The 54,240-nt window shown below is 66.8% G+C and carries 60 protein-coding genes and 1 pseudogene; 31 read left to right on the forward strand and 30 right to left on the reverse strand.

Annotated features, from left to right (window positions below):
* The 3 genes from A5781_RS26365 to A5781_RS20565 form a co-directional block, all read right to left on the reverse strand.
* Nucleotides 1-363, reverse strand: a 363-nt coding sequence (locus A5781_RS26365; RefSeq protein WP_231990765.1) for a hypothetical protein, incomplete at its 3' end; no start/stop codon positions are given.
* 407 nt (nt 364-770) lie between these two features.
* Nucleotides 771-3,059 (reverse strand): isocitrate lyase ICL2, encoded by a 2,289-nt coding sequence (aceA, locus tag A5781_RS20560; protein ID WP_067210934.1) that lies wholly within the window; start codon nt 3,057-3,059, stop codon nt 771-773.
* Nucleotides 3,060-3,271: 212 nt separating this feature from the next.
* Nucleotides 3,272-3,988, reverse strand: coding sequence for an MBL fold metallo-hydrolase (locus A5781_RS20565; RefSeq protein WP_067210947.1), 717 nt, complete (start codon nt 3,986-3,988; stop codon nt 3,272-3,274).
* 51 nt (nt 3,989-4,039) lie between these two features.
* Here A5781_RS20565 and A5781_RS20570 point away from each other — a divergent pair, with 51 nt between their 5' ends.
* The 3 genes from A5781_RS20570 (at nt 4,040) to A5781_RS20580 (ending at nt 6,194) form a co-directional block, all read left to right on the forward strand.
* Nucleotides 4,040-5,044 carry a zinc-binding dehydrogenase gene (locus tag A5781_RS20570; protein ID WP_067210951.1) on the forward strand — a complete coding sequence of 335 codons (1,005 nt, stop codon included), beginning with the start codon at nt 4,040-4,042 and terminating at the stop codon, nt 5,042-5,044.
* Between the two features lie 35 nt (nt 5,045-5,079).
* Nucleotides 5,080-5,523: an SRPBCC family protein gene (locus A5781_RS20575; RefSeq protein ID WP_067210954.1), complete on the forward strand. Its 444-nt coding sequence runs from the start codon at nt 5,080-5,082 to the stop codon at nt 5,521-5,523.
* 62 nt (nt 5,524-5,585) lie between these two features.
* Nucleotides 5,586-6,194 carry a YbhB/YbcL family Raf kinase inhibitor-like protein gene (locus tag A5781_RS20580; protein WP_067210957.1) on the forward strand — a complete coding sequence of 203 codons (609 nt, stop codon included), beginning with the start codon at nt 5,586-5,588 and terminating at the stop codon, nt 6,192-6,194.
* 10 nt (nt 6,195-6,204) lie between these two features.
* Here A5781_RS20580 and A5781_RS20585 read toward each other — a convergent pair whose 3' ends face one another.
* Nucleotides 6,205-7,767 carry an NAD(P)/FAD-dependent oxidoreductase gene (locus tag A5781_RS20585; RefSeq protein ID WP_067211215.1) on the reverse strand — a complete coding sequence of 521 codons (1,563 nt, stop codon included), beginning with the start codon at nt 7,765-7,767 and terminating at the stop codon, nt 6,205-6,207.
* Between the two features lie 105 nt (nt 7,768-7,872).
* Between A5781_RS20585 and A5781_RS20590 the strand changes: the two genes are divergently transcribed.
* A complete protein-coding gene (locus A5781_RS20590) occupies nt 7,873-8,472 on the forward strand; it encodes a TetR/AcrR family transcriptional regulator (RefSeq protein ID WP_067210961.1) in 600 nt (199 codons plus the stop codon).
* Between the two features lie 30 nt (nt 8,473-8,502).
* On the opposite strand, the gene A5781_RS20595 is transcribed toward A5781_RS20590, so the two are convergent.
* Complete coding sequence (locus A5781_RS20595; RefSeq protein ID WP_067210964.1) at nt 8,503-9,372, reverse strand: LysR family transcriptional regulator; 870 nt, start codon at nt 9,370-9,372, stop codon at nt 8,503-8,505.
* Nucleotides 9,373-9,465: 93 nt separating this feature from the next.
* Between A5781_RS20595 and A5781_RS20600 the strand changes: the two genes are divergently transcribed.
* Together A5781_RS20600 and A5781_RS20605 are read left to right on the forward strand one after the other, a co-directional pair.
* Nucleotides 9,466-9,858 carry a tautomerase family protein gene (locus A5781_RS20600; RefSeq protein ID WP_067210968.1) on the forward strand — a complete coding sequence of 131 codons (393 nt, stop codon included), beginning with the start codon at nt 9,466-9,468 and terminating at the stop codon, nt 9,856-9,858.
* A complete protein-coding gene (locus A5781_RS20605) occupies nt 9,855-10,829 on the forward strand; it encodes a nitronate monooxygenase family protein (RefSeq protein ID WP_067210972.1) in 975 nt (324 codons plus the stop codon). The genes A5781_RS20600 and A5781_RS20605 overlap by 4 nt, the downstream gene beginning before the upstream one ends.
* Here the strand turns inward: A5781_RS20605 and A5781_RS20610 are convergent.
* Genes A5781_RS20610 through A5781_RS20620 form a run of 3 tightly spaced genes read right to left on the reverse strand, consistent with a single transcriptional unit; the run spans nt 10,815 to nt 13,686 of the window.
* Nucleotides 10,815-11,528, reverse strand: a complete 714-nt coding sequence (locus A5781_RS20610) for a hypothetical protein (protein WP_067210976.1) — start codon at nt 11,526-11,528, stop codon at nt 10,815-10,817. The genes A5781_RS20605 and A5781_RS20610 overlap by 15 nt on opposite strands.
* A gap of 15 nt (nt 11,529-11,543) precedes the next feature.
* Nucleotides 11,544-12,986: a class I adenylate-forming enzyme family protein gene (locus A5781_RS20615; protein ID WP_067210979.1), complete on the reverse strand. Its 1,443-nt coding sequence runs from the start codon at nt 12,984-12,986 to the stop codon at nt 11,544-11,546.
* Between the two features lie 10 nt (nt 12,987-12,996).
* Complete coding sequence (locus A5781_RS20620) at nt 12,997-13,686, reverse strand: hypothetical protein (RefSeq protein ID WP_231990768.1); 690 nt, start codon at nt 13,684-13,686, stop codon at nt 12,997-12,999.
* A 129-nt stretch (nt 13,687-13,815) separates the two neighbouring features.
* Here A5781_RS20620 and A5781_RS20625 point away from each other — a divergent pair, with 129 nt between their 5' ends.
* The 6 genes and pseudogenes from A5781_RS20625 to A5781_RS20650 all read left to right on the forward strand — a co-directional run bounded on the left by A5781_RS20625 (nt 13,816) and on the right by A5781_RS20650 (nt 17,903).
* Nucleotides 13,816-14,298: a carboxymuconolactone decarboxylase family protein gene (locus A5781_RS20625; protein WP_067210985.1), complete on the forward strand. Its 483-nt coding sequence runs from the start codon at nt 13,816-13,818 to the stop codon at nt 14,296-14,298.
* An 11-nt stretch (nt 14,299-14,309) separates the two neighbouring features.
* Nucleotides 14,310-14,938 (forward strand): annotated as a pseudogene (locus tag A5781_RS20630) (nitroreductase family protein).
* The gene (locus A5781_RS20635; protein ID WP_067210988.1) at nt 14,938-15,432 is read left to right on the forward strand and encodes an SRPBCC family protein; all 495 of its coding nucleotides are present in this window, start codon (nt 14,938-14,940) and stop codon (nt 15,430-15,432) included. Before A5781_RS20630 ends, A5781_RS20635 begins: the two are co-directional and overlap by 1 nt.
* A gap of 105 nt (nt 15,433-15,537) precedes the next feature.
* Nucleotides 15,538-16,137 (forward strand): hypothetical protein, encoded by a 600-nt coding sequence (locus tag A5781_RS20640; RefSeq protein WP_197504000.1) that lies wholly within the window; start codon nt 15,538-15,540, stop codon nt 16,135-16,137.
* A gap of 15 nt (nt 16,138-16,152) precedes the next feature.
* Nucleotides 16,153-17,124, forward strand: coding sequence for an FAD-dependent oxidoreductase (locus tag A5781_RS20645; protein WP_067210992.1), 972 nt, complete (start codon nt 16,153-16,155; stop codon nt 17,122-17,124).
* A complete protein-coding gene (locus A5781_RS20650; RefSeq protein ID WP_067210996.1) occupies nt 17,121-17,903 on the forward strand; it encodes an enoyl-CoA hydratase/isomerase family protein in 783 nt (260 codons plus the stop codon). Before A5781_RS20645 ends, A5781_RS20650 begins: the two co-directional genes overlap by 4 nt.
* On the opposite strand, the gene A5781_RS20655 is transcribed toward A5781_RS20650, so the two are convergent.
* From A5781_RS20655 to A5781_RS20665, 3 genes are all read right to left on the reverse strand, one after another.
* On the reverse strand, nt 17,900-18,292 hold the full coding sequence (locus A5781_RS20655) for a phage holin family protein (RefSeq protein WP_067211000.1): 393 nt from the start codon (nt 18,290-18,292) through the stop codon (nt 17,900-17,902). The genes A5781_RS20650 and A5781_RS20655 overlap by 4 nt on opposite strands.
* A gap of 66 nt (nt 18,293-18,358) precedes the next feature.
* Complete coding sequence (locus A5781_RS20660) at nt 18,359-18,598, reverse strand: hypothetical protein (RefSeq protein WP_067211003.1); 240 nt, start codon at nt 18,596-18,598, stop codon at nt 18,359-18,361.
* 79 nt (nt 18,599-18,677) lie between these two features.
* Nucleotides 18,678-19,745 (reverse strand): amidohydrolase family protein, encoded by a 1,068-nt coding sequence (locus A5781_RS20665; RefSeq protein WP_067211006.1) that lies wholly within the window; start codon nt 19,743-19,745, stop codon nt 18,678-18,680.
* A 52-nt stretch (nt 19,746-19,797) separates the two neighbouring features.
* On the opposite strand from A5781_RS20665, the gene A5781_RS20670 reads away from it, so the two are divergent.
* Entirely contained in the window at nt 19,798-21,060 is a 1,263-nt protein-coding gene (locus A5781_RS20670) for a sialate:H+ symport family MFS transporter (RefSeq protein ID WP_197504001.1), read from the forward strand.
* A 1-nt stretch (nt 21,061) separates the two neighbouring features.
* Here the strand turns inward: A5781_RS20670 and A5781_RS20675 are convergent, their stop codons facing one another.
* Nucleotides 21,062-22,336, reverse strand: a complete 1,275-nt coding sequence (locus A5781_RS20675) for a competence/damage-inducible protein A (protein WP_067211012.1) — start codon at nt 22,334-22,336, stop codon at nt 21,062-21,064.
* 34 nt (nt 22,337-22,370) lie between these two features.
* Between A5781_RS20675 and A5781_RS20680 the strand changes: the two genes are divergently transcribed.
* Nucleotides 22,371-22,865: a macro domain-containing protein gene (locus tag A5781_RS20680; RefSeq protein WP_082939462.1), complete on the forward strand. Its 495-nt coding sequence runs from the start codon at nt 22,371-22,373 to the stop codon at nt 22,863-22,865.
* Here the strand turns inward: A5781_RS20680 and A5781_RS20685 are convergent.
* Nucleotides 22,862-23,167, reverse strand: a complete 306-nt coding sequence (locus tag A5781_RS20685) for an MTH1187 family thiamine-binding protein (protein ID WP_066954365.1) — start codon at nt 23,165-23,167, stop codon at nt 22,862-22,864. The genes A5781_RS20680 and A5781_RS20685 overlap by 4 nt on opposite strands.
* 51 nt (nt 23,168-23,218) lie before the next feature.
* Between A5781_RS20685 and dtd the strand changes: the two genes are divergently transcribed.
* Nucleotides 23,219-23,650 carry a D-aminoacyl-tRNA deacylase gene (gene dtd / locus A5781_RS20690; RefSeq protein WP_067211019.1) on the forward strand — a complete coding sequence of 144 codons (432 nt, stop codon included), beginning with the start codon at nt 23,219-23,221 and terminating at the stop codon, nt 23,648-23,650.
* A gap of 67 nt (nt 23,651-23,717) precedes the next feature.
* On the forward strand, nt 23,718-24,629 hold the full coding sequence (locus A5781_RS20695) for a class I SAM-dependent methyltransferase (RefSeq protein WP_067211023.1): 912 nt from the start codon (nt 23,718-23,720) through the stop codon (nt 24,627-24,629).
* Nucleotides 24,630-24,634: 5 nt separating this feature from the next.
* Here the strand turns inward: A5781_RS20695 and A5781_RS20700 are convergent, their stop codons facing one another.
* Entirely contained in the window at nt 24,635-25,660 is a 1,026-nt protein-coding gene (locus tag A5781_RS20700) for an alcohol dehydrogenase catalytic domain-containing protein (protein ID WP_067211025.1), read from the reverse strand.
* A 10-nt stretch (nt 25,661-25,670) separates the two neighbouring features.
* Complete coding sequence (locus A5781_RS20705) at nt 25,671-27,602, reverse strand: NAD(P)/FAD-dependent oxidoreductase (RefSeq protein WP_067211028.1); 1,932 nt, start codon at nt 27,600-27,602, stop codon at nt 25,671-25,673.
* Nucleotides 27,603-27,836: 234 nt separating this feature from the next.
* On the opposite strand from A5781_RS20705, the gene A5781_RS20710 reads away from it, so the two are divergent.
* Both A5781_RS20710 and A5781_RS20715 read left to right on the forward strand, forming a co-directional pair.
* Nucleotides 27,837-28,301, forward strand: coding sequence for a hypothetical protein (locus A5781_RS20710; RefSeq protein ID WP_067211032.1), 465 nt, complete (start codon nt 27,837-27,839; stop codon nt 28,299-28,301).
* A gap of 111 nt (nt 28,302-28,412) precedes the next feature.
* Nucleotides 28,413-29,543, forward strand: coding sequence for a nitronate monooxygenase (locus A5781_RS20715; RefSeq protein ID WP_067211036.1), 1,131 nt, complete (start codon nt 28,413-28,415; stop codon nt 29,541-29,543).
* Nucleotides 29,544-29,551: 8 nt separating this feature from the next.
* Here the strand turns inward: A5781_RS20715 and A5781_RS20720 are convergent, their stop codons facing one another.
* The 3 genes from A5781_RS20720 to A5781_RS20730 are packed head-to-tail and all read right to left on the reverse strand — an operon-like array spanning nt 29,552 to nt 30,533.
* Nucleotides 29,552-29,776: a hypothetical protein gene (locus A5781_RS20720; protein ID WP_067211038.1), complete on the reverse strand. Its 225-nt coding sequence runs from the start codon at nt 29,774-29,776 to the stop codon at nt 29,552-29,554.
* A gap of 56 nt (nt 29,777-29,832) precedes the next feature.
* Entirely contained in the window at nt 29,833-30,123 is a 291-nt protein-coding gene (locus A5781_RS20725) for a hypothetical protein (RefSeq protein ID WP_067211042.1), read from the reverse strand.
* An 11-nt stretch (nt 30,124-30,134) separates the two neighbouring features.
* Nucleotides 30,135-30,533 carry a hypothetical protein gene (locus tag A5781_RS20730; RefSeq protein WP_067211045.1) on the reverse strand — a complete coding sequence of 133 codons (399 nt, stop codon included), beginning with the start codon at nt 30,531-30,533 and terminating at the stop codon, nt 30,135-30,137.
* 211 nt (nt 30,534-30,744) lie between these two features.
* On the opposite strand from A5781_RS20730, the gene A5781_RS20735 reads away from it, so the two are divergent.
* From A5781_RS20735 to A5781_RS20745, 3 genes are read left to right on the forward strand one after another with little or no spacing between them, the layout of a single operon-like run.
* Nucleotides 30,745-32,028 (forward strand): cytochrome P450, encoded by a 1,284-nt coding sequence (locus tag A5781_RS20735; RefSeq protein WP_067211049.1) that lies wholly within the window; start codon nt 30,745-30,747, stop codon nt 32,026-32,028.
* 10 nt (nt 32,029-32,038) lie between these two features.
* On the forward strand, nt 32,039-33,052 hold the full coding sequence (locus A5781_RS20740; RefSeq protein WP_067211053.1) for an alcohol dehydrogenase catalytic domain-containing protein: 1,014 nt from the start codon (nt 32,039-32,041) through the stop codon (nt 33,050-33,052).
* A gap of 13 nt (nt 33,053-33,065) precedes the next feature.
* Nucleotides 33,066-33,614: a YceI family protein gene (locus tag A5781_RS20745; RefSeq protein ID WP_067211056.1), complete on the forward strand. Its 549-nt coding sequence runs from the start codon at nt 33,066-33,068 to the stop codon at nt 33,612-33,614.
* Nucleotides 33,615-33,632: 18 nt separating this feature from the next.
* On the opposite strand, the gene A5781_RS20750 is transcribed toward A5781_RS20745, so the two are convergent.
* Nucleotides 33,633-34,739 carry a hypothetical protein gene (locus A5781_RS20750; RefSeq protein ID WP_067211223.1) on the reverse strand — a complete coding sequence of 369 codons (1,107 nt, stop codon included), beginning with the start codon at nt 34,737-34,739 and terminating at the stop codon, nt 33,633-33,635.
* 610 nt (nt 34,740-35,349) lie between these two features.
* Here A5781_RS20750 and ag85B point away from each other — a divergent pair.
* The gene (ag85B, locus tag A5781_RS20755; RefSeq protein ID WP_067211059.1) at nt 35,350-36,342 is read left to right on the forward strand and encodes a diacylglycerol acyltransferase/mycolyltransferase Ag85B; all 993 of its coding nucleotides are present in this window, start codon (nt 35,350-35,352) and stop codon (nt 36,340-36,342) included.
* 87 nt (nt 36,343-36,429) lie between these two features.
* Here ag85B and A5781_RS20760 read toward each other — a convergent pair whose 3' ends face one another.
* On the reverse strand, nt 36,430-37,047 hold the full coding sequence (locus tag A5781_RS20760) for a hypothetical protein (RefSeq protein WP_197503988.1): 618 nt from the start codon (nt 37,045-37,047) through the stop codon (nt 36,430-36,432).
* Between the two features lie 54 nt (nt 37,048-37,101).
* Between A5781_RS20760 and A5781_RS20765 the strand changes: the two genes are divergently transcribed.
* The 9 genes from A5781_RS20765 (at nt 37,102) to A5781_RS20805 (ending at nt 43,840) form a co-directional block, all read left to right on the forward strand.
* Complete coding sequence (locus A5781_RS20765) at nt 37,102-37,683, forward strand: chorismate mutase (RefSeq protein WP_082939461.1); 582 nt, start codon at nt 37,102-37,104, stop codon at nt 37,681-37,683.
* Between the two features lie 93 nt (nt 37,684-37,776).
* Nucleotides 37,777-38,226, forward strand: a complete 450-nt coding sequence (gene rpfC / locus A5781_RS20770) for a resuscitation-promoting factor RpfC (RefSeq protein WP_231990766.1) — start codon at nt 37,777-37,779, stop codon at nt 38,224-38,226.
* Nucleotides 38,227-38,264: 38 nt separating this feature from the next.
* Nucleotides 38,265-38,738 carry an SRPBCC family protein gene (locus A5781_RS20775; protein WP_197504002.1) on the forward strand — a complete coding sequence of 158 codons (474 nt, stop codon included), beginning with the start codon at nt 38,265-38,267 and terminating at the stop codon, nt 38,736-38,738.
* Nucleotides 38,739-38,744: 6 nt separating this feature from the next.
* Nucleotides 38,745-39,578 carry an SDR family oxidoreductase gene (locus tag A5781_RS20780; protein ID WP_067211080.1) on the forward strand — a complete coding sequence of 278 codons (834 nt, stop codon included), beginning with the start codon at nt 38,745-38,747 and terminating at the stop codon, nt 39,576-39,578.
* Nucleotides 39,579-39,591: 13 nt separating this feature from the next.
* Nucleotides 39,592-40,011, forward strand: coding sequence for a lipoprotein LpqH (locus tag A5781_RS20785; RefSeq protein WP_067211084.1), 420 nt, complete (start codon nt 39,592-39,594; stop codon nt 40,009-40,011).
* Between the two features lie 52 nt (nt 40,012-40,063).
* Complete coding sequence (locus A5781_RS20790; RefSeq protein ID WP_067211087.1) at nt 40,064-41,395, forward strand: cytochrome P450; 1,332 nt, start codon at nt 40,064-40,066, stop codon at nt 41,393-41,395.
* 78 nt (nt 41,396-41,473) lie between these two features.
* The gene (locus A5781_RS20795; RefSeq protein ID WP_067211091.1) at nt 41,474-41,917 is read left to right on the forward strand and encodes a limonene-1,2-epoxide hydrolase family protein; all 444 of its coding nucleotides are present in this window, start codon (nt 41,474-41,476) and stop codon (nt 41,915-41,917) included.
* A gap of 708 nt (nt 41,918-42,625) precedes the next feature.
* Nucleotides 42,626-42,817 carry a hypothetical protein gene (locus tag A5781_RS20800; protein ID WP_067211094.1) on the forward strand — a complete coding sequence of 64 codons (192 nt, stop codon included), beginning with the start codon at nt 42,626-42,628 and terminating at the stop codon, nt 42,815-42,817.
* A 33-nt stretch (nt 42,818-42,850) separates the two neighbouring features.
* Entirely contained in the window at nt 42,851-43,840 is a 990-nt protein-coding gene (locus A5781_RS20805; protein ID WP_067211099.1) for a DMT family transporter, read from the forward strand.
* A gap of 170 nt (nt 43,841-44,010) precedes the next feature.
* Here A5781_RS20805 and A5781_RS20810 read toward each other — a convergent pair whose 3' ends face one another.
* From A5781_RS20810 to bfr, 10 genes are all read right to left on the reverse strand, one after another.
* Nucleotides 44,011-44,259, reverse strand: a complete 249-nt coding sequence (locus A5781_RS20810; protein WP_067211233.1) for a DUF3761 domain-containing protein — start codon at nt 44,257-44,259, stop codon at nt 44,011-44,013.
* 105 nt (nt 44,260-44,364) lie between these two features.
* The gene (locus A5781_RS20815) at nt 44,365-44,799 is read right to left on the reverse strand and encodes an SRPBCC family protein (RefSeq protein ID WP_067211103.1); all 435 of its coding nucleotides are present in this window, start codon (nt 44,797-44,799) and stop codon (nt 44,365-44,367) included.
* The gene (locus A5781_RS20820; protein ID WP_067211107.1) at nt 44,799-45,632 is read right to left on the reverse strand and encodes a lysophospholipid acyltransferase family protein; all 834 of its coding nucleotides are present in this window, start codon (nt 45,630-45,632) and stop codon (nt 44,799-44,801) included. Before A5781_RS20820 ends, A5781_RS20815 begins: the two co-directional genes overlap by 1 nt.
* 31 nt (nt 45,633-45,663) lie before the next feature.
* Nucleotides 45,664-46,767, reverse strand: a complete 1,104-nt coding sequence (locus A5781_RS20825; protein WP_067211236.1) for an amidohydrolase family protein — start codon at nt 46,765-46,767, stop codon at nt 45,664-45,666.
* Between the two features lie 11 nt (nt 46,768-46,778).
* A complete protein-coding gene (locus A5781_RS20830; protein ID WP_067211110.1) occupies nt 46,779-48,131 on the reverse strand; it encodes a glutamine synthetase family protein in 1,353 nt (450 codons plus the stop codon).
* A 41-nt stretch (nt 48,132-48,172) separates the two neighbouring features.
* Nucleotides 48,173-49,054, reverse strand: coding sequence for a TIGR03854 family LLM class F420-dependent oxidoreductase (locus A5781_RS20835; RefSeq protein ID WP_067211113.1), 882 nt, complete (start codon nt 49,052-49,054; stop codon nt 48,173-48,175).
* 46 nt (nt 49,055-49,100) lie between these two features.
* Nucleotides 49,101-49,595, reverse strand: a complete 495-nt coding sequence (locus A5781_RS20840) for a carboxymuconolactone decarboxylase family protein (RefSeq protein WP_067211117.1) — start codon at nt 49,593-49,595, stop codon at nt 49,101-49,103.
* Between the two features lie 29 nt (nt 49,596-49,624).
* Entirely contained in the window at nt 49,625-51,691 is a 2,067-nt protein-coding gene (locus A5781_RS20845; RefSeq protein WP_067211120.1) for an MDR family MFS transporter, read from the reverse strand.
* Nucleotides 51,692-51,792: 101 nt separating this feature from the next.
* On the reverse strand, nt 51,793-53,325 hold the full coding sequence (locus tag A5781_RS20850) for an adenylate/guanylate cyclase domain-containing protein (protein ID WP_067211123.1): 1,533 nt from the start codon (nt 53,323-53,325) through the stop codon (nt 51,793-51,795).
* A 138-nt stretch (nt 53,326-53,463) separates the two neighbouring features.
* Nucleotides 53,464-53,943 (reverse strand): bacterioferritin, encoded by a 480-nt coding sequence (gene bfr / locus A5781_RS20855; RefSeq protein WP_066954691.1) that lies wholly within the window; start codon nt 53,941-53,943, stop codon nt 53,464-53,466.
* Between the last annotated feature and the right edge of the window lie 297 nt (nt 53,944-54,240).

Below are 54,240 nucleotides of genomic sequence, written 5' to 3' on the forward strand. Positions count from 1 at the left end.
TTTAATGATACGTTGAGCAAGTAGTTGTACTCTTATGCGATCGCGGGCAGCGTCAGATGTGTATAAGAGACAGCCCGTGGGGCCGCCGGGGACGCCGCCGCCACCGCCGCCCGGGCCACCGCCACCGGTCGGCCCGCCGGGGACGCCGCCGCCACCACCGCCGGGGCCGCCACCGCCTGTGGGGCCGCCCGGAGCGGTGCCGCCGCCGCCAGGTGTGGACGGAGCCACGCTGGACGACGGCGTGGTCGTCGGGGTGGTGCTGCTGCTGCTCGGCCCTTTATTGCCGCCGCCGCACCCGACCGCGAACACGAGCATGGCCGCACCGCCGAAGAGCGCGACCGAAGTCCTGGCTGCAGATCTCATCGAAGTCCCCAATCCCCACTTGCGCCACGGCAACTGGTCCATTTCTCCTTACCCCGGCACGCGCCCGTGCAAACGGGATTCGATGCGGGACTTCTGCCCGGAAACGGCGATGGCCCATCCACCGGGATGGGCCATCGGTACAAGTGGCGGGCGCGGCTGGCGCCAGGCGAAAATCGCAACGGAAGCGAGTGCGTGGGAGCCGATGGCCCATCTCGGGCTAATGGGCCATCGGCGAGCCAAATCGTATCCTCGGACAACTGTTGCTATGCGGGAATTTGCTGCATCAGTAATAAGAAATTTTCTTATTCGTAAATTGGATACCGCATCCGCGTCGTGACACGCCGCCGTGAGCCGCATCAGCAGCCGCAGTCAGACCTGCGCCCACCTGAGCGAACGGCGTCCGCTCCCTAGGCTTCCTTGGTGATCAACTTGCGCAGCGCCACCCGGTCGGGAGTCAGCAGCTCGGCGATGCGCGGCTTGTTCACCTCGGCGACGATGATCTCGCCGACCTCCTGGTAGACCTCGCTGAAGATCCCGTGGGACTTCATCTTCTCGGTCTGATAGAGGTTGTCCTCGGTCGGCGTCACGTAGTAAACCGCGTCGGCCTTGAACCGGTGCACCAGCCAGAGGTGAATCAGCGTCATCAGGCGCTTCTGGCGCAGCTTCTCGGCGAAGGTGTTCTGGTCACGCACCTGCAGGATGCTGCGGCCGTGCCGGTCCTTGATGGGATCGACGACGACATTGGCCAGCTGCTCGTTCCCGTTGCCGTAGATGCCGAGCTCGAGAACGTCCGAACCGGCGCGGCGGGGCCGCAGGGTCACCCGCAGCTTTTCGCCGAGCTGGTAGTTCTCGCTCCACAGCGCCAGCCACTCCTCCAGCAGCTTCTTGGGCACCTCGGTCTGCGCGAGGTGCTGATGCTGGGTCGAGCCCTTGCCCATCGCCTTGGTGGTCGCCGTACGCCCGGACGATGCCTGCAGCGCCGCGTCGCTGCGTGGTCCGCCGACCAGGGTCTGCGGGGTCCGGTAAGGCGACTCGACCAGGCGCATCTTGCGCTGCAGCCGAGCCAGCGCCAGCATGCCGTCCTGCTGCAGCGACGTGGCGAACTCCTCGGCGGCGACACCGTCGATCTGGTGGCCGCCGTAGGTGATGAAGTTGAAGACGAAGCCCATCTTGCCGAGCTCCTCGGGGAAGCGCTTCATCTCCTCGTCGGTCATCCCGGTGGTGTCCCAGTTGAAGGACGGCGAGAGGTTGTAGGCCAGCATCTGCTCCGGGAATTCGGCGTGGATGGCGTCGGCGAACTGACGGGCGTCGGCGAGATCGGCGGTCTTCGTCTCCATCCAGAGGATGTCGGCGAACGGCGCGGCCGCGAGCGACTTGGCGATGGCGTACGGAATGCCGCCGCGGATCTGGTAGTAGCCCTCCGGCGTCTTCGACAACTCCGGCTCCCATGGCGGATCGACGCCCAGTTCCTTCGCCTTCTCCCGCGCGGCGTAAAGCGATGCGCGCGCGGCGAACTCGCGCCACTCGTCGGGGGTCATGCTCGGCGACTCGTCTTCGGTCTCGCCGAACGAGAGCACCTCCGCGACGGCCTCGCTGTAGGTCATCAGCCCGGCGTCGTCCTCCCACGCCGCCACGAATCGCGACTCGACCTGGTCGAAGAGGTCATCGATCGAGCCGTGTCCGTCCTCCCGCAGGGCGTTCACGGCCTCGGAGATCAAGCCCTGGATGCCCTGGCGCTCGAGCCAGGCGCTGGCGGCGGCGTACTCGGAGTCGGCGAGGGCGTAGAGCAGGTGGCCGTTGAGCTCCTTGACCCCGAGCTCGTAGAAGCGCCGGACCAGCGCCAGGAAACATGCCTTGTACGAAGGGATGTTGAGGTTGGTCGCGCCGAGCAGGAACGGCTGGTCGCGCTCGTCGGCGCGGCTGTCGATGAGGTTGGCCGCCTCGGCGTCGGTGCGGGCGACGATGATGCCGGGCACCTTCATGACGTCGAGTTGGAACCGGGCCGCGTTGAGCCGCTTGATCTGTTCGTCCGACGGCACCAGCACCTTGCCGCCCTGGTGGCCGCATTTCTTGGTGCCCGGGCGCTGGTCTTCGATGTGGTAACCGGCCACGCCGACCTCGGCGAAGCGGCGGATCAGGTTGCGCACGTGCGGGTCACCGCCGTGGCCGGTGTCCGCGTCGGCGATGATGAACGGCCGGTAGTCGTACGCGGGTGTGGTGGCGCGCTGTCGTTCGGTCATGTTCAGGCGCTGGTACTGCTGGTTGCGGTCGGCGGTGAGCAGGGCGCGCACCAGCACCGCCGCGTCGTCGGGCACCTGGCTGAGGGGATAGCTGGCGAGGTCGGGACCGGGGTCCTCGGTGGTGGAGCCCTTGGCCGAGGTCGCCCAGCCGCCGAGGTAGATGCCCTCGATGCCCATCCGCTTCATGGCCACCGCCTGGCCGGGCGAGTAGGGGCCGAATGTCGTAATGCTCTTCTTCGCGGCGAACAGCTCGCGCAGCCGGTCGTAGAAGGCGGCGGCCGCGTTCCGTGCCACCGGGTAGTCGGTCGGGATGGTGCCGCGCTGCTCGACCACCTGGCGGGCCGTGTAGAGGCGCGTGATGCCGGCGAAGCGTTGGTCGTCCATGTACCGCTGCGTGGCGGCGATGTCGTCTTCGAACGATGTCCGGACTTCGGTGTCCGAGTCAATGATGGCCATGGCCTTACGCTCCTCTTCGGCACGATTCCCCTGGACGGAGTCTATCCCCGGAGATGACCTTTCAATCAGGGGCCGAAAGACCCATGCCAAAACTGTTGCCGGACGCCTGTATCCGCAACCCGGCGACGGCGCGGCACGGCCGCGGGCCACCAGGCGGGCGGTCGCGGTGTGCACCGCTTGCGGCGCAACACTTTTCGCGCGCAAGACCCGGCTCAGCCGGGACCGCCGGGCGCGCGCCGGGCCAACCACTCCCGCTGGCGACGGACGAACCCCGCGTCGACGACCCTTCCGTGGCCCGGCACGTAGACCGCGTCCGCCCCGCCGACCGCGAGCAGCCGCTCGAGGGTGGCCGGCCAGGCGGCCACGTCCGAGTCGGCGTCGATCGAGGGATCGGCGGACTCCTCGACAAGGTCGCCGGTGAACACGACGACCGGGTCGTCGGCCCTCCCGGGGGCGACCACCACCAGATCCGAGGTGGTGTGGCCACGTCCGAGGTGGGCGATCGTCACGGTGCGGTCGCCGAGGTCGATGGTGGCGTCGAAGACTCCGCGCCGCGGGGGTCGCAAGGCGGCGATCGCTTGGTCTATCTCCGCGGGGTCGGCGCCGTGGTGCAACGCGTCGTCGCGCATCCGGTCGGTCCCCGAGGACAGGCATTCGACCACCTCGGGCGCGCAGTAGATGTCCGCGTCCGCAAACGCCGAAGAACCCAGAACGTGGTCAAAGTGCTTGTGGGTCAGGACGATAGCGCTGACCGGGCGGCCGGCGAGCCGTCGCACGCCTGCGTCGATTGCGGCCGCCTCGGCGAGCGTCGTGCCGGTGTCGACCAGCAGTACCCCGGTGCGGCCCCACACGAGTCCGACCGTGACATCGCAGAACGGCAGCCGGCAGCGATGCACGCTGGCGGTCAACCGTTCCCAAGCGAGATGCACACGAGCAAGGTAGCGTCAACCGGGCCTGAGCGGCCGGGGAGGAATCTCTAGATGCGCGCAGTCGTCATCACCAAGCGTGGCGGTCCGTCGGTCCTGCGGGTCCAGCAGCGGCCCGATCCCCCGCCGCCGGGTCCGGGGCAGCTCCGGGTGGCGGTGCGCGCGGCGGGCGTGAACTTCGCCGATCACCTCGCCCGCGTCGGCATGTATCCGGATGCGCCGAAGCTCCCGGCGGTCGTCGGCTACGAAGTCGCCGGGACCGTCGAGGCCGTCGGCGACGGTGTCGATCGCGGCCGCGTCGGCGAGCGGGTGCTGGCGGGTACCCGCTTCGGCGGCTATGCCGAGATCGTCAACGTGGCCGCGAGCGACTCAGTGCCGCTGCCGGCCGCAATGAGCTTCGAAGAGGGCGCCGCCGTTCCGGTCAATTACGCCACCGCGTGGGCCGCGCTGCACGGGTACGGATCGCTGCGCACCGGGGAAAGGGTGTTGGTGCACGCCGCGGCCGGCGGGGTCGGTATCGCGGCCATCCAGTTCGCGAAGGCCGCCGGGGCCGAGGTGCATGGCACCGCGTCGCCGGCGAAACACGAGAAGCTGGCCGAACTGGGGGTGGACCGGGCGATCGACTACCGCCGTGACGGTTGGTGGCGTGGCCTGGATCCGTACGACGTGGTGCTCGACGCGCTGGGTGGCACGTCGCTGCGGCGGTCCTACGCGCTGTTGCGGCCGGGTGGACGGCTGGTCGGGTACGGGGTGTCGAACCTGCAGCATGGTGAGAAGCGCTCGCTGCGGGCGGCCGCCCCGCACGCGTTGGCGATGCTGCGCGGGTTCAACCTGATCGACCAACTCTCGGAGTCCAAGGCGGTGATCGGCCTCAACATGCTGCGGCTGTGGGACGACCGCGGCACCCTCGAGCCGTGGATCACTCCGCTGGCCCAGGCGCTCGCGGACGGAACGATCGCTCCCGTCGTCCATGCGGCGGTGCCGTTCGCCGACGCGCCGGAGGCGCACCGCATCCTGGCGGCCCGGGAGAACGTCGGCAAGGTAGTCCTGGTGCCGTGAGTTTTTAGCGGCGCTGCAGTGGTTATCTATCTCCCATGGCTGTCACCGAATCCCGCGAGGTCGTCATCGAGGCGACACCGGATCAGATAATGGATGTGCTGTTCGACATCGAATCGCTGCCCGAGTGGTCCTCGGTTCATCAGAAGGTGGAGGTTCTCGAGCGGGACGATCAGGGCCACCCCACCAGATCGAAGCAAGTGGTCAAACTTGTCGGTGTCAGCGACGAGCAGGAGTTGGCGTACACCGTTCACGACGACGGCGTCAGCTGGACTCTGGTCAGCGCCAAACAGCAACGCGCGCAAGACGGTCGCTACACGCTGACGCCCGACGGAGACTCCACCCGGGTGAACTTCGATCTCACCGTGGACCTGTTGATGCCGGTGCCCGGGTTTTTGATCAAGCGTGGGTCCAAGAGCCTGATGGACACGGCCACCAAGGGATTGCGTAAACGGGTACTGGAGCGCAAGGGCGGCAACTAGCGGCACCCAGGCCGCCGAATCGGGCGCTTCCGGATGGGCGCCGCGCGAGCGACACTGTTCATATGGAACCGAAACCCGTGAGCAACTTTCGACGGGTCGCATCTCTCGCCGGTGCGTTGGCGGTCCTCGGCGCGGTGGCCGGCTGCGGCGGCCACGGTGACACCCGGGTGACGGCGCCGTCGACGCCGAAGGTCACGACCCTGGGGCGGACCGTCCCGGCCGCCCCCGCCGACGGACCGTTGACCATCAGCAGTCCGGCGTTCCGCGACGGTGCGCCGATCCCCGTGCAGTACACGTGCAAGGGGGCGAACATGGCCCCGCCGCTGACGTGGTCGGCCCCGTTGGGGGCCGCACTCGTGGTCGACGACCCGGACGCCGTCAACGGCCTCTATGTGCACTGGGTGGTGGTCGGAATCGGCCCCGGTTCCGGCAGCACCGCCGACGGTCAGACGCCGGCCGGCGCGACCACCCTGCCGAATACCGCCGGCGAGCCCGCGTACAAAGGCCCCTGCCCGCCGGCGGGAACCGGCACGCACCATTACCGGTTCACCCTCTACCAGCTTCCCAACGACTATCAGCTGCCCGACGGGCTCGCCGGTGTCCAGGCGGAGCAGGCGATTGGCGGCGCCGCGACCGCGCAGGCGCGGCTGACGGGGACCTTCGGAGGCTGAGGCCGCCCTTTCAGGCCATATCGTCGAGCGCCTGATAGCCGGCGTTATAGCCGGGTGTGAACGTGATGCCGGGCCCGCCGTGGCATCCCGCACCGCCGAGGTAGAGCCCTTCGATGGGAATCGGAAAGTCGAGGAATCCCTTGGGGCCGGGCCTGTTCGGGCCCATCAAGTCCGGATGCAGCAGCCCGTGGCAGAAGTCGCCCGCGGGCGCACCGAACATCGTGTTCATGTGGTAGGGCGCAAACGTGATGTGGCGGATCACGATGTCCTTGAAATTCGGGGCCAACCGGCTGATCTTGTTGATAACACGCTGTGCCATAACATTTTTGAGTTGTCCATGGTCCTGGCGGTCGACTTCGACCGGGAAGGCGTACGCGTAGGCGCTCGCGGCGTGCTTACCGGGCGGCGCCATGCCCGGATCGTGCACGGACGGAATCTGCATCCCCATCGACGGGTTGTCCGGCACCACACCCCGACGGCAGTTCTCCCAGTTCAGCTGTTGTTCCTCCGGCGCCCCGAAAATCCCGACCGACTGCTGCATGCCTTCCTCGTTCAAAAACTCATAGGGCGGGGCGAATTCGGGCAGCCCGTCGAGGGCGAAGTGGATCTGCACGAACGACGCGCGGTGGTCTCGGCCGGAAAGACGTGAGATCAGCTCCCCCGGCACGTGTTCGGGGGCGATCAGCTCGGTGAGCGTGACGTCCGGCGCGAGGTTGGAGACCACGATCGGCGCGGTGATCGTCGAGCCGTCGCGCAACCGCACCCCGGTCACGGCGCCGTGGTCGACGAGGATTTCCTCCACCTTGCTGCGGAAGCGGATTTCACCGCCGTGGGAGACGAAGAGCTCACGCAGGTGTTCGGTGAGCGCACCGATGCCGCCCTTGAGTTTGGTCATCATCGCCGTGCTGTCGTCCGGCACCGCCAGAGCGAATGCCAGGCAGGTGGCACTGCCCGGCGTGTAGGGGCCGCGGTAGGTGGAGTTGACGGCCAGGAACGCGAGCATCCCCCGCATGACCGCGTGCTTGTCTTTGTCGGGCAGGTAGCGGTCGATGACGTCCATCGCCGACCCGAACAACATCTCGTGAATCGCGCGTCGTTCCGCGTCGTTTGCCGCGCACGCGTACATCTCGTCGAGGGTTTTGGGTGGTGTGCGAACGTCGAAGCGGCCCAGTGCCTTTGCGGGTCCCTGGCTCCAGCCGATCAGTTCGGCCATGCCGGTGACGGCCTCGATGCCGTGCTTGGAGCCCAGGTGCGTCATCAGTTGCATCGGGTCGCGGTAGAAGATCATCGGCTCCTCGCCGTGATCGCCGATGTTGGTCGACATCACCTCCGGCTCCACCGTGGGCAGGGTGTCCAGCCCGAGATCCTTGGTGATCTGGCTCGCCGTCGGGAATTGGACGGAGCCGGCGATCTCGTACCGGAAGCCGTCGATCAGTTCGACGGTCGCCGCCATGCCTCCCGCATAGGTGTTGCCTTCCAGGCACAGCGTCCGCAGGCCCGCGCGCTGCAGTACCGCGGCCGCGGTAAGTCCGTTGTGGCCCGCGCCCACGACGATCGCGTCGTAGTCCGACATGGCGTCCTCCCTCATTGGTGCGTGACAAGGATATGTCAGTACTGACATGATAGGAAGATGTCAGTTCTGACAAATTTCGGCCGGCTGGGATACCATTCCGGGGGGATGAACGCGCCGACGAACCGTCATGAGCTACGCCGACGATCGACGCACGAGGCGCTGCGCCAAGCGGCATTGAAAAGCTTTGCAAGCAAAGGGTTTACCAACGTAACCGTGACCGAGCTGGCCCGGGAGGCCGGCGTAACCGAACGGACTTTCTTTCGCCACTTCCCCACCAAGGAGGCGGTGCTCTTCCAGGATTACGAGACGCAGCTGGCATGGCTGGCCGAGGCGCTCGCCGACCGTCCCGCGTCCGAGTCGCTGTTCGATGCGGTGCTGGCGAGCGTCGCGGCCTTCCCGCACGACCTCGAAGTGGTCCGCCAGGCCGCGACGGCCCGCACGGAGTTGATCAGCGCGGAGCGCATCGCGAGCCATCTGCGCGTCGTGCAGTCGTCGTTCGCCCAGGTGCTGACCGATTTCGTCAGGGATCGAAACCCGGGCGTGGCGAACGTCGATCTGCTCGCCGAGGTGACCGGTTCCGCCCTGGCCGCTGCGCTCGTTGTGGCGGTGGAGAATTGGGGCCGCAACGGCTGCAGGGGCGACCTCGGCGAACTCGTCGCGTCCAGCCTGGAGCTGCTGCGCTCGGGTTTTGCGCCGCTCGCCTGATCCGTTGGGCTTCCCGCGCTGAGCGCTCACTCAAACGTTCTGCGCGCTCTGGACGGCCGTCTCGACGAAGCGGCGCAGCACGGCGTTGCGGGCGCGCGGCAGGAACGCTATCGAGACCGGGCTCGTGGGGGCTCCGCGCAGCGCGACGAACCGGACGCCGGGGTGGATGTTGCGCCGTACCGCGACGTCGGGGATCACACCGATCCCGCGATCGGCCGCGACGGATTCGAGCCACTCGTCGAAATTGGTTGTCTCAACGACCGTTTTCGGTCCCTCGCCCGCCGGCCACGACCATGGCCCGGTGGTCCCGCTGGCGGTGTTGACGACCAGCGGCCACTGCGGGACCTCAGCCCAGTCCAGCTCCGATCTGGTCGCCAGCTGCGAGTGGACCGAACACACGGCCACACGGGACTCGTCGAACAGGTGCACCACCCGCACCTGGGTAGCCGTCACCTGGCCGCGGACGACGGCGACGTCGACCCTGCCCTGCTGGACGGCGCTCAGCGGATCGTCGGTGCGGACCAGCCTGACCGTGGTCCCGGTGGCCCGCTCGAAGCGGGCGACGGTGTCCTGCGCCCACGGGTCGGGCAGCAGCCAGCTGAATCCGAGGCCGATGCTTGCCTGCCGGCGTACGGCGCCGAACGCCCGTTCGAGCTCGGCGAGGACCCGTTCGACGTGGTCGAGGAAAGTCCGTCCGGCCTGGGTGGTCTCGACGTGCCGCGAGGTGCGGTCCACCAGCGTCACGCCGAGCGCATCTTCCAGTTGGCGAATGGTGCGGCTGAGCGCCGGTTGGGTGATGCGAAGTTCGTCGGCGGCCCGCGTGAACGACTGCAGTCGCGCCACCGCCTCGAACGCCCGGAGGTGGCGCAACTCGATTCGACCGCTCGCGAATGCGCCCATGCCTGACAAGCATAGATCGATTACAGCAGGCATTTCACAGGCCATCTCGACGGACCTAACGTCATAGCCAAGGACATAGACAGAGGAGACGAAATGCCGCTGCTTTACATCGACCTCATCGAGGGCCGCACGCCGTCGGAGGTCGGGGCCTTGCTCGACGCGGCTCACGAGTCCGTCGTCGAAGCGTTCGGGGTGCCGCCGCGCGACCGCTATCAGGTGGTGCGCACCCATCCCGCCCACGAAATCGTCGCTTGGGATACCGGTCTCGGCATCAGCCGCTCGTCGCACCAGGTGATCATCAACGTGGTGAGCCGGCGGCGCACGCGGGCGATGAAAGAGAAATTCTACGAGCTGCTGGCGACCAACCTGGCCGAGCGGTGCGGCCTCGACCCGGCCGACCTGATCGTCTCGATCACCGAAAATGGCGACGAGGATTGGTCTTTCGGCCACGGCCGGGCACAGTTTCTCACCGGGGAGCTGACGTGAGCCTCGACACGCGGCTCACGGAATTCTTCGGCATCCAACACCCCGTCGTGCTCGCCCCGATGGCGATGATCTCCGGGGGCCGGCTGGCGGCGGCGGTGACGTCGGCCGGCGGCCTGGGCCTGATCGGCGGCGGCTACGGCGACGCGGAATGGCTGCGGCGCGAATTCGACCTGGCCGACGGGGCGAACGTCGGGTGCGGATTCATCACCTGGAGCCTGGCCCGCCAACCCGAGCTGCTCGACGAGGCCCTGGCCCGGCGGCCCGCCGCGATCATGCTGTCCTTCGGTGACCTGCGGCCGTTCACCGACCGCATTCGCGCCGCCGGCGTGCCCGTCATCGCGCAGGCGCAGACGCTCGACCACGTGCGCCAGGCCCTGGACGCCGGCGCCGACGTCGTGGTGGCGCAGGGCGGGGAGGCCGGCGGCCACGGCATGACCGTCCGGTCCACCTTCACGCTGGTGCCCGACGTCGTCGACCTCGCCGCCGCCCGCGCACCGGACACGCTCGTGCTGGCCGCGGGCGGGGTGACCGACGGGCGCGGCCTGGCCGCCGCGCTGGCGCTCGGCGCCGACGGCGCGCTCGTGGGCACCAGGTTCTGGGCGTCCCCGGAGGCGTTGGTGTCCCCCCGCGCGCACGGGCGGGCGCTCTCGGCCACCGGCGACGACACCGTTCGCACGCGCGCCTACGACCTTGTGCGGCGGCTGGATTGGCCGGCCGGATACAACGCCCGAGCGCTGGGCAACGCCTTTCTCGACAGGTGGCATGGCAACGAGGACCAGCTGGCGGTGGAGCTGCCCGAAGTCGTGGCCGACTACGAAAAGGCTGTCTTTGCTGAGGATTTCGACACAGCCGCCGTACTCGTCGGCGAGGGCGTGGGACTCATTAACGATGTCCGGCCGGCCGCTGACATCGTGCACGACATGGTCCGCGACGCGGCGCGAATCCTCAATAAGGATTCAGTACAGGGGTGACCAGTCCGATGTGCGCAGCAGGCGGCTTTCCCACTGGTCGCGGTATTTCAGCGCCTCGACCATATAGCTGCCGGGCTTCCGGTGCTCTGGGGCAGTCTCGGTTGTCAGCAGGTGGACGAGCGCTGCATAGTTGTTGAAGTTCTCAATCTTCTGCCACAGCATCGCTTCTCGTCGGCGGTGACTACCGTGGGCGACCTGAAAGCACGCTTGAATATCGAGGATCCGCATCTCTTTTGGGGCTTTGGACAGCAGCCGGTAATAGATCTCGTCCCACATCCGGATGTAGTCATCGAGCGCGGCGTCGGGCCAGCCGGTGTCTTCCATGAACAGGCTCAGGGGGTGGGTCGCACCGTCGGTGGGCACCGTCGCCAGGTCGACGGTCTGCAGCGGTGACCAGGCAACCGGCAACAGCAGCTTGCCCGTCACCTCGTGGCGCAGGTTGTCCATTTCACGCATCCACGGCTGGAGGTCGCCGCGTTGGGCTCGGCGAGCCAGCCTTTCCCAGGCCGCACCGTCGACGATGCCGGTGATGGTGACCACGTTGTAGGACAGCCCCGAACCGTGGGCGTGATTGGTGTACCAGAGCAGCCGGGCGTCGTCACCGGCGGCGAGCATCGGCATCCAGCCCTCGCGGTAAGCGGCCTCGAATTCGTCCTGCCGCGCGCCGACCACTTTGTGGGTCTCGTGTAGGAACAGCATCGGAACTCCTTGCCGTCAAGCGTCTTTGGCGATCAGCGCGGCGAGCTCGCGGCGGTTCACCTTGCCGGTCGAGCTGTAGGGGATGTGCTCGACGATCGCCAGCCGCTCGGGCAGCTTGAAGTAGGCGATCAACTCGCGACAGTGTGCTCGCAGCTGTTCGAGAGTCACTGGCGCGCACGCCATCACGGCCGCCCCCACTCGCTGGCCGAGCTCCTCGTCGGGGATTCCGGCGACCGCGACATCGCGCACCGCGGGGTGCGAACGAAGCGCTTCCTCCACCTCGATCGGCCCGAACTTCTCGCCGCCACGGTTGATGGTGTCGCTGAGCCGTCCGCTCGGGAAGAGGTAGCCGTCGGGGTCTTGGCGGGCGAGGTCACCGGTGCGCAGCCAACCTTCGGTGACGTTCTGGGCGGTGTTCACCCACAACTCGCCGACCGTTCCCGGCTCGACGTCCTCTCCCGTCTCGGGGTCCACCACTCGCACGTCGACACCGGGCAGCGGCCGGCCGACCGATCCCGCGCGGGCCGGATCGCGGTGATCCGCGGGCAGCAGCGTCGTGTAGGCGCCGAGGGTCTCCGTCTGCCCGAATACGTTGGCGAACGCCACATGTGGGAGGGCGTCCATCGCCCGGCGCACCAAACTGATGGGTGCGGCGGCGGCGCCGTAGGCGACGGCGACCAGAGACGACAAGTCGGCGGCGGCGAAGTCGGGATGGTCGAGGATGCGCTGCAGCATCGCGGGAACCAGGAACGTGGTGCTCACCCGATGCTCGGACACCAGGCGCAACCACTCGCCCGCGTCAAATCGCCGCTGTACCACCGACGTGTTGCCCGAGTACAAACTGCCGAGCGTGCCCAGCGCGCCCCCGACATGGAAGAACGGGACGCACATCATCCCAACCGAGGGTCTGGCGTCGGCCCGGAACGGTGCCGCCATCCCCTTGATCCGCCTTGTCAGCTGCCGGCCGCTGATGCCGACGGCCTTCGGGAGTCCCGTTGTCCCGCTGGTGAACAAGACCAAGGCGTCGCGGCCAGCGTCGTCGCCGGACGGCGGCGCTGACCCGCCGGCGCCCTCCAACAGATCGCTGCCCGTGACCACCGCCGGCGCACCGGCCTCGCGGAGCCGGTCGGCGTACGGCTCCCCCGCGACGGCCACCTCGGCACAGCCCGCGCTCGTCAAAAGCCTGTGGAGTTCGGACGGGGTCAGCGCAGGGTTCATCAGCGCCGCCGCGGCACCGATGCGGGCCGCCCCCAACACCGTCGCGATCGAGAGCACGCTTCCGCCGTCGACGACGGCGACGCGCTGGCCGGCGGCTACGCCGCGTTCGGCCAGGCCGGCGGCGCACCGGTCCACGGTGGTCGCCAGCTCGCCGTAGCCGATCGAATGCCCATCGACGATGAGCGCAATGCGGGCGGGATTGCCATTGGCGGCGGCCTCGAGCATCGTTGCGATAGTCATCGTGCGCGGCTCAGTAGAAGGGTGACCATGCGGAGGTGCGCAGCAGCCGGCTGGTCCACTGGTCGCGCAGGTCGAGGGCATCGTGCATCCAGGTGCCCGGGGCGCGGTATTCGGCGGGAATCCGGGTCTGGAGCAGCCCGAGCAGCTGGTCGGGCCGCTGAATGCGCTGCATCAGGACGACCTCCCGGTGCAGGTGGCTGCCCAGCGCGGGCTGAAAAGCCGCCTGGATCACCAGCATTGACGACGGCCGCTGAAGGCTCTGGGCATACACGTCGCCGCTGCGAGCGATGTATTCCTCGAACTTATCCGGATACGGCCACATGGTGTCTTCCATGTAAAGGGTGAGTTCGTGCTCCCGGCCGTCGACCGGCACCTCCTGCGACGTGATTTCCTGCAGTGGCGACCACGGCAGTGGCGCCAGCAGTTTGGCCTCGACGTCGTAGCGCAGGTCGTCCAGCTCGCGCATCCACGCCTGCAAATCACCCTGTTGCACCCGGAGCGCAAGGCGCTCCCACGCCGCCCCGTCCCGAACGGCGGTGACGGTCACGACGGTGTAGGACGGTCCGCTGCCCTGGGCGTGGTCGGCGTACCAGAGCAACCGGGCGTCGTCACCGGCGGCGAGCATGGGCATCCAGCCCTGCCGGAACGCGGCCTCGAAATCGTCTTCGCAGCGGCCGCGCACCTTGTGCACCTCGTGCATGAACAGCACGTCGAGACGGTAACCCCGAACGCGTTCCCGGGTCTACAGGTCTGCGATCGCGCCCTGGACAGCCGAGTTGCGAACTGGTTTGCTCGACTCAGTAATTAACTCACCGGGCAGGAGTCGCCGATGGCCCGTCTCAACGTGCCGGATGGCCCCGGCGGCGAAGCCGCCATGATCTGGACGCTGCGGCCGCAACTCGGCGACATGGTCGAGCGGATGATCCGCGGCGCATACCAACAGAGCGTTCTGCCGGCCGACGAGCGCGAGCTGGCCAGGATGCGCATCGCCCAGATCAACGACTGCGTGGCCTGCTCGGGCTTTCGGGCCCAGTCGGTGCTGGACGCCGGCGTCACGCCGGAGCTTTACGACAACGTCGCGGCGTATGCCAGCTACCCGGGCTACACACCCCGCCAACGGCTTGCCATCGAGTACGCCGAGCGCTTCGCCACCGACCATGCCTCGCTGGACGACGCCTTCTTCGGGCGGCTGCGCGAGTCGTTCTCCGACCCCGAGATCCTCGATCTCACCCTCTGCGTCGCGGTATTTCTGGGCCTGGGACGCTCGTTGACCGTGCTGGGCGTCGACCAGTCCTGCGCAATCGATCTCTAGTAAGGAACCGAATGGACCTGGCGACCGTCGACGAATTACTGACGACGACGCGGTCGGTGCGAAAGCGCCTCGACTTGGACCGGCCGGTCGGCCGCGAGGTGATCCTCGAGTGCATCCGGCTGGCGATGCAGGCGCCCACGGCGAGCAACGCGCAGGACTGGCGCTGGCTGGTGATCACCGACGCCGACAAGCGCGCCGCTATCGGCGAGATCTATCGCAGCATCGGCGCCGAATACCTTGCTTACGCGACCAAGCAGGCGTCCGATCCGCAGACCAGCGCGTGTACGCCGGCGCGCTGGCCCTGACCGACACGCTGGGTAAGGTCCCCGTGCACGTGATCCCGTGCCTGGCGAACCGCATCGACAATTCGACTCTGCTGACCGCCGCGTCGGCCTGGGCGTCGATCATCCCGGCCGGCTGGAGTTTCCTGCTCGCCCTGCGGTCGCGGGGGCTGGGATCGGTGTGGACGACGATGCATCTGGCCAAGGAACGGGAAGTGGCCCAATTGCTCGGTATCCCGGACACGGTGACGCAGGCCGCGCTGTTCCCGGTGGCCTACACGATCGGCACCGACTTCCGGCCGGCCACGCGCCCGCCCGCGGAAACCGTGACGTTCTGGGATAGCTGGGGAGACGGCTGATGCAGTCCTACACCGTGCGATTCCACGTCGATGCACCGCCGGCGAAGGTGTGGCGGGTGCTGCATCCGCCCGCGCCGCCCAGCGCGCCGCGGCCCCGAGTCCTCAAATGGCCCACCGGCAGCATGGAGATCCTCAACGAGGGCAACGAGGCCGGCGAGGGCCTGGTCCGCACCTGCGTCTACCCGGTGCCCAAGTACCTGCTGTCTGGGGGCCGGGCGCGGTCGTGGGAGACCGTCACCGAGGCCGAAACCAACAAGCTGTCACGCTACGTGGCCGTCGGCGCGCCGCTGTGGTCGCGGGCCGAGGGTTATCACCGGCTTGAGGAGCAGCCCGACGGCACCACGGTGCTGACCTTCCACGAGACCTATCACGCCTACAACCCGCTGCTGCGGTTCTTCCTCGAACGCCCGGTGCACGCGAAGATTTCTCGGGACAACCTCGATACGTACGAGCACGCGCTCAGCTACGCCGGCAGCGTGCGGCGGCTTCCCTAAGGGGTTCGTTGGGCGCCGTGACCATGGGTTACGCATCCGGGGGCGCCGGCCGGCGGATGCCGCTTTGCGTGAATTTGGCTGTTCAGCCCGGTACGCTGACGTGCTATGGGGTTTGAGGCTGGTGTATTTACGGCCGGACGGTTGGCCGTCACGGGGTTGATGATTGCGGGCTGGGCAGTGTCGGTGGGCGTCGCGGGTGCCGACCCGGACCCGACGGGACCCGCACCCGGACCGCCACCGTCGTCGGCCTCACCGGCACCCTCTCCCGCGGCCTCGTCGGCGCCCTCACCGGCCGCCTCTCCCTCGCCGTCTGCTGGGGCCTCACCGGCCGCCTCGCCGGCACCGGAACCGAAGACGAGCATCGACAAGGACGGCATCTACAACGTCGGGTCCGACATCGTGCCGGGCATCTACAGCTCCGGGGGGCCCCTCGACAACGGCACCTGCTACTGGAAGCGGATGAGCAATCCGGACGGCAACATCATCGACAATTCGATGAGCAAGAAGCCTCAGGTGGTGCAGATCGACCCGACCGACAAGGCGTTCAAGACGTCGGGTTGTCAGCCGTGGCAGCTGACCCCGGACGCCGCCCTGCCGCCGACTACACCGCCGGCGGGAGTGCAGAGCACGCTCGGCCTCCTCAACGGCCTGCTCGGCGGCGGCCAGGGCGGGCAACAGCCGCCCTCGCCCGCTCCCCACAACTGACGGTCCTCACGGGCCGTGGCCAGTGCGCAACAAGCTGTCGTCGTCGGTGCCGGTGTCAGCGGTCTGACGTCGGCCGTGTGCCTGGCCGAGGCCGGCTGGTCGGTGCGAGTCTGGACGGCCGCCACGCCACAGCACACGACCTCGAAGGTGGCGGGCGCGGTATGGCTGCCGCCACGGCCGGCGGAGCGCGCAAGCGACACGCTGTATTGGACCGAGCACTCCCTGCGGGTCTTCCGCGAACTCGCGGACGACGCCGACTCGGGCGTTCAACTGTCGCCCGCGATGGCGGTCGGTGAACTGACTGCGGCCGAGGCGATGTCGTCCGCCGCGGCGTTGATCCCCGACCTGCGCCCCGCCGACCCCACCGACCTTCCGGGCGGCTTTGGCAACGGCTTTCGCGCCACGTTGCCGATGATCGACATGCCGCACTATCTCGACTACCTGACCCGGCGGCTCGCCGCGGCCGGCTGCGCAATCGAGGAGCAACCGGTGCGGTCACTGGCCGAGGTCGCCGATGCCGCGCCGATCGTAGTCAACTGCGCCGGTCTGGCCGCCGGATCCCTGACCGGCGACGACACGCTGCGCCCGCTGTTCGGCCAACACGTCGTACTCACCAATCCCGGTCTGCGGCAACTGTTTCTGGAAATCAACGGCGGGCCGGAATGGACCTGCTACTTCCCCCACCCACAGCGCGTCGTGTGCGGCGGCATCAGCATCCCCGGCCGCAGGGACACCACCCCGGACCCCGACGTGACCGAACGAATCCTGCACCGCTGCCGCCAGATCGAGCCACGGCTCGCCGAAGCCGAGGTGGTGGAGATCATCACCGGGCTGCGTCCCGACCGCCCCTCGGTGCGGGTGCAGGCCGAGGCGCTGGGACGTGCCCGGTGCATCCACAACTACGGCCACGGCGGCAACGGCGTGACCTTGTCGTGGGGTTGCGCGCGCGACGTGGTCCGCCTCGCCGGTCAGCGGGAGGCGCGGTGAGCATCGACTACAGGTTGGACGCCCACATCGTCACCATCACGATCAACCGTCCCGAAACCCGCAACTCGCTGGACATGGAACACTTCCGCGACCTGGCCCACGCGTGGGCGGCATTCCGCGACGACGCCAGCGCCTGGGTGGCGGTGATCACCGGTGTGGCGCAAGACTTTTGCACCGGCGCCGACCTCAAGAAGTTCATCCCCGAACTCACCGGCGACCTGCCGCAGCCCGAAGGGTGGAACAAGGACGACGCCATCCACGCCGTCCTGCACCGCTTCCCCGTCTACAAGCCGATCATCGCCGCGGTCAACGGCACTTGCGTCGCGGGCGGCTTTGAAATGTTGAGCTCCACCGACATCCGGGTCGCCGTGCCCGCCGCGCGATTCGCGGTGATGGAACCCAAGCGGGGCCTTTTCGCCGGTGGCGGCAGCACCGTGCGGTTGCCGCGTCAGATGCCCTATCCGCTGGCGATGGAGTTGCTGCTGACCGCCGACATGGTGGACGCGCAGCGCGCGCTGGCGATGGGGCTGATCAACCGCGTCGTCCCGCCGGAACGGCTGATGGATACCGCGTACGACTACGCCGAGCGCATCGCGGCGAACGCGCCGCTCGCGGTGTTCGCGACCAAGCAGTCGGCCGTCGAGGGCCTGGCACTCGACCTCGCGTCGGCGTACGACAACGAAACCCGGCACAGCGACCGCATTTTCGAGACCCAGGACGCCAAGGAGGGGCCGCGGGCCTTTGCCGAGAAGCGTCCGCCGCGGTGGCAGGGCCGCTAGCGCCGGCTGACGTCCCGAATGATCAGCGACAGCACCCAGCTCACGATGGACAACACGATCGCGGCCCAGATCGCCGTCCACCAGAAATGATCGATCTGCAAACCCCAATGTGTGGTGTGCTCGGTGATCCGGGCGGTGATCCACAACATCAGCGCGTTGACGACGACATGGAACAGCCCCAGGGTCAGGATGTACAGCGGGATCGACAAGAACTGGACGATCGGCTTGATGAACGCGTTGACCAGACCGAAGATGACGGCGACGACGAAGATGATGCCGACCCGTTCCAGCTTCGTGTCACCGCCGACGAACGTGATCCCATGGACGAATTTTGTGACCAGCCATAGCGCGAAACCGGTCAGTGCGGCGCGAAGCAGGAAAGGGCCCATGCCCAAGATCCTCTCACCAGGCGTGCGCGAAGGGCAGCCTGTTGAGTTGAATGCTGATATTCCTCGCTAAGCGTCGCCGCGCTGCGACGACAGGTACTTCACCATCTGGCACAGGTTGACGACGGCCGCGCTCAATTTGTGGATCGTCGCGTCCCGATCCGCCACACACGACTGCCAATCGGGGAACTCCTGCGGAGCTTTCTGATTGTCGGCGTTGAGGTGCATTTTCTGCTCGATCTGGTCGCACAGATCGGCGAGGGTCAACTGACCCGGCGCGCTGCTATCGGAGAACCATTTGTCACTCATCTGAGATCGTCGCCTTCCAAAAATCCCCGGCTTTGTCCTGAGGCTATCGGGCCGACCGCCACGAGGATTGCGCGGCCGCTTAATTTAAGTTGTAGAAGCGCTGGGCGTTGAGCCCGCCGATCTTTTCTCGGGCCTCTTCGCTGATATCCGGGCGGGCCCGCAGGTGCTTGGTGCTTTCCGGCCATTCACCGTCCCAGTGGGGGTAGTCGCTGGCGAACATGATGAAGTCGGCGCCGAGCACGTCGATCACCCCGGGCAGGATCGGTTCCTCCGGCTCGCACGTCACCCAGATGTTGCCGGCGGACAGGTACTCGTGCGGGTCGCGCCGCCAGCCGCGTTCGACCCAGTCGCCGCGCTTCTCGTAGTGCTCGTGCAGGCGATCCATGAAGAACGGGACCCAGCCCGCGCCCGCTTCGAGGAAGGCGACCCGCAACCGCGGGTGGCGCTCGAAGACCCCGCCGGAGACCAGCGCCGTCATGGCCGTCATCTGATCGAACGGGAAACTAATGCAGTGCACCTGAATGTAATTGGTGAAGCGGTCGACACCGATCTTCGGCAGATGGATGCCCGGGGCGCCGTGAATGCCCAGCGGCATGTCGAGGTCGACCGCGGCGGCGTAAAAGGGGTCCAGGTCGGGGTGGTCGAGGTTACGCGTCTTGAGCGCCGGCGGAACCAGAGTCGCCACCAGCCCAAGCTCTTTCGCTTCGGTCATGACGTCGATCGCCGCCTGGCCGTGCTCGATGGGGGTTACCGCGACGCCGCGCAGCCGTCCACCCGACGGGGCGCAATAATCCGCGATCCACTGGTTATAGAGCCGGGAGAATCCCGCCCCGAACTCGGGATCCTCGAGCGTCGGGGCGCACAGCCCCAGGCTGGGGTACAACACCATGGTGTCGATGTGGTCGCGATCGGCGTCCCCCAGCACGCCTTCGGTCGACCGGCAGTTGATGTCCGGCGCTTTGCTGATGCCATGCTCGGGCGGACACCCGGCGCCCGGGCCCTGATCCTCCGGATAGTTGCGGCCTTCGAACGTCAGCCGCAGCCGCCCGTCGGTGCTGGGCTTGACGTGCTGCGGCCAACGTTTGATCGCTTCGATTGCCAACGAGGGGTTCTCGGCAACGTGTCCGTCGGCGTCGATGATGCGCATGTATTCGCAACTTACTCTCGCGCCATCGCGCTCGGTACTGCACGATGCTGACGTGACAACTCAACGGTTGACCGCCGACCAGCGAAACTCATTCATCGCGGCGCTGTTGGGCTGGACGATGGACGCCTTCGACTACTTCATCGTCGTGCTCGTCTACGCCGACATCGCAAAGACTTTCCACCACAGCAAGGCGGAGGTCGCGTTCGTCACCACGGCCACCCTGATCATGCGTCCCGTCGGCGCGCTGCTGTTCGGGCTGTGGGCCGACCGCGTCGGTCGGAGGCTGCCGCTGATGGTCGACGTGATGTTCTACTCCGTGGTCGGATTCCTGTGCGCGTTCGCGCCCAACTTCACCGTGCTGGTCATCCTGCGCCTGCTGTACGGCATCGGCATGGGCGGCGAGTGGGGTCTTGGGGCCGCGCTCGCCATGGAGAAGGTGCCCGTCGAGCGACGCGGGTTTTTCTCGGGGCTGCTGCAGGAGGGTTACGCGTTCGGCTACCTGTTGGCGAGCGTCGCCTCGCTGGTGGTGATGAACTGGCTGGGGCTGTCCTGGCGGTGGCTCTTCGCGCTGAGCATCATCCCGGCGCTGGTCAGCCTGATCATCCGGTACCGGGTGGAGGAGTCCGAGGTCTGGGAGGCCGCACAGGACCAGATGAAGCTGACCAGCACCAGGATCCGCGACGTGCTGCGCGACGGGGCGATCATCCGCCGGTTCTTCTATTTGGTGCTGCTGATGACGGCCTTCAACTGGATGAGCCACGGCACTCAGGACGTCTACCCGACCTTCCTGACATCGACCGCCAACCACGGCGCCGCACTGTCCAGCGTGACGGTCAAGTGGATCGTCATCGTCTACAACCTCGGCGCCGTCATCGGCGGCCTGTTCTTCGGCACGCTGTCGCAGCGATTCAGCCGCCGCTACACCATCATCTTCTGCGCGCTGTTGGGACTGCCGATCGTTCCGCTGTTCGCCTACTCGCGCGCCGCCGCGATGCTGTGCCTCGGCTCGTTCCTCATGCAGCTGTTCGTACAGGGCGCGTGGGGTGTGATTCCCGCCCATCTGACCGAGATGTCGCCGGACGCCATCCGCGGCCTCTACCCCGGCGTCACCTACCAGCTCGGGAACCTGCTGGCCGCGTTCAACCTCCCCATCCAGGAACGGCTGGCCGAGTCGCACGGCTATCCCTTTGCCCTAGCGGTGACGATCGTGCCGGTGCTGATCGCGGTGGCATTCCTGACGCTGATCGGCAAGGACGCCACCGGAATTCGTTTCGGCACCGCCGAAAGCGCCTTCCTGCCAACCGAAGTGACGTGAGTCAGTCCGACTGATTCAGCAGGCGCAGCAGCAGGTGCATCGCCACCGTTGTCGAGCGCTCCCGGATGTCCGAGCGGTTGCCGGGCAGCCGCAACGTGCGGGTGTCCCGGCGACCGTTTGAAAGCTCCACCGTGAAACAGACCGTCCCGACCGGTTTTTCGGGAGAGCCGCCGCCAGGGCCGGCGATTCCGGTGATCGCGACGGCGGTGTCGGCGCCGAAACGGCGTAGCGCCCCGGCCGCCATCGCTTCGGCCACCGGCTCGGACACCGCGCCGTGGGCCTCGATCAGCGCCGGATCGACGCCCAGCAGTTCCGCTTTCGCATCGTTCGAATAGGCCACCACCCCGCCGGCCACATACTCCGACGATCCGGGCCGGTCGGTCAGTCGCGCCGCCACCAGGCCCGCGGTGCAGGATTCAGCCGTCGCGATCCGACGACCGGCCAGCGCTTGGCCGACCAGATCGTCCACGGTCGAACCATCTTCGGAGAACAGCTGCTGTGCGTGGCGGTCACGCACCAGTTGGATCAGCTTCGCGTAACTGGCGGCCGCGTCCGGCTCGTAACGCGTGACCATCTCGACCTCGCCCCGCCGCAAGCAGGTGGTGATCTCGAGCGACTCAAAGCCCGGCACCGACGCCTGAGCTTCGCGCAGCGTCTCGGCCAGACCCGACTCGGGCAATCCGAACATTCGCACGGTCTCCTGCCGATAGAGCGTTCGGCCGGCGATCGCCTGCTGGGCCGCGGGCGTCTCGATGGCCCGGTGCCACATCGGCTGCAGCTCGCGCGGCGGCCCCGGAAGCACGATGACCGTCGGCTTGCCGGGCACGACCACGCCGGGCGCGGTGCCGACCGGGTCGAGCACCTGCGATCCGGCGGGAATCATCGCCTGCTTGCGATTGGCGGCGCGCACCGCCTCGAAGTCCACGCCCTCGAAGCGCGCCATCAGCTTCTTGAGGATGTTCGCGATCTTGTTCTCGGTCTCGTCGTCCAACACCAGCTCGCGGTTGCAGAACCGGGCCACCACCTCCACGGTCATGTCGTCGGCCGTGGGACCAAGGCCACCGCTGGTGACGATCAGGTCCATGCCCTGGTCCGCCATGAAGCGCAACTGCGCCTCGATGTCTTCCGGGCGGTCGCCACAGATCGTGATGTGCGCCAGCTCGACGCCCAGCTCCAAGAGGCGGTCGGCGATCCAGGGTCCGTTCGCGTCCTGGACGCGCCCGGTGAGGACTTCGGTTCCGGTGACGACGATTCCTGCGCGTGCACTCACCGCCATGAGCCTACTGGCCGGGCTGAGAGACAATGAGCCGATGACCGAGCTCGAGGTCTTGCAGGCCGACGTCACCAAGCTCGAACTCGACGCGATCGCCAACGCGGCCAACACGCAACTGCGGCACGGTGGTGGTGTCGCCGCGGCCATTGCCCGCGCCGGCGGCCCGAACCTGCAGCGGGAATCGACCGAGAAGGCGCCCATCGGGCTCGGGGATGCCGTCGAGACGACGGCCGGCGACATGCCGGCGCGCTACGTCATCCACGCCGCGACCATGGAGCTCGGCGGCCCCACCTCGGCGGAGATCATCGCGCGGGCCACCGCTTCCACGCTGCGGAAGGCCGATGAGCTCGGCTGCCGCACCCTCGGCCTGGTGGCCTTCGGTACCGGCGTCGGCGGCTTCCCGCTGGATGAGGCGGCGAGGCTGATGGTCGACGCCGTCCGGCGACACGAGGCGAAGTCGTTGGAGAAGGTGGTGTTCGCCGTGCACGGCGACGCGGCCGGGCGCGCGTTCCGGGACGCCGTTGCCGGCTAATCCTCTTCGAGGTAACGCTCGACGGAGGCAACCTTCTGCGTCATCGCGTCGCTGACACCGGCCCGCCAGTCCGCCTTGATCACCGTGCTGACCCGGGGCGCGCGAGCGGCCACCGCCTCGACGGCTCGCTGTACGACCGCCATGACTTCTTCCCAGCTTTCACCCTCGATCACGGTGAACATCGAATCCGTCTTATTCGGCAGGCCGGAATCGCGCACCACCCGAACGGCTTCGGCGACGATCTCGCCGACACCCTCGCCCACACCCATGGGCGTGACGGAGAACGCGACAAGCACAGACACTCAACGAGCCTACCCAACCTTTCGGGTGTTGGCCTGGCAGCATCAAGGCCCATGCGGGTTTTGGTGCAACGGGTCGCGTCTGCGACGGTGTCGGTCGGCGGTGAAGTGGTGGGCGCCATCCGGCCCGCCGGTCAGGGCCTGCTGGCCTTCGTCGGTGTCACCCACAGCGACGATCCCGACAAGGCGCGACGGCTCGCCGAAAAGCTCTGGTATCTACGCATTCTCACCGACGAACGGTCAGCCGCCGACGTCAACGCGCCGATCTTGGTCGTCAGCCAGTTCACCCTGTATGCCGACACCGCCAAGGGCCGACGACCGTCCTGGAATGCGGCCGCCCCGGGTGCGGTCGCCGAGCCCTTGGTGGCGGCGTTCGCCGACGCGTTGCAACGGCTGGGCGCCGAGGTCCACAGCGGGGTGTTCGGCGCGAACATGCAGGTCGAATTGGTCAATGACGGCCCGGTCACCGTGCTACTGGAGCTCTGACCCGCGATTGCAGGTACGTTGGGGCAGGCCGATTTTTCGTGACCGATCGTTAACGGGAGGGGCGACCATGAGTGCGACGCCCGAGTTTGGCTCGCTCCGTTCCGACGATGACCATTGGGACATCGTCAGCAGCGTCGGCTACACCGCCTTGCTGGTGGCTGGATGGCGTGCGCTGCATGCCGTGAGCCCGCAGCCGTTGGTCCGCGACGACTATGCCAAGGTCTTCATCGACGCCTCGAAGGACCCGTATTTGGCGGGGATGCTCGCCAACCCGGGGACCTCCGAAGACGAGATGGCCTTCCCCCGTCTCTACGGCGTACAGACCCGCTTCTTCGACGACTTTTTCGTCGCCGCCGGCGCCGCCGGCATACGTCAGGCGGTGATCGTGGCCGCCGGCCTTGACTCCCGCGCATATCGACTCGAATGGACAGAGGGCACAAGGGTTTTCGAGGTCGACTTACCGAAGGTTTTGGAGTTCAAGGCGCACGTGCTCGCCCAGCACGGCGCCAAACCCAAGGCCCCCAGGGTAGAGGTTCCCGCCGATCTGCGCACCGACTGGTCGAGGGCTCTGGAGGCCGCAGGCTTCGACGTGGAACGCCCCAGCGCCTGGTCGGTGGAGGGAGTTCTGCCGTACCTGACTGACGAGGCCCAGAACACGCTCTTCACCCGGATCAGCGGACTCAGTGCGCCTGGCAGCCGGATTGCCATCGGCGCGTTGGGATCCCGTTTGGACCACGACCAGCTTGAGGCCTTGGAGACGGCGCACCCCGGCGTCAACATGTCCGGCGACGTCGATTTCTCCGCGCTGACCTACGAGCCGCAGACCGACCCCGCGGAACGGCTGGCGGCGCACGGGTGGGCGGTCGACCCCGTCCGCAACACGCTCGACCTGCAGGCCGGTTACGGGATGACCCCGGCCGACGTCGACGTCAAAATCGACAGTTTCATGCGGTCCCAATACATCACGGCAACGCGGTAGAAGGCCTAGGGCGTCAACAGGATTTTCACGTCGTCGCCCGACCGCGACGCCGCGGTCGCGTAGCCCTTGGACGCTTCGTCCAACGGCAGCGTGGTGGTGAAGATGCCGTCGACGTCGAGGCGCCCGGACTGCAGCAGCGGGATCAATTCCGGCCAGGTGCGCTGCACCGGCGCCGTCGTCATCCGCAGCGTGATGCTGCGGATCAGGCAACCCAGGGCGTTGAGCGGGAACGGATTCATGTCGTGCACACCGACAACCGACACCGTGCCGCCTGGCCGCACCGCATTGAGTGCATCCGTCAGCGACGCGTCAGTGGCGACGGCATCGATCACCGCGTCGGCGCCGCGGCCCCCGGTGGCGGCGAGGATGGCCCCGACCGCCGGCGCCTTGAGGGGCGTTGCGCCCCACTGGGCGGCGCGGTCCAACCGTCCCTGCACCTGATCGACCGCGAAAACCGTTGCGGCTCCTTGGAACAGTGCGCTGCGCAGCGAGCACAGCCCCACGGCGCCCAGGCCGATGACCGCCACGGTGCCACCGAACGGAATATCGGCGCGTTGCGCCGCCGCCCAGCCCGTGGCGAGGTTGTCGGTGAGGAGCAGCGCCTGTTCGGTGCTGATGCCTTCCGGCACATTGAGCAGCTGGAAGTCGGCCGCGGGCACGGCCAGCAGGTCGGCCTGCGCTCCCCCGAGCAAACCTCCGCCGAAGATCTGAAAGCCCCTGTGGCACATGACGGGATCGCGGGTGGCGCAGCCGGCGCAGGCGCCGCACCCGGTCACCGAGGACACCATGACGAGGTCGCCCACCTTGACGGTGCGTACCTCCGGCCCCGCCTCGACGACGGTGCCGATCGCCTCGTGGCCCAGCGCAATTGGGTCGGGCATCGGGAAATCGGCCTCGTAGAAGTGCAGATCGGATCCGCAGATGCCGGCGGCGGCGACCTCGACGATAGCCCCGTCGGGTCCGGGAAGGGTGGGATCGGGCCGGGTGTCGACCCGGATGCTGTGGGGCCCGTCGACGACTACCGTACGCATAGTGGCGTGCTCACTTCCTTTGCCGCACAACAAATTGGGACCAGTCGGGCTCACGCACCGCGGCCCAGTACTCGTTGAGGCGCCACGGACTGACGGTGTGGATCTCCCCGTCGGCGTTCTTGAAGTAGGAGTGTGTGACCGCGGGGTGCGCCCACACCATCTTCTTGATCTGGGTCTGCGTCCGGTCATGCCAATCGGTGGCGGCATCGGGCTTCGGCTCCAGCGAATGCACCTCTGGGTCGGCCAGCCACGCCAGGCACTGGTCTATGTAGCGCATCTGCAACTCGGACTGAAAGATCAGGCTGCCGCCGTGGGCGAGGTGGGTTCCGGGCCCGTAGATGATGAACAGGTTGGGGAACTTTGGAACGGTGATGCCGAGGTAGGCGTACGGCCGGCTCCCCCACATCTCGCGCAGGTCCACCCCGTCGCGGCCGGTGATCTGCAGCGGCCACAGCACGTCGGTGTGCCGGAAACCGGTGGCGTACACGATGACGTCGACGTCATGCGCCACACCGTCTTCGGTGACGATGCCGCGCGGGGTGATCCGCCGAATGGGCGTGCGCACCAATTCGACGTTGTCCCGCTGCAGTGTTTGCAGCCAGCTGCCGTTGTCCTGCAGGGTCCGTTTGCCGCAGGCGGGATAGTCGGGCATCACCTTGGCGAGCAGGTCGTGCCCTTCTCCGATCTGGCTGGTGATCCACTGGGAGAACATCATCTGCGCGGCGGCGTTGATGTCGCTGACGGCATGCTCCTGGTCGGCGTAGTCCGGGTCGCCTTCCGCGGCGTCCAGTCCCTTGTCGGATCCCGGCCAGAGGACGAGGAAGCGGTACCACCGCCCGTAGAACGGCAGGTGGCGCATGGCCCAGCGCATCCCGTCGCCGACCTCGTCGTGATACATCGGGTTGGGGAACATCCACTGCGCGGTCCGCTGAAACACGGTGAGGTGCTCAACATCGGGGGCGATGGCGGGTGCGATTTGGAAACCGCTGGCGCCGGCGCCGACGAGCGCGACGCGCTTGCCCCTGATGTCGACGGAGTGGTCCCAGGCCGCAGAGTGGAACGACGGGCCCGCGAAGCTCTCGGCGCCGTCGAAGTCCGGAACGTTGGGCCGGTTCAACTGACCGACCGCCGTGATCAGGGCACGGGCGCGCACCGTGCTCGTCCGGCCTTCGCCGCCACGCAGCCGGATACTCCAGGTGGCGTCGTCGTCGACCCATTCGGCGGCCACAACCTCCGTATTCCACAGCACGTGCTCGGCCAGGTCGTGCTTCGTCATGACCTGGGTGAAGTAGTCCTGCAGTTCGTGCTGTTCGGCGAAGAAATGCGTCCAGTCGTTGTTGGGTTCGAAACTGTAGCAATAGAAATGGTTGGCCACGTCGACGCGGGCACCGGGATAGCTGTTCTCCCACCAGGTTCCGCCCGGCCCGGCGTTCTTCTCCACGATGGTGAAGGGAATGTTGGCCTGCTTGAGCCGGACTCCGGCCAGGATGCCCGATTCGCCGCAGCCGACGACGAGGACCGGAATATCGGCCGCGCTGTCGGCCGGCAGGGTCGTCGGGCGGCGTGGATCAGCCCCGTCGAGGTCTATCTCTTCCAGCACCAGGGGCAGGTAGTCGTCGGTCACATGCTCGCAGGCCGCCCAGTCCATCATTTCGCGAATGAGGTCGAGGCTCAGTGGCTTCGGCTCGGGACAACCGCGGTCCCGATACTCGGTGATCACCGGCAGGGCGGCCGCGCGGGCCCGCGCCTTGTCCTCCTCGGACATGAAGCCCTGAATCTCGTTGAGGAAGACGCCCATCTGCTTGAAGTCGCGGATGAAGCGCGGGTCGCCGGTGATGTGCACGAGCGAAAGCAACAGCGTCGGGATGCTGACATCGGCGAGGGCAGCCTCGATCTCCGCCGTGGACGTGGTGAAGGGATCGCCGGCATAGGCGCTGCGCATCGAGCCGATCCTCTCGGTGAACGGGATTCCCAATTACGCTACTTACCGTTTCGTAATTGGCAGCACTACGCTACCCGCTGGCGAGGAAGGGGATCAATAGCCTGACCGCTACGGCGCGTCGTCGCGCGCAGCGGTTGCCCGGTGCGCCATTGCCTGAGGCCGCCCTTGCGCTGCTGCGAAACAATGGGTCCAAGTCGACGAATGCTCCCGGTAAGCCGGAGATGGAGGAGCGTCATGGCCTCGTTACTCACGGCCTGCGGCGGATTCCTGTTCGCCGTCTTGTGGATGGATCTCATCTTCGATGTGCAGGTCCTCCGATTTCGTTCTGCGCCAACCGATCTGCCGGAGGCCGTCCTTGCCTCCATCGCGGCTTACTACCATCGCGCGACCACCACCTCGCGTCCGATGAGCCGGCTGATCGCCGCCGTCATGGTGATCCTGCTGGGCGCGTTGACCTACCAGTCCGCGCGCGGGCACGACCCCTGGTGGCTTCTGGTGCTGTCGGCAGTCCTCGCGGGGAGTCCGACCATGCTGGCGTTGACGCAAACGGTTCCCGATGCGGTGCGGCTGGGGCGCCGAACAGACGGTCCGCCCGAGCAGACCCGCCTGGCGCGGTCCGTCTGTCGGGATCACCTCGTGTGCGCAGGCTGCATGTTCGCGTTCCTGGTGCTGTGGCTCGCGCGCAGCGCGGCACTTTGAGCGGCCGACGGGTCGTAGTGACAAAACGCAGGTCAGGACCCGCTGGCCACGTCAATGCCGTCCGTACTAAACTAGAACACGTTTCAATTCGGCCGCGTCCCAGGAGTAGGCATGCACACCGCCATCTGCGATGAGCTTGGTATCGAGTTTCCGATCTTCGCGTTCACCCACTGTCGTGATGTCGTGGTCGCCGTCAGCAAGGCCGGCGGTTTCGGCGTGCTCGGCGCGGTCGGCTTCACCCCCGAGCAGCTCGAGATCGAGCTCAACTGGATCGACGAGAACATCGGCGACCACCCGTACGGCGTCGACATCGTCATCCCGAACAAGTACGAGGGCATGGACTCGCACCTGTCCGCCGAGGAGCTGGCCGACACGCTGCGCAAGATGGTGCCCCAGGAACACCTCGACTTCGGCAAGAAGATCCTGGCCGACCACGGCGTGCCGGTCGAGGACAGCGACGGCGACAGCCTGCAGCTGCTCGGGTGGACCGAGGCGACCGCGACGCCCCAGGTCGAGGTGGCGCTCAAGCACCCGAAGGTCAAGATGATCGCCAACGCGCTCGGCACTCCCCCGGCCGACATGATCAAGCACATCCACGACGCGGGACTCAAGGTGGCCGCGCTGTGTGGGTCGCCGTCGCAGGCTCGCAAGCACGCGGACGCGGGCGTCGACATCATCATCGCCCAGGGCGGCGAGGCCGGTGGGCACTGCGGCGAGGTGGGCTCGATCGTGTTGTGGCCGCAGGTCGTCAAGGAGGTCGCCCCTGTGCCGGTGCTGGCGGCCGGTGGCATCGGCAGTGGCCAGCAGATCGCGGCGGCCCTGGCGCTGGGCGCGCAGGGCGCGTGGACGGGCTCGCAGTGGCTGATGGTCGAGGAGTCCTCGAACACGCCGGTTCAGCAAGAGGCGTACGTCAGGGCGGGCAGCCGGGACACCGTTCGCAGCCGGTCGTTCACCGGCAAGCCGGCCCGCATGTTGCGCAACGACTGGACCGAGGCCTGGGAGCAGCCGGACAACCCGAAGCCACTGGGCATGCCGCTGCAGTACATGGTCTCCGGCATGGCGGTGCGGGCCACGAACCGGTACCCGAACGAGAGCGTGGACGTTGCGTTCAACCCGGTCGGTCAGGTTGTCGGCCAGTTCACCAAGGTGGAGAAGACGGCCACGGTCATCGAGCGCTGGGTCCAGGAGTACCTGGAAGCGACGAACAGGCTGGACGAACTCAACGAGGCCGCCTCCGTCTGACGGCGGAGCTAGACCTCGTCGTCGAGCTCGTCGCGGCCGCTGAACATCTCCCTCGTCCGGTCCACCGCATACGTGCCGATGTCGATCGAGTTCTGAACAATGCCGCTGGCACCGCCGGAGATGTCACCCCGGATGATGTCGCTGGCGTTTTCGACGATGTCGGAGGCCTTCTCGACCGCGTTGGTCGCGATGTCCCTGGCCGCGTCGACCGCATCTTTCGGGGTGAAGCCCATATCGAGTCTCCTCTCGTGGCAGGACAGTTGGTATGACTCTAGTCCGGGCGTAGTGCTTAGTAGTTGACCAAGGTGCGCCAGTAAGATTCGGGGATCTCGGCCCCGGACCGCAATATTCGGGCCAGCCCGACGGCCATCGCGATGCCCAGCAGGCCCAGCCACAGTCCGGCCAGCCCGATGATCGCCCACAGCACGGTGGTGACGACGGGCCACGGCGACAGCACCGCCAGGACCGGTGCGAAAAAGAAGCCCGTCCCGATGTACCACGCCGAGCCGGCACGATCCGACGCGAGAACGAAACGCAGCCAGCGCGGGACGAGGGTCTCGCCGGGCCGGCCGTCGTCCATGGCTCAGCCGCTCACTCGGCCGGAGGGAAGAATCCCGCCCCGGTGAACCATCCCTCTTGCCAACCCCGCTCCCCCAGGCACAGCATGGGCAGCCCGCGATCCGATTGCGCCGCGGCTTGTGGCCCAGGACACTTCGCGCCCGCCTGCTGCACCCCGTACAGCGGATAAGAGATGACCCAATATCCGGTGGTGGCCGCCGGGAACTGGTTGGGCGGAGGGAAGTGGCACGCCTCGGCCTGGCCGCTGGGGCCCCGGCCGAAGATAAAGCTCTCATAGTTGTCGCACGGCGCGCCCAACGACGCCTGATAGTTCATCCCCGGCACGTCGCCGTCGTATCCGGCTGCCGCGCACGGCGCCACGCCAATCGCAATGCCCGCTATAGAAGCGGCGCTGAGCAGTTCCCGAATCATGTTCCACCCCGCCTGTCGTCGCCGGTGACCTGCACCAAAGCATATCCATCGGGCCGTCGGTCACAAGACCGTATTCGCGGTCGGGATGAGAAACGAGGAACACGTTCCAATTCGCACCCCGCGATCTTGCGTCAACGCTTCCCAACCGTGGTGCGGCAATGGTTTATTTGCACAAAGACGACTAGACCACTTCGTCAACGAGGAGCGGGCCATGCCAACCGTCGAGCCAACCGCCGAGCCGGTTCCCAATCTCCCCCCCGGATTCGACTTCACCGATCCGGACATCCACGCCGAGCGCCTGCCGGTGGAGGAACTGGCCGAACTGCGACGGACCGCGCCGATCTGGTGGAACGAGCAGCCGATCGGGGTGGGCGGATTCGACGACGGTGGCTTCTGGGTGGTGTCCAAGCACAAGGACGTCAAAGAGGTATCGCTGCGCAGCGATGTCTTCTCCAGCCTGCAGAAGACCGCGCTGCCGCGCTACAAGGACGGCACGGTCGGCGAGCAGGTCGAACGCGGCAAGTTCGTCCTGCTGAACATGGATGCGCCGCAACACACCCGGCTGCGCAAGATCATCTCGCGGGCATTCACCCCCCGATCCATCGAGCGCCTGCGCGGCGACCTCGCCGAGCGCGCCCGGCGCATCGTCGAGGAAGCGGCCGCCCAGGGCCGCGGTGACTTCGTCGAGCAGGTCTCGTGCGAGCTGCCGTTGCAGGCCATCGCCGGGTTGATGGGTGTGCCACAGGAAGAACGCAAGAAGCTCTTCCACTGGTCCAATGAGATGGTCGGTGACCAGGATCCCGAGTTCGCCAACAACGACGCCATCACCGCTTCCGTCGAACTCATCATGTATGGCATGCAGATGGCGGCGGACCGGGCGAAAAATCCGGGGGAAGACCTCGTCACCAAGCTGGTCCAGGCCGACATCGACGGCCACAAGCTTTCCGATGACGAGTTCGGGTTCTTCGTCATCCTGCTTGCCGTGGCCGGCAACGAGACCACCCGCAACTCCATCACGCAGGGCATGATGGCCTTCACCGACTTTCCCGATCAGTGGGAGCTGTTCAAGCGTGAGCGTCCCGCCACCGCGGCCGACGAAATCGTCCGCTGGGCCACCCCGGTGACGTCCTTCCAGCGCACCGCACTGGAGGACTACGAATTGTCCGGCGTGCAAATCAAAAAGGGTCAGCGGGTGGTGATGGTCTACCGCTCGGCCAATTTCGACGAGGAAGTCTTTGACGACCCGTTCACCTTCAACATCCTGCGCGACCCCAACCCGCACGTCGGGTTTGGCGGCACCGGCGCGCACTACTGCATCGGGGCGAACCTGGCGCGGATGACCATCGACCTGATGTTCAACGCGATCGCCGACGGCATCCCGAACCTGGAATCGATCGGAAAGCCCGAACGGCTACGGTCGGGCTGGCTCAACGGGATCAAGCACTGGCAAGTCGACTACCACACCAACGGCGCGAAATCCCCTGCCGCGCACTAGCATCAACCGCATGGCAACCCATCGAGCTGTTCACGTAAAGTCGGCCGGGGCACCGTTGGAACTGGTCGATGTCGAAACCAAGCCACCAGGCCGTGATGAGGCGCGGCTAACGGTCACCGCGTGTGGAATCTGCGGCACGGACGCACACTTTGTCTCTGGTGGCTTCCCGGGCATGACGTGGCCGTTGACCCCCGGGCACGAAATCGCCGGAACGATCGCCGAGCTCGGTGCAGGTGTGGAGGGTTTCGCCGTCGGCGATCGAGTCGCGGTCGGGTGGTTCGGCGGTTGCTGCTACCACTGCGATGAGTGCCGAAAAGGCCACTTCATTCATTGCGAGAACGGGAAGGTCCCCAGTTACCAGTATCCGGGCGGCTACGCGGAATCGGTGACTGTCCCGGGGAGTGCGCTCGCCCGCATACCCGCAGGGCTTTCCGACGCAGAAGCCGCCCCGATGGGCTGCGCCGGCGTTACCACCTACAACGCGTTGCGTCATACGAAGGCAGTGCCCGGCGACCGGGTCGCCATCCTCGGTGTCGGCGGCCTCGGCCACCTCGGGGTGCAGTTCGCCCGCGCGATGGGTTTCGAGACCATCGCCATCGCTCGTGGCAGCGACAAAGAGGAGGACGCCCGGAAGTTGGGTGCCCACCACTACATTGACTCCACCGCCGCCGATCCCGCAGAAGCGCTGAAGGCCCTGGGCGGAGCGGCAGTCGTGCTGGCGACCGCGGGCAACTCGTCGGCGATGGCCGCGACCGTCGGCGGAATTTCGCCACAAGGCGAGCTCGTCACCATCGGCGTCACGCCCGAACCCTTGCCGATCAGCCCCATCCAACTGATCACACCGGGGGTCAGCATCGTCGGTCATCCTTCCGGCACGGCGAAAGACGTTGAAGAGACGATGCATTTCGCCGTGCTGTCCGGAGTGCGGGCGTGGGTCGAGGAACTACCGCTGTCAAAAGCCGCCGACGGATACGCGGCGTTGGAGCAAGGGCGTGCGCACTACCGCACAGTGCTGACGATGTGATTACAGTCGGCCTATGACCGACGAGTGGAGCTTGGACGCAGCCGACGGCGAGCTACTTCTTGCCACCGGCGTCCGCGGGCGGGCGGCGCGAATGGGCCATCGTCTCACCATCGCCATGACCCGCTGGCATGCCACCGTGGGCTGGGCCGGCTCGGAACCCGCCACCGTGGAGCTTGTGGTCGAAACGGATTCCCTCGAGGTGTTGCGCGGCGAGGGCGGCGTGAAGGGGTTGTCGGGCCCCGAGAAGGCTTTGGTGCGGTCCAACGCCCTGAAGTCGTTGGACGCCGGCCGGTTTCCCGAGATCCGCTTCCTCGCACGGACCATCGACAAGACCGACGACGGGTACCGGCTCACCGGCCAACTCGAAGTTCGGGGAAAGTCACGGGACCACGTAATCGATCTGCGCACAGCGGATCTCGGGGACGCGTGGCGTATGTCCACCGAATCAACGGTCCGGCAGACCGATTACGGCATCAAGCCGTACTCATTGCTGATGGGTTCGGTCCAGGTCGCCGACGAAGTTTCGGTGTCCTTCACCGCGATGCACGCGAAAACCGCCTGAGCGCCTGTCCCGGCCGAGTCAGGGTTGCGGCTGGGCGGGCGCCTGCGGGGCCGAGGCACTCGTCGCGTCACCGGTGTCGCCCGGAATGTGTTCGAGCATCCGCGTCAGGTAGGGCTGCCGGTTATTGGGTTCCGGCTGCTGCTCGTCGGGCGCGGCGGCCTCCGTGATCGGTTCGCTGGCCTGGACTTTCGCCTGCGGGGTCAGCGGCGCGACGACCGGGGGCGGTGCGACGGCCTCGGCGACCTGCGGCGTCGGTGCGGGCTCCGTGTGCCGAGGGACGGGATTGCTGGCCGGGGCCAGCTGAATGCCCACCGCAAGCGATATCGAGGAGACAAAGGTGACCACACCGGCGCCCAGCGTTGTCACCGCCCCGGCGTACGACAGCTTTCGCGGCGCCGGCGGCGCGGCGGCGGATTCAGTGGGGTGCAGCACCAGCTGGTCGTCGGTGAACTCGGTGCTTCGGGCGGCGGTCAGCGCCGCGCCCCGCGCGATGGTCACCTGCGCCATCCCCTGCACGAATACCGGTACCGGCAGCGTCTTTTCGAGCTGCCAGGATAAGCCGTCGATGTCGCTGTGCGCGCCGATGACCACCACCCCGGCCGGCTGCCAGCCATTGCGGTCGAACATGCCGGTCAGCCAGCGAGTCAGGCTGTCGAAACCGCCGCGCACCTGCTTGGTCGCAGTCTGCGTTTCCCCGTCGCGGGTATCGACCATGACGACGGTCGTCGAGTCGTGTTCAAGGAGACAGACCGCGGTCTGCTCGTAGCCGATGACCGGCGCGATCGCCTGCGCGAGGGTCTCGACGGCATCGAGTTGCCGGACCGGCACGACGTTGTCGAAGCCACTGTCGGTCAGAGCTTCCAGCAGCAACGCGGCGTGGGCCGCCGCGTCGTCGTTCCACGTCACCCCGATGACCCGCAGCCGATGGTCGCTGGCGGCCGCCTGCGCTTCCACCCGTGCGATCTCGTCCGCTAGTTGCTCCGCGGTACTCACAGCGCGCGGGCCGCGACCGGCGTCCAGCGCCAGCTCCTGATGATCCAGGATGGTGCCGTCTGCGCCGTGTCCTTCAGCGAGGACCCACCCAACGGCGGTCGGCGTCACTGATAGCCCAAGTACCGTATCCAAACTCATGCCCCAATCGATCCCGGACCTCCGACGCCCTCAGCGCGCCCACGCACACCAGAAACCCCTGGTCAGGTGGGTCGTGAGGGCCGGAACGGACCGAGATAACGTGGTCTCCATCGGCTTGCTCCGTGAGAGCCTACGCGGTCGGCGCAAGTCCGGCTGCCCCGGTTCGACCTCGCCGGAGAATCGGCCCGTCGGGAACCGATCGATGCGTCCGCGGGACGCGCAGGTGGGAGAAGGGCCGTCGGCCGCGGGAAACCACGCCCTCCTCTCCCGGCGATAAACGTCTTACGGGTACCGAATCGACTTTTCGGCGGTGGTTCGGCGTCGCGGCGCCGCCGGACGTCATGGCGGGATCGAAAATGGTGGCTTTGCGCATTTTGGCCCAGCCCGCCCTAGGCCCCGCTGCCAGGCGTTTTAGGCGGCCTATCCGTCAAAGCCGGGTGCAGGCCAACCGGCGCGAAGGTTGCGGCGCTCTTATCCCGCGAGCGCAATTGGCGGGGGAATTGCGATACCAAACTGAGACACCCCCGCGTCCAGATCGACATTCGGGCTATTCGCACTGTAAATTCCTGCCTGAGACGACGGTCACATACGACAAGGGGCAGGTATGACAGATCTGAGCGAGATGGTCCGGGCCTGGGGGCGCCGGCTTTTAGTCGGTGCAGCCGCGGCTGTCACCCTCCCGGGGCTGATCGGTCTTGCCGGCGGCGCACCGACCGCGGGAGCGTTCTCGCGCCCGGGCCTGCCGGTTGAATACCTGCAGGTGCCGTCGGCGGGCATGGGCCGCAACATCAAGATCCAGTTCCAAAGCGGCGGCAACGGCTCCCCCGCGGTGTACCTGCTCGACGGGTTGCGCGCCCAGGACGACTACAACGGCTGGGACATCAACACGCCGGCGTTCGAGTGGTACTACCAGTCAGGCCTGTCGATCGTCATGCCCGTCGGTGGCCAGTCCAGCTTCTACAGCGACTGGTACAGCCCGGCCTGCGGCAAGGCCGGCTGCTCGACCTACAAGTGGGAAACCTTCCTGACCAGTGAGCTGCCGCAGTACCTGGCCTCCAATAAGAGCGTCAAGTCCACGGGCAGCGCGGCGGTCGGCATCTCCATGGCCGGCTCCTCAGCACTGATCCTGGCCGCCTACCACCCGAACCAGTTCATCTACGCCGGCTCGTTGTCCGCCTTGATGGACCCCTCGCAGGGAATGGGGCCCTCCCTGATCGGCCTCGCGATGGGCGACGCCGGCGGCTACAAGGCGAACGACATGTGGGGCCCGTCGAGCGACCCCGCGTGGCAGCGTAACGACCCTTCACTGCAGATCCCCAAGCTGGTGGGCAACAACACCCGGCTCTGGATCTACTGCGGTAACGGCACCCCGTCGGAGTTGGGCGGGGCGAACATGCCCGCCGAGTTCCTGGAGAACTTCGTCCGCAGCAGCAACCTGAAGTTCCAGGACCAGTACAACGCGGCCGGCGGCCACAACGCCGTGTTCAACTTCAACGCCAACGGAACACACAGCTGGGAGTACTGGGGAGCCCAGCTCAACGCCATGAAGCCGGACCTGCAGGGCACCCTGGGTGCCACTGCCGGCGGCGGCGGATAGCCTCACCTGCCCCGAGGTCGCTGCTGCGCCCGACGACGACGCCGTCGGGCGCAGTAGTGCGTCATGGCCCCTTTGGGTGTCAGCGGATCAACGCGGCGCGGCGAATTGGTCGGTGACATCCGTCCAAGCCGTCGCGTCCCTGCGGTGATCGTTCATGTTGCGACACTGGCCGTAGACGCGTAGGACGCCGAGGTGCGGTTCGTCGTCGTGGCGGTAAACGATCACTGTGACGCCACCCTTGGTGAGTGTCTTCGCGAATGCGTGATTGTTAGGTGGTAGGCCCTCGGCCCAGCCATCGCCGGCCAGCGTCGCGGCGATTCGGGTGATGTAGGTGTCGGCCGGTGCCGCGGCGGGCAACGAGAACGTCAGGTAGATCGAGCCCTGATACGGCGGGTCGTCGCGGTTTTTGCAGGACATCAGCGAGTAGCCCGCCGAGGACGCCTGCAGACCCGTTGCGGTGACGATGTGCTGGGCCGATTGGACGACCTGAGCCTTCGATTGATCGTCGCTCACCGGACTGGCGGGATGGTCGAGGGCGTCGGCGGGCGTCGAATGCAGCCGATCGACCATGATGAGCGCCGCACCGAGCAACAGGGGAATCGCCAGCGCGACGGCAATCAGCGCACGAATCTGCCTCGAGCGCAACGATTTCCCGCGCTTCCCGCCAACGCGGCGCGGGCGGCGACTGTCCATGGTCGACGACATCAGCACCTCAGGCTAACTCCGAAATGCGCTCGTATCCGGCGCTGCCGCAGAATCATGGTCATGCAGAGCCGGTGCATGACCCTGGTTACCCGCTGCGCCGGCATGGTCGTCGGGCTGGCGATCCTGGCCGCATCGCCGGCGAGAGCCGACGATGCGAGCCCCCTCGCCGAATTGGTCGACGCCGCCGCGCAGCGGTTACAAATCGCCGAGCCGGTGGCCGCCTTCAAGTGGACCACGCACGGGGCCGTCGAAGACCAGGGCCGCGTCCAGCAAGAACTCGCGAAAATGGCCGCCCAGGCCTCCGCCCGGCGGATCGACCCCGACTATGTCACCCGGCTATTCGGCGACCAGATCCGCGCCACGGAGGGCATCGAATACAGCCGGTTCGCGGATTGGAAACTCAATCCTGATGCCGCCCCGGCCGAGTCGGCGGACCTGTCGGCGTCGCGATCGGCGATCGACGACCTCAATCAAACGATGCTGAACCAGGTCTTGGCCAACTGGGACCTGCTCCATTCGACGGCCTGCCCCGCGCAACTCGGGCTCGCCGCAAGCGGCGCCATCCGCGCCCGCGGCCTCGACACCCTGTATCAACGGGCGCTGGCGTTAGCAACTCAGTCATATTGCCAGCAATAATTTAATTTTTCCTCATCGGTTTCTAACACTTTCTTTTTGCTCCGTGATATTGCCGTTTCCGCAGATAGAAGGCATATCTCGCGGCATTTTCGAATGGGTAACGCTTTGGCCACAGCGCCCGAAATCCATGACATGAACCTTCTCTGCAAGCCCCTCGTCAAGTCCCTGGCGGTCGGCGGGTTCGTTGCAGCGTCGATAGCTTCTTCCACCGGTATAGCCACCTCCGCACCCACGCCCAACTGGGACGCGATCGCCCAGTGCGAGTCCGGTGGCAACTGGCACGCCAACACCGGAAACGGCAATTACGGTGGACTCCAATTCAAGCCGGGTACCTGGGAGCGGTACGGCGGCGTCGGCAACCCGGCGGCCGCGTCCCGAGAGCAGCAAATCGCCGTAGCCAACCGGGTTTTCGCCGACCAGGGGGTGGAGGCGTGGCCGAAGTGCGGCGCCAATTCGGGCCTGCCGATCGGTTGGTACTCGCACCCCGCGCAGGGCATCAAGGAGATCATCAACGGGCTGATCCAGGCGGCGGTGCCGCGCTGACGATCAACTGTGCTCGCGGTCTATGACCGAACGGCAAGCTGTGTTTGGATCAGGCCATGGAAGGTTCGGCGACTGTTCACATGGCGGCGTCTGCGGACAAGATCTGGGATCTCATCGCAAACGTTCGCAACATCGGCCGGTTCTCCCCCGAAGTGTTCGAGGCCGAATGGCTGGGCGACGCGAGTGGCCCGGCCCTCGGCGCGAAATTCCGTGGTCATGTTCGGCGTAACGAGATCGGCCCGGTGTATTGGACGACGTGTGAGGTGACCGCGTGTGAGCCCGGCCGCGAATTCGGGTTCGCGGTGCTGCTCGGCGATCGGGCGGTCAACAACTGGCACTACCGGTTGGCGCCCAGTGGGGGCGGCACCGACGTGACCGAATCTTTCCGGCTCAACCCGGCCCCATGGCTCGGCCTCTACTGGCTGCTCGGGGGTTTCCTGCGTAAGCGACGCAACGTGCGCGACATGACCAAAACCCTGAACCGCATCAAAGATGTGGTCGAGGCCGGCTGACGCGCCGTGAAATCGATCTTCATCACCGGCGCGGGCAGCGGCATGGGCCGGGAGGGGGCAAAGCTGTTCCACGCCAAGGGGTGGCGGGTCGGCGCCGTGGACCGCAACGGCGACGGCTTGGCGACGCTGCAGGAAGAACTCGGCGGCGACCGGTTGTGGACCCGCCAAGTCGATGTGACGGACAAGGCGGCCCTGGAGGGTGCCCTCGCCGATTTCTGCGCCGGCAACAGCGACGGCGGGCTCGACATGATGTGGAACAACGCCGGCATCGGCGAAAGCGGATGGTTCGAGGACGTGCCCTACGAGGCCGCCATGCGAGTCGTCGACATCAACTACAAAGCGGTGCTGACCGGCGCCTACGCGTCGCTGCCGTACCTCAAGAAAACGCCTGGCAGCCTGATGTTTTCGACGTCATCGTCGTCGGGCACCTACGGCATGCCGCGGCTCGCCGTCTATTCGTCGACCAAGCACGCCGTCAAAGGCTTGACCGAGGCGCTCAGCGTCGAGTGGCACCGGCACGGGGTCCGCGTCGCCGACGTGCTGCCCGGCCTGATCGACACGGCCATCCTGACCACGACGACGAATCACTCCAACGACGGCGGCGCGCCGAGGACTGCGGACGAGCTTCGGGCCACCGCGCCCAAGAAGGGGTTGTTCCGGCTGATGCCGGCGAGCAGCGTGGCGGAAGCCGCGTGGCAGGCTTACCACAACCCGAAGCGGTTGCATTGGTATGTGCCGAAGAGCATTCGCTTGATCGACTTCTTCAAAGGCCTGAGTCCGGAACTCGTGCGACGCAGCATCGTCAAATCCCTACCCGCGCTGATGCCGAAGCGGCAGTGAAGGAGGTGAACCGGTGCGAAACCGGTTAATCGCGGTGGTTTTCGTGTTGATCGCCGGTGTCGGCGTCGCGGGGTGCGGCCAGGCCCAGACCACGCCCCGCAAAGCGGCCCGCCTGACCATCGACGGCGCCACTCACACCACCCGCCCTCCGGCGTGCAGCCAAAATCAGCAGTACCGCACCATCGACATCAAGGACCGCGACGGCGGCGTCGAGGCCGTGGTGCTGACCAGTGGCTACCGGGTGATGCCCCAGTGGGTGAAGATCCGCAACGTCGACGGATTCACCGGCAGCTTCTGGGAAGGCGGCGTGGGCGACGCGCGCGCCGACGTCACCAACGACGCCTACACGATCACCGGCAGCGCCTACGGCATCAACAGCAGCAACCCCGACAAAGTGGTGACGACGGAGTTCAAGATCATCGCCGAGTGCTGACGGTGTCCGAGGTCCGGGCATAGGCTCGGTGACATCGATCGATGGAGGGCCGGTGAAGGAACGGTTGCACTGGTTGGCGATGCACGGCTTCATCCGTGGCGTCGCGACGCTCGGGGTCCGGCGCGGTGACCTGCACGCCAGGCTGATCGCCGACCCCGGGGTGGCCGCCGATCCGGTGCCGTTCTACGACGAACTTCGGGCCGCGGGGCCGCTGCTCAAGGGTCGTGTCAGTTATCTCACGGCCGACCATGCGCTCGCGCACGAGCTGCTGCGTTCCGACGACTTCCGCGTGCTGGTGTTCGGGGCGAATCTGCCCGGGCCGCTGCGCTGGCTGGAACGCCGCAACCGCGACGATCTGCTGCATCCGCTTCGCGCACCGTCGCTGCTCGCCGTCGAGCCGCCAGACCACACCCGCTACCGCAAGACGGTGTCCGCGGTCTTCACTCCCCGCGCGGTCGCCGCGCTGCGCGCTCGCGTGGAGCGGACCGCCGCTGACCTGTTGGATCAGCTGGCCGCCGAGTCCGGTGCCTCGCAGGTCGTCGACATCGTGGGCCGGTATTGCTCGCAACTGCCGGTCGCGATCATCAGCGACATCCTCGGCGTCCCAGAGCGTGACCGGCCGCGCGTCCTGGAGTTCGGAGAGCTCGCCGCACCGAGCCTGGACATCGGATTGACCTGGCGGCAATACCGCAGCGTGCAGCGAGGGCTCGCCGGCTTCAGCTCCTGGCTGGGCGAGCATCTCAGTCAGTTGCGGCGCACCCCGAGCGACAACCTGATGAGCCAGCTGATTCAGATAGCCGAAAGCGGGTCCGCCGAAACATATCTGGACGAGAACGAGCTACAAGCGATCGCCGGGCTGGTATTGGCGGCCGGGTTCGAGACGACGGTCAACCTGCTGGGCAACGGGATCCGTATGCTCCTGGACGCTCCCGACCGCCTGGACACCCTGCGCGAACGACCGGAGCTGTGGCCCAACGCCGTTGAGGAGATACTGCGGCTGGAGTCGCCGGTACAGCTGACCGCGCGGATGGCGCAAGGCGACGTTGAGCTGGCCGGGAAGCGGCTCCAGCGTGGCGACTTGGTGCTCGTCTATCTGGCCGCCGCCAACCGCGACCCGTCCGTCTTCGACGAGCCGCACCGCTTCGACATCGAACGGCCTAACGCGGGAAGGCATCTCGCGTTCTCCGGGGGCCGGCACTTCTGCCTGGGCGCCGCGCTGGCGCGTGCCGAGGGCGAAGTCGGGCTGCGTACGTTCTTCGATCGCTTCCCCGAGGTGCGGGCGGCGGGCGTCGGAAGCAGGCGCGACACGCGGGTGCTGCGGGGCTGGTCGTCGCTGCCGGTCGCGCTGGGGCCGGCACGGTCGATGGCTCGCGTCGACGGCTAGCGCGGCGTGCCGGGGGATCCCCGCGCTGTTGACACCGGTTCGGCAACCGAGTTTATTTGCGCTATGACAGACGTTTCTATGATCTCGGTCGAGGATGTCGTCCTCGGGCTATGGCAGGCGCTCTCGCGGCGGGACTGGGAGGCGGTCAAGACGTTTTTGTCCGATGACTGCCTCTACGTCGACATGCCGGTTCCGGCGCTGTCGGCGCGCGGACCGGAAGACATCGTCAAGCGGCTCAAGATGGGTCTCGAGCCGCTGGCGGGCTACGAGAACCACGACGGCGTGCTGCTGTCCAACGGTGCCGACGTGATGTACGAGCACTCCGAGACATGGACGTTCACGACGGGTGAGCGAGGCGTGCTGAGATTCGTGACCGTCCATAAGGTCGAGGGCGGCAAGGTCACCGTCTGGAAGGACTATTGGGACATGAACAGCCTGGTCAGCTTCGCTCCCCCGAACCACTTCGAAAACCTCGCGACGGCCGACACCAGCTGGGTCTTCGACGCGACTAGCTTGGTCTAGCAGACTCGTCCTCGTCCCGGATTTAGACGCGTAATCGTTGCCCACAGCGTTATATGCCATGTGACGGAATCTTTGCTGGATCCCGCTGCGTCAGTCCCCTGCTGGCAGTTGGACCTCCGCTGGAAACCGATCCCCTCGCACTATCAGTACCTACCTGTCGGGATTAACTCGTTTCTCTCCTGGTGTGAGCGCACAAGCACTCCCCAGAACTGACCGAGCGCAATGTTCAGGGCTAGGTAGCCAGACTGAGAAACGCTTCAGCGCACCCAACCACGTTGTCGCCGTGGCAGGTTGGGCAACCGCGTTCGAGTATGTCGGTCACGGCGGAGAGGGCGAGATCTCCTCCGATCCGCTTGCTGGGTGGTCGCCGGGTCCGTCTGGCCAATGAGGCCCTCCAACGCCGAGCGGTCACGCTCGCGATGCTGCGGGATGACGGTACTCGAGACGGTAACTGCGGCGCCGAAATCGGAGATTTCGGGTGCGGTCGTCTGGCGACTTCAGGGCGGGCGCCTCAACCGACGCTGGTTGCACTCGATCCCGCGATGCTTGCTAAGAGGATAGGAAACTCTATCCCTAGAGGCACCCCAATCTGGCTTCCCGGTCATTCCGGAAGCAGTGCTTTGTCCATCACCATTTCCTTCATGAATTCGTCATGAATCAGGCAACGACAACGCACATGACCGAAACGAAGTCAACGAGGAGAATGCCATGACCGCCCGTAACATCCACCCGTCGACCGCCGTCGACCAGCAGAACCCTCTCCGGTCGGCGCTCTCCAGGAGCTTCCGCGTCGCCGTCATCGTGACCGTGACTCTGGGCACCTTGGCTGGGACCGGGCTGGTCCTGTCGCTGTTGAAAGCGCTCGCGACGAGCAGGTACGGCGTCTACTTCGGGGTCTAGCCCGAAGTGAGCTCGGCATCTTGAGGAGGTTCCATGTTGAAGTCGGATATCGCGGTTGTGCTCGCCCTGGGCGCCGCGCTGGCATCCGCGATCGGCGCGGTGAGCCGTCAACAGTCGGCGCATGAGGTCACCGACGAACCAGTCGGCCACTGGGAGTTGTTCCGCATGTCGTTGCGCGACGCCCGGTGGTGGCTTGGCGGCGGGGGGGCCGTTGCCAACTACAGCCTGCAAGCCGCCGCGCTGGGGGTCGGGTCGGTGATGTTGGTGACGGCGCTGCAGGTGACGGCGCTGCTATTCGCCCTGCCGGTCTATGCGCGGCTGACCCATCAGCGGGTTACCCGCCGGCAGTGGATGTGGGCGACGGTGCTCGCCGTCGCATTGGCGGTGGTCGTCACGGTTGGCGACCCGAAGGCCGGGCAGTCGCAGGGGTCGCTGACGACCTGGGCTGTGGTGGCCCTGGTGTTGGGTCCGCTACTGGTTTTCTGTGTCCTGGGTGCGCGTATTTGGCCCGGTCCGCGTGCGGCTGTACTGCTGGCGATGGTTGCCGGTTCGTCGCTGGCCCTGTTCGCGGTGCTAACGAAAGCCGTCGTCGCGGCGGCCGGACATGGTTTCGGGGCGCTGCTGTGCGCGCCGAAATTCTATGTCTGGATACTGGCGGCGTTGGGAGGGATGATCTTTCAGCAGTCATCGTTTCGCGCTGGTGCGCTGACCGCCTCAATGCCGACGGTGACCGTGGCCAAGCCAGCGGTGGCATCGGTTCTGGGCATCGTGGTGCTCGGCGAGACCCTCAACGCCGATGGCGTGGGCATGATCGTCCTGGCGTCGGCGGCGATAGTGGTGATTGTCGCGATAGTGGCTCTAGCCCGCGGCGAGGCCCATACGGCGGCGCTCAGTAGCGAGCAAAACGGGGAAACCTCTGATCAAGCTACGGTGCCCGAGACACTAACCCGGCCGCGCGTAACGTTTGGGTCCGCGGTGCCATCGACACCTATTCTTGGCGAGCGCAGCTGTCGTGCCGCATGAGTCACCCTGGTCTTCGACGCCACAACCTTGGTCCGAGCACTGTGCTCGGGCGTCGGGAAACATTTTGGGCTGCAACGGATTCGGCGACATCGGCGCTTACGTCGCTTGGATGGTCACCCCTCGTATGTCGACCATCACAGCGCCTTGCTCAGCGCCGACGTCGCCAACCGCTATAAGTACTGTTGGACGCCGCCGTGGCCGTGGCAGGTGCCGCTGGCATGCGGGTGTTCGCTGAACGACCAGCTTCCATCCGCACATTGCGCGGTGGCGCCCTGCGGCTGCGAGCCGCCGTGTTGGGGATACGGGACGCAGTCGCCGGAACTGGCTGTGTAGCACTCGGGCGACGAGTAGGCCGGGGCGGCGAAACCACCGGCGGCGGCGGCGATGACCGCGGCGACAAGAGTTGCTCGGAGCAACATGCTCCCAAACCCCTTTCTTGTTCGAAGTTTGGTGACGTTGCCCGATTCGTCGATCGGAGCGTAAGCCGCGCGGCGGTTGATCACACCGGAAATTGGAAATATTGGCTACGACTCGGCCAGCGTCTTGAGGCGCTTCAGGGTCCCGGCGAGCGTGCGTCCCACCTGGCGCACGGCGATCCGGTCCGCGATGTACCCGAGCAGCCCGCCGGGTGCCTGATACGACAGGCGGAACGTCACCTTCGTACGGCCGTCGCGCGCGTCGCGCAGCCGGATCCGCCCGCGCAGGGTGATGCCGGTGAGGCCCACGAAGGCCAGGTCGCGGTCGTCGTCGAACTCGACCACTTCGATGAGTCCCCCGACCGGGACGGAGCCGATCTTCCAGTGGACGGTGTAGCGCGCACCGACGCCGGCGGGTTTGTCGTTCGAAGCCTCCCAGCGCTCCAGGTTCGTCATGAACGACGGGTAGCAGTCCGGGTCGCTGACGATCTTCCAGACCGCGGAACGGTCGGCGTTGATGACGCAGCGGCGTTCGACGCGCATCAGCCGATCACCGGGAATCGCCGCTCGGCGGCCAGCCGGTCAACGCCGCCCTGCAGGCTGGCCATCACCTTGTCGTGCACCGCCTGGTCGTCGCCATCGACCTCGATCGGGTGTTGGACCTCGATCACGATCTTGGTGGGCAACGGGATATGGCCCGCCAGGTCGCTGACGTTGAGACCCCAGGGCAGCGCCAGCGATATCGGGATGCTTTTGAGCCGGAGCAACTTGTCCGCCATCAGCAGCTTGGCCAACCACTGCCCGCGGTTGAGGAACAACGCGCTTTCCTGCCCGCCGACGCTGGCGACGGGCACGATCGGCACCCCGGCCTCGCGAGCGAGCTTGACGTAGCCCATGCGCCCGCCGAAGTCGACCTTGTGGCGTTCCCACGAAGGCCGGAACACCTCGTAGTCGCCGCCGGGATAGACCAGCAGCGCGGCGCCGGAATCCAGTGCGAGACGCGCGTTTTCGGGGTTGGCGGCAACGGTGCCGAATTTGCGCAGCCAGCCCAGTGGCGGTGCGGACACCACGAGGTTGTGGGCCAACTGGTAGAAGGGCCGCTCGACGCCGAAGTACGAGCAGAAGGCCAGTGTGAAGACGAACGTGTCGGGCGGCACGTTACCGCCGCTGTGATTGCCGACCAGCAGCACCGGCCCCTCGGCCGGAATGCGATCCAGGCCCCGCACGTCCGCCCGGAAATAGAACGACGCGAGCAGCCAGGTGCCCGGGAGCTGGTCGCGGATGTAGTCCGGGTCGCGCTGGTCGAGGTCTGCCTTGGGTACCCACGACACGACCTTGTCGCGGGCCCACTCCAAGACGCCCTTCGCGGTCGCCATGATCGGCCGTATACCCCGGCTTCACCGGGAGTCAAACGCGGTAGAGACCTGCGGCGTTGTGGTGAGCGATCAGGTCGACCACCCGGATGGCGTCGCTCTCGCTCCAGTCGTCGTTGACCACGAAGTCCCGCAATACGCGATGAATGCCGGTGCGCCACAGGGCCGCGCCGAGGAAGTGCAGTTCCGCGGGGCCGAACCCGTCCGAGGAGTAGAGGATCTTGCGGAAGGGGGCCAGCTCCAGCAGCCGGGCGATGAAGGCCACCGACCGCGCGCCCAGCTGGTTCACGCTCAGCCCACCGTCGAGGTAGACGTTGTTGAAGGCCTGTGCCAGATATCCCGCCTCGCGCTCGTAGGGGTAGCAGTGCAGCAGGACGATCGGGGTGTCCCCGGACTGCCGCAGGAAGTCGAGCAACAGCAGCGGGTTGGTCTTGTGCAGATCGCAGTCGCGGTCGCCGAGGCCGACATGGAATTGCAGGGGTTTGCCCAGCCGCAGCGCCTGATGCAACCCGAAACGCAGCAGCACCCGATCCTGTAACCGGGTGCCGCCGCGGTCGCGCCACCGGGCGGCCGCCTCGGCGACCTGCGACGGCGACGGCTCGGTCAGGTCGCCGTCGAACCCGCCCCGGTAGGCCAGGATCGACTTCGTGCCGACCGCCGTCGCCGCGCGCCGCCGCAAAATGTCCTCGAAGGCCGCCGCATAGTCTCCCGGCGCCTGCGCGGCCTGTTCGGCGATCTGCTCGAGGCGAATCACCTCGTAAGCGCGGCCGCCGGACAGTTCGGCCATGCCGGCCGGGCCGGCGGTGCCGGCGTCAATCCCGGTGTCCACCAACCAGTCGCTCACTCCCGCGGCCGGCAGGAACATCCGGGCCAACTCGGCCTCGCTGAACTGGCCACGATGCTCCCAATACGATTGTGGGTCAACGTGTTTGGCCAGCCCTAGGATTGGACCGCAGTGCGCGCGCACGGCGAAGCCGAGTTGTGAGTCGAACCCCGGCCCCACGATGGGTTCGGTGTTGGCCTCGTTGAGCGCGTTCTCGAACCGTTGCCGATCCCCCGCCGTCAACCAGCAACCGTGGACGTGTTGATCGATCAGCCTCACTTCACCGATGTGCAGCGCCAGGGCGTCGGACGTCATCGCGTGCCCCGTCACAGGCTCCAGGCCATCCGGAATTTGTCCGCCAGTTCCTCGGTGTCGAGGTCGCCGTACCGCTCGTGTTCCAGGCGGCGTACGGCGACCACCATGTCGACCGCCGGATCGCCGAGAATGTCTCGCAGCAGCACTGAATTATCCAGTGCCGCAATCACTTCGGTCTGCCCCCTGGCGAGGCTGACGACATCGTCGCGCTCGCGGTCGGAATCGGACAGGGTCGCCGGGTCGATCGTGATCTCCGGTGGCAACGCCGCCTGACGTTTGATTCCATCGAGCGCCAGCCCCAGGATCGCCGCCGACGCCAGGTACGGGTTGGCGGAGGGGTCGACGATCTTGACTTCGACGTTCCCGCCGCGCGGGTTGCCGGGCCCGCCCGTGATGAACCGCACCGCCGCCTCGCGGTTCTCGGTCCCCCAGCACGCGTACGCGCCGGCCCAGTTGCCGGGGTGCATCCGCAAGCCGGACACGATCGACCCGCACAACAAGCCCTGCGCCGCCGGCAGTCCGCCGACCAGCCCCGCCACCGCGCTCTCCCCCGCTGGCGTCATGCCGTGGGCGCCGGCGCCGTCGGAGAACAGCGGGCCATCCGGCGCTGTCAGCGAGAAATGTTGGTGGGCACCGGAACCCACGCCGCCCGCGAAGGGCGCGGGTGAGAGGCTGATGCGAACCCCGTGGCGGCGGGCCACCCGCCCGACGACGAGCCGCAACAGCACCAGTTGGTCGGCGGCGGCCACCGGGGATTGTGGCGCCAGGGAGAGTTCGAACTGGTTGGCGCCGTACTCGGGGTGAAACTGCTCGATCGCGATGCCAGCCGCCCCCGCCGACCGGGTGACGTCCCGGACAAACGCTTCGTGCTCGAGGATGCCGGCGAGGCCGTACTGCGCCCACAACGTCGACGGGAGGCGGCCGCCGTCGGGCGCGACCAAGAGGAATTCCACCTCGTGCCCGATCACCGCCTCGATCCCGGCTTCGGTGAGCGCGGCTTCGACCCGGCCCAGCGTGCCGCGTGCGCAGGCGGGAACGGGCGTGCCGTCTTGCTCGAGAAACGCGGCGGGTGCCCACGCCAGCCCGTCGCCGACGATGCGCAGGGCCGACACGTCGATGCGCAGGCGCTGGTCCCCGATGACGCCGACATCGGGCGTGAAGGCGATGCCGCTCTGGTCGATCGCGAAGGCGTGCCACGAGGGGCTGGCGCCGAGACCTGGATCCGCGAACGCGTTGGTCCGACGGATCGGAACCGTCTTGGCCAGGGTGAGCCCGGCGGGATTCACGACGGTGCCGATGACGGTGTCGACGCCCTCGGCCTCGAGCTGGGCGATCCCCGCGGCCGCAAGCGGTGTGCCGGTCATGGCAGTCATTGTGCAGCCTCGAGCCGCCCTGGCTGACGAATTCAGTTCTGGCGGGCGACCAGCTCGGTGACGAACCGATCGAGGAAGCCGTCGATGGAAGTGCCGCCCGCCGGCCGGATGACGAATTTCGTCAAACCCGCATCGATGTAGGCGTCGAGTTGGCGGTGCAGGCGATCCCATCCGGCGGCGATCAGCTCGGCGGGGTCAACGTCGGGACGACGCTTCCGGGCCGCCGCGGCCAGCTCCGAGGCCAGGTCGCCCTCTGCCACGGCCAATGAGATCCCGAAATGGTCGGGGTCTATCTGCCGGCCCGCTTGCGCCGCGGCGCATTCGATCGCCTCACGGCCGGCCCGGGCCTCTTCGGGGGTCAGGAAACTGCCCAGCCAGCCGTCGCCGAGCGCGCCGATCCGCCGAAAGGCCCCCGGCGCCGAACCGGCCAACCAGATATCCAGCGGCGGGTTCGGCCTCGGCATGACGGAAGCCTCGTTGACCGTGAAATATCGGCCGGTGTAGCTGGCCGAATCCTCGGCCAGCGCCGAGCGCAGCACCCGCAGCGACTCATCGAACACCGCGGCCCGCTCTCCGTCGGGGACCACGAACACCTCGCGTTCGGCCGGAATCGCCGACCGCAGACCGAAGACGGGAAGGACCCGCTTCGGCGCGACGGCCGCCAACGACGCCAGTTGTTTGGCGACCAGTACCGGATGCCGCCCGGGAAGCACAGCCACCGAGGTGCCGACCTTCAACCGGGTCGTCCGGGCGAGGGCGTAGGCCATGCCGACCACCGGATCGACCGCCGGGGAGTAGACCAGCTCCGAGAACCACAGCGAATCCACCCCGCTGGACTCCAGCCGATCCACGATGGGGGCCAACCGATCCGGGGCGGTATCCGCACCCAGGCCGACGCCGAAGCGAATCTTCACCCGTGGAGCAACACCGTGGTGCCCCGGTTTGTGCCCACGGGAGCGGCTATGCCCGGCTGGGAATGGTCAGCTTGCAGGCTTGGCCGATATCGAGGGTCCGCAACACTCGACCCATGCCGACCCATAGCGCGCACGACAGGGCCAAGTCGGCCAGCAGCTCGTCGGAGAAGTGCTCGGAGCAACGGCTCCAGAAGTCCTCGTCGTCGCGCAGGGCGGTGTGATCGCTGGCGAATCGGTCCGCGAACTCGGCGGCCAGCCGCTCCTGCTCGCTGTAGCCGGGCCAGGTGCGCCACTCCCGGGCGTGGTCATACAACTCTTCATCGACTCCGGCGGCGGGCCCGTCCTCGTCGCGGGTGTTGACGCAGACGACGCATTCGTTGCGGTGGGCGATCACCGCGCGGGCCAGTTCGCGGGTGCGCAGCGGCAGCCGGTTCTTGGTGTAGACCGCGTTGCTGAAACCGCCAAGCGCGCCGCCGATGTCCGGGGATTTCACAAACCAGCCGGCCAGGTCGTCGTCGGCAAATGTTCCGATTCGGCTCATGGCGTGATGGTACGCCCGGAGCGCCCGTTTCAGGGTGCGGGCACCGGGATCTTCGTGGTGGGACGGTCGTCGTTCCAGTCCCGTTGCGCGAGAACGCGGCCCGCGACTCGATTCAGCGCCGCTTCGACCACGCGACGATCCGGTCTTCCGTCGAATCCCGGTGACCGGGCGAGCTTGTCGACCAGCCAGCCCACCAGCAGCGTGTGCACGTATTCCACCTGCTGGGCCCCCGCGGGGGTCAGCCACATCTGGTCGCCGTCGCCCCGGGCGTATCCGGTCGCGATCAGGCGCGAAAACGTGGGCTCCAAGACCTCGAACGGTATCCGTAGGTAGTCGGCGATGTCGGTGAGCCGGGCCGTGCCATACATCTCCCCGTAGCGGTTGATGCGCAGGACACCCCACAAGCCGGCCACGTCGAGTCGGCAGTCGGGTCGCATGGCGATGCTGCGCAATCGCATGCCGGGCACGCCGCGCAGCATGCGTTCGACCGCGCCCTCCAGCATCTGATCCGGTGTCTCGGTGTTCGGCATGCCGAATGCATCGCCGAGATCGATTGTGCTGTCATGCATTTCCCGCAACGGAACCTCCCGCAGGAACAACGCCAGGGCGAAACCCGCCAGCGCGACCGGAACCGCCCAGAGGAACACGTGGGTGAGCGACTCGGCGTAGGCGGCGACGATCGGAGCGGCCGCCTGGCGGGGCAACCGGTGCAACGCCTCCGGCGACGCGGCGGCCGCGGCTGGCGCGCGGCTGGCCACCATTGCCGGGCCGATCCTGCTGTGCAGGAAGTTCGTGAACAGCGAACCGAAGATGGCTGCGCCGAACGAGCTGCCGATCGTGCGGAAGAAGGTGACGCCGGAGGTCGCGACGCCGAGGTCTTCGAAGCCCACGGTGTTCTGCACGATCAGGACAAGGGTCTGCATGCACATGCCGATCCCGGCGCCGAGGATGACAAGGAACAGCGATTGAACCAAAACCGATGTCGACGGGTCCATCCGCGACATCAGAAAGAACGCCACCGCCATGACGGCGGTGCCGGCGACGGGAAAGACTTTGTATCTGCCCGTGCGGCCGACGATGACACCACTGCCCATCGAGGTGGTCAGCATCCCGATCACCATCGGCAACGTGCGCAGGCCCGACGTGGTGGCCGAGACGCCGTCGACGAACTGCATGTACGTCGGCAAGAACGTCAGGGCGCCCAGCATCGCGAAACCGACCACGAAGGACAGGACGCAGCACACCGTGAACACCGGACTGCCGAACAGCCGGGTCGGCAAGATCGGCGCGGCGGCCCGGCTTTCCACCCAGGCGAAGACGCACAACGCGATCACCGAGCCGACGAACAGGCCGATGATCATGGGCGATCCCCACGGGTAGGTGGTCCCGCCCCAGCTGGTGGCCAGTGTCAGCCCCGAGGCGCCCAGGCCGACGAGCAGGATGCCGGTGTAGTCGATGACCGGTTTGGTGCGGTCGGACAGCGCCGGGATGGCGGCAGCCGCCACGAAGAAGACCACGACCGAGATCGGCACGTTGATCCAGAACGCCCAGCGCCAGGTGAAATGGTCGGTGAAGTAGCCGCCGAGCAAGGGACCGATCACGGTGGTGACGCCGAATACTGCACCCATCGCACCCTGGTAGCGGCCGCGATCCCGCAGTGGGATCACCTCGCCGATCAGCGCCATGGCGGTCACCATGAGCCCGCCGCCGCCGATGCCCTGCAGCGCACGCGACGCGACCAGCATGCCCATCGAGCTCGAAAGCCCACACAGCACCGATCCGGCGACGAAGAACACAACGGCCGCCTGGAACACCCGCTTGCGGCCGAAGAGGTCACCGAACTTGCCGACGAGGGCGGTGATGATGGTCGAGGCGAGCAGGTAGCTGGTGACCACCCACGATTGATGGCCTGCGCCACCAAGATTGGCGACGATGGTTGGCAACGCGGTCGCCACGATCGTCTGGTCCAGCGCGGCCATCAGCATGCCGAGCAGGATCGCCACGAAGATGAAATTGCGTCGCTGCGGGTCGACCAGCGCGCCGCTGGGCGCGGCGTCCGTCGATGAACCGCCGCGAATTGCTGTCGGGCTCGTCATGCCTGCCTTCCGTCGGCAACCGTTGCTCAGGGATGCCCACGGTTAACCAAAGGCAATCTAACCGCGGCAGCGAAGTGGTCCCGGGGTTTGGTCCACCTCCTCTAGCCAGTGGAATCAACACGGGCGCTGGCCTCTTGCCCGAGGCCGAAGACCTGCACAGCGGCTGACTTCCCTTTCAGGGCGTGCGATCCGCGATCGATTAGTGCGGGTGGTCGAGAACCCATGGCATTGACGGACTGCTCGGTGAGAAGGATGGCGTCGCCGGTGGTCTTGGTGAGCTGCTCCACGCGGGCAGCGACGTTGACGGTGTCACCGATCAGGGTGAACTCGAGCTTGCCTCCGCCGCCGATGGTGCCGGCGATCACCACGCCGGTGTTGATGCCGATGCCGATTCGAAGTGTGCCGCCGAATCTTTCGGCGACACCGCGGTGAATCAGCGCCGCGGCGCTCACCGCGGCGTCGGCATGATTCGCGAGATCGTTCGGCGCACCGAAGACCGCCAGTGCGCCGTCGCCAAGGAACTTGTTGACGTGCCCGCCGGCGGCCACGACGGCAGGCACCACGATCTCGAACAGGGCATTGAGGCGGGCCACCGTGTCTTCGGCGGTATTCGCCTCGGCGAACGGCGTGAAGTCGCGGATGTCGACGAACATCACGGTCACCTGGCGCCGGTCTCCGGTGAACACATCGTCACCCTGCTCCAGCAGGCGCGCCGCCAGCGCTGGGTCGACATAAGTGCCGAAGGCCGCGTGGAGTCGTTGCCGCTCAGCCAAACCGGCCTGCATCCGGTTGAACGATGCCGACAACGCGCCAAGATCGTCGTCCTGGACCACCGGCAGGCGCTGGCTGTAGTCACCGGCCGCAACACGTTCGGTTCCTTCGGCAAGATCGCGAAGGGGTTGGAGCGACGGTGAGAATGAGGCGCCGACAGTGATCGGCACCGCGAAGAAAAGCACTAACCCACAGGCGATTACGACCACCAGCACGGGAACCTCCCGAACTCGGTCGATCGCGACCGCAAACATCGCGCCCGCGACAGCGAAGATGAACGCGGCCGCAAGCACGGTCAGGTTTGACCACGCGGCGAAAGTCGGGCGAGACCGGGGCAGGATCTCACCCATTCCTGTGTCGCCGGCGAGAGCGACCCTGGCGGGCCGCAGCGCCCCTTCCGGGTAGCTGTGCACGGCGATCAGCACCACCGAAATTCCTGTGGCGGCGCCCAGGATGCCGTACTGGACCAATCGTGACCCGGTTCCCCCGGCGATCGCACCCACCAGCAGGAACAGCACCGCGATGAAAGCAGCGTTGGCCGCCACCCCTCGCGGCCCGGCCGTCCGGCTCCAGGCGTAGGTGGCCTCCAGCGCCCTCGCCCGATCGACCTCACGCCCGGCTGCCCATCGCTCCACCAGACGGGTCGCGCCCAGTCCGGGAAGATTGGTCACGTACATCATCACCGGCACGATGCCAACGGTCAGCGCTGCCGCCTCGAGGTAGCGATCAGATTTTTCGAAGGCGACGATGAGAAGCGCAAAGAAGAGGTAGACCGGCAGCAACTCCGCGAGGCTGACCGCATAGATCGCCCACGAGTACCGCGTCCGGCATCGATCCCACGCCCACTGCCAGATTCGGTCCATGCCGGGAGACTAATCCGCTGGCCACCTTGCCATCCGGGTTTGAACGCGCAGCTATCTCGCGCCACCGTCTGCTCGGGTAGCCGCGCGGCAATCTCGTCCGAGCGGAATCGGGCGTCCGGCCGCTGGGCCTGAGCGGTGTTAGCTCGGCGGCCTCGAGACGCACTGCGCCGAGTAGAGCTCCACGCCGAGCTTGTCCATCAGCTCCAGCTGCGTCTCGAGGTAGTCGATGTGCTTTTCCTCGTCGGCCACGATCTCTTCCAGCAGATTGGCGCTCGTGCTGTCCTGCTTCTCGCGGCACATGATGATGCCGGGCTTGAGCCGGTCCATCACCTCGTACTCGATGGCCAGGTCGGCCTCGAACTGCTCGCGCAGCGTCTGGCCGATGCGCAGCGAGAACAGGCGCTGGTAGTTGGGCAGCCCGTCGAGCAGCAGGATGCGATCGGTGATCGCCTCGGCGTGCCGCATCTCGTCGAAGGACTCGGCCCGGGTGTGCTCGGCGAGCTCGGTGAATCCCCAGTTGTCCTGCATCTTGGAGTGCAGGAAATATTGGTTGATCGCGGTGAGCTCGCCGGTCAACTGCTCGTTGAGCAGGCGCAAAACATCCGGATCCCCTTGCATGATCACTCCCCTACGGTGACGTGAAACGGTGGTCATTTCATGGCTCCGGGCCGGGTGCGCGGGCTGACCGCACCGTGCCGGGCCGTACCCGCACTTTGCCACGACGGGTGGCAATCTTCCAGCAAGGTATGGCTGTGCTCAGTGTGTGTTGCTTGCGGCCCGCGTCGGGCACGTTGCTAGCGACTAAGGTTAGACTGCGCTAACGAACTTAGGTTAGACTCAACTAATAACAGTCTCGGTTCGGTACTACTTCTTCAAATCCCGATGACACGGGACCCCGAGAGGGAGGACGAAGTG

This window comes from Mycobacterium sp. 852002-30065_SCH5024008 (genome assembly GCF_001665645.1).
GTDB lineage: Bacteria > Actinomycetota > Actinomycetes > Mycobacteriales > Mycobacteriaceae > Mycobacterium > Mycobacterium paraffinicum.

What these genes read in the sequence shown, in the direction of transcription:
- A5781_RS20800 (WP_067211094.1), top strand. Translation starts at nt 42,626, where the DNA reads ATGACCGCCCGTAACATCCACCCGTCGACCGCCGTCGACCAGCAGAAC.
- A5781_RS20805 (WP_067211099.1), top strand. Translation starts at nt 42,851, where the DNA reads ATGTTGAAGTCGGATATCGCGGTTGTGCTCGCCCTGGGCGCCGCGCTG.
- A5781_RS20595 (WP_067210964.1), bottom strand. Translation starts at nt 9,372, where the DNA reads ATGGGCGCATTCGCGAGCGGTCGAATCGAGTTGCGCCACCTCCGGGCG.
- A5781_RS20810 (WP_067211233.1), bottom strand. Translation starts at nt 44,259, where the DNA reads ATGTTGCTCCGAGCAACTCTTGTCGCCGCGGTCATCGCCGCCGCCGCC.
- A5781_RS20675 (WP_067211012.1), bottom strand. Translation starts at nt 22,336, where the DNA reads ATGGCGGTGAGTGCACGCGCAGGAATCGTCGTCACCGGAACCGAAGTC.
- A5781_RS20620 (WP_231990768.1), bottom strand. Translation starts at nt 13,686, where the DNA reads ATGCACGAGGTGCACAAGGTGCGCGGCCGCTGCGAAGACGATTTCGAG.
- A5781_RS20850 (WP_067211123.1), bottom strand. Translation starts at nt 53,325, where the DNA reads ATGGACCGAATCTGGCAGTGGGCGTGGGATCGATGCCGGACGCGGTAC.
- A5781_RS20570 (WP_067210951.1), top strand. Translation starts at nt 4,040, where the DNA reads ATGCGCGCAGTCGTCATCACCAAGCGTGGCGGTCCGTCGGTCCTGCGG.
- A5781_RS20830 (WP_067211110.1), bottom strand. Translation starts at nt 48,131, where the DNA reads ATGACCGGCACACCGCTTGCGGCCGCGGGGATCGCCCAGCTCGAGGCC.
- A5781_RS20765 (WP_082939461.1), top strand. Translation starts at nt 37,102, where the DNA reads ATGGTCATGCAGAGCCGGTGCATGACCCTGGTTACCCGCTGCGCCGGC.
- A5781_RS20840 (WP_067211117.1), bottom strand. Translation starts at nt 49,595, where the DNA reads ATGAGCCGAATCGGAACATTTGCCGACGACGACCTGGCCGGCTGGTTT.
- A5781_RS20695 (WP_067211023.1), top strand. Translation starts at nt 23,718, where the DNA reads ATGAGTGCGACGCCCGAGTTTGGCTCGCTCCGTTCCGACGATGACCAT.
- A5781_RS20580 (WP_067210957.1), top strand. Translation starts at nt 5,586, where the DNA reads ATGGAACCGAAACCCGTGAGCAACTTTCGACGGGTCGCATCTCTCGCC.
- dtd (WP_067211019.1), top strand. Translation starts at nt 23,219, where the DNA reads ATGCGGGTTTTGGTGCAACGGGTCGCGTCTGCGACGGTGTCGGTCGGC.
- A5781_RS20760 (WP_197503988.1), bottom strand. Translation starts at nt 37,047, where the DNA reads ATGTCGTCGACCATGGACAGTCGCCGCCCGCGCCGCGTTGGCGGGAAG.
- A5781_RS20735 (WP_067211049.1), top strand. Translation starts at nt 30,745, where the DNA reads ATGCCAACCGTCGAGCCAACCGCCGAGCCGGTTCCCAATCTCCCCCCC.
- A5781_RS20710 (WP_067211032.1), top strand. Translation starts at nt 27,837, where the DNA reads ATGGCCTCGTTACTCACGGCCTGCGGCGGATTCCTGTTCGCCGTCTTG.
- A5781_RS20655 (WP_067211000.1), bottom strand. Translation starts at nt 18,292, where the DNA reads ATGGGCCCTTTCCTGCTTCGCGCCGCACTGACCGGTTTCGCGCTATGG.
- A5781_RS20680 (WP_082939462.1), top strand. Translation starts at nt 22,371, where the DNA reads ATGACCGAGCTCGAGGTCTTGCAGGCCGACGTCACCAAGCTCGAACTC.
- A5781_RS20720 (WP_067211038.1), bottom strand. Translation starts at nt 29,776, where the DNA reads ATGGGCTTCACCCCGAAAGATGCGGTCGACGCGGCCAGGGACATCGCG.
- A5781_RS20730 (WP_067211045.1), bottom strand. Translation starts at nt 30,533, where the DNA reads ATGATTCGGGAACTGCTCAGCGCCGCTTCTATAGCGGGCATTGCGATT.
- A5781_RS20845 (WP_067211120.1), bottom strand. Translation starts at nt 51,691, where the DNA reads ATGACGAGCCCGACAGCAATTCGCGGCGGTTCATCGACGGACGCCGCG.
- A5781_RS20725 (WP_067211042.1), bottom strand. Translation starts at nt 30,123, where the DNA reads ATGGACGACGGCCGGCCCGGCGAGACCCTCGTCCCGCGCTGGCTGCGT.
- ag85B (WP_067211059.1), top strand. Translation starts at nt 35,350, where the DNA reads ATGACAGATCTGAGCGAGATGGTCCGGGCCTGGGGGCGCCGGCTTTTA.
- A5781_RS20585 (WP_067211215.1), bottom strand. Translation starts at nt 7,767, where the DNA reads ATGTCGGACTACGACGCGATCGTCGTGGGCGCGGGCCACAACGGACTT.
- A5781_RS20640 (WP_197504000.1), top strand. Translation starts at nt 15,538, where the DNA reads ATGGGGTTTGAGGCTGGTGTATTTACGGCCGGACGGTTGGCCGTCACG.
- A5781_RS20740 (WP_067211053.1), top strand. Translation starts at nt 32,039, where the DNA reads ATGGCAACCCATCGAGCTGTTCACGTAAAGTCGGCCGGGGCACCGTTG.
- A5781_RS20820 (WP_067211107.1), bottom strand. Translation starts at nt 45,632, where the DNA reads ATGGCGACCGCGAAGGGCGTCTTGGAGTGGGCCCGCGACAAGGTCGTG.
- A5781_RS20700 (WP_067211025.1), bottom strand. Translation starts at nt 25,660, where the DNA reads ATGCGTACGGTAGTCGTCGACGGGCCCCACAGCATCCGGGTCGACACC.
- A5781_RS20610 (WP_067210976.1), bottom strand. Translation starts at nt 11,528, where the DNA reads ATGCTGTTCCTACACGAGACCCACAAAGTGGTCGGCGCGCGGCAGGAC.
- A5781_RS20635 (WP_067210988.1), top strand. Translation starts at nt 14,938, where the DNA reads ATGCAGTCCTACACCGTGCGATTCCACGTCGATGCACCGCCGGCGAAG.
- A5781_RS20705 (WP_067211028.1), bottom strand. Translation starts at nt 27,602, where the DNA reads ATGCGCAGCGCCTATGCCGGCGATCCCTTCACCACGTCCACGGCGGAG.
- A5781_RS20660 (WP_067211003.1), bottom strand. Translation starts at nt 18,598, where the DNA reads ATGAGTGACAAATGGTTCTCCGATAGCAGCGCGCCGGGTCAGTTGACC.
- A5781_RS20715 (WP_067211036.1), top strand. Translation starts at nt 28,413, where the DNA reads ATGCACACCGCCATCTGCGATGAGCTTGGTATCGAGTTTCCGATCTTC.
- A5781_RS20665 (WP_067211006.1), bottom strand. Translation starts at nt 19,745, where the DNA reads ATGCGCATCATCGACGCCGACGGACACGTTGCCGAGAACCCCTCGTTG.
- A5781_RS20590 (WP_067210961.1), top strand. Translation starts at nt 7,873, where the DNA reads ATGAACGCGCCGACGAACCGTCATGAGCTACGCCGACGATCGACGCAC.
- bfr (WP_066954691.1), bottom strand. Translation starts at nt 53,943, where the DNA reads ATGCAAGGGGATCCGGATGTTTTGCGCCTGCTCAACGAGCAGTTGACC.
- A5781_RS20745 (WP_067211056.1), top strand. Translation starts at nt 33,066, where the DNA reads ATGACCGACGAGTGGAGCTTGGACGCAGCCGACGGCGAGCTACTTCTT.
- aceA (WP_067210934.1), bottom strand. Translation starts at nt 3,059, where the DNA reads ATGGCCATCATTGACTCGGACACCGAAGTCCGGACATCGTTCGAAGAC.
- A5781_RS20600 (WP_067210968.1), top strand. Translation starts at nt 9,466, where the DNA reads ATGCCGCTGCTTTACATCGACCTCATCGAGGGCCGCACGCCGTCGGAG.
- A5781_RS20615 (WP_067210979.1), bottom strand. Translation starts at nt 12,986, where the DNA reads ATGACTATCGCAACGATGCTCGAGGCCGCCGCCAATGGCAATCCCGCC.
- A5781_RS20625 (WP_067210985.1), top strand. Translation starts at nt 13,816, where the DNA reads ATGGCCCGTCTCAACGTGCCGGATGGCCCCGGCGGCGAAGCCGCCATG.
- A5781_RS20575 (WP_067210954.1), top strand. Translation starts at nt 5,080, where the DNA reads ATGGCTGTCACCGAATCCCGCGAGGTCGTCATCGAGGCGACACCGGAT.
- rpfC (WP_231990766.1), top strand. Translation starts at nt 37,777, where the DNA reads ATGGGTAACGCTTTGGCCACAGCGCCCGAAATCCATGACATGAACCTT.
- A5781_RS20825 (WP_067211236.1), bottom strand. Translation starts at nt 46,767, where the DNA reads ATGACGTCCGACGCCCTGGCGCTGCACATCGGTGAAGTGAGGCTGATC.
- A5781_RS20815 (WP_067211103.1), bottom strand. Translation starts at nt 44,799, where the DNA reads ATGCGCGTCGAACGCCGCTGCGTCATCAACGCCGACCGTTCCGCGGTC.
- A5781_RS20795 (WP_067211091.1), top strand. Translation starts at nt 41,474, where the DNA reads ATGATCTCGGTCGAGGATGTCGTCCTCGGGCTATGGCAGGCGCTCTCG.